This window comes from Chryseobacterium sp. AG844 (genome assembly GCF_003182335.1).
Classification (GTDB): domain Bacteria; phylum Bacteroidota; class Bacteroidia; order Flavobacteriales; family Weeksellaceae; genus Chryseobacterium; species Chryseobacterium cupriresistens.
Genome location: NZ_QGTV01000002.1, coordinates 230,685 through 288,355, shown reverse-complemented (window position 1 = coordinate 288,355; position 57,671 = coordinate 230,685). Strand labels below are relative to the sequence as shown.

51 protein-coding genes, 4 tRNA genes and 1 riboswitch (2 of these 56 cut by a window edge) are annotated in these 57,671 nt (G+C 36.8%); of the genes, 20 read left to right on the top strand and 35 right to left on the bottom strand.

Annotation, left to right across the window (positions count from 1 at the left end):
- From DEU40_RS03355 to DEU40_RS03340, 4 genes are all read right to left on the bottom strand, one after another.
- Positions 1–10: the 5' portion of an efflux RND transporter periplasmic adaptor subunit gene (locus DEU40_RS03355; protein WP_110008531.1), read on the bottom strand. The gene continues 1,106 nt to the left of window position 1, outside the view; 10 of the gene's 1,116 nt are visible here — the first part of the coding sequence; the start codon lies at positions 8–10; its stop codon lies off the left edge, out of view.
- 3 nt (positions 11–13) lie between these two features.
- Positions 14–1,288 carry a TolC family protein gene (locus DEU40_RS03350; protein WP_137905011.1) on the bottom strand — a complete coding sequence of 425 codons (1,275 nt, stop codon included), beginning with the start codon at positions 1,286–1,288 and terminating at the stop codon, positions 14–16.
- 146 nt (positions 1,289–1,434) lie between these two features.
- Positions 1,435–2,799: a sensor histidine kinase gene (locus DEU40_RS03345; RefSeq protein WP_110008529.1), complete on the bottom strand. Its 1,365-nt coding sequence runs from the start codon at positions 2,797–2,799 to the stop codon at positions 1,435–1,437.
- Between the two features lies 1 nt (position 2,800).
- Positions 2,801–3,475 (bottom strand): response regulator transcription factor, encoded by a 675-nt coding sequence (locus DEU40_RS03340; RefSeq protein WP_110008528.1) that lies wholly within the window; start codon positions 3,473–3,475, stop codon positions 2,801–2,803.
- A gap of 199 nt (positions 3,476–3,674) precedes the next feature.
- On the opposite strand from DEU40_RS03340, the gene rmuC reads away from it, so the two are divergent.
- The 4 genes from rmuC (at position 3,675) to DEU40_RS03320 (ending at position 7,700) form a co-directional block, all read left to right on the top strand.
- Entirely contained in the window at positions 3,675–5,180 is a 1,506-nt protein-coding gene (gene rmuC / locus DEU40_RS03335; protein WP_110008527.1) for a DNA recombination protein RmuC, read from the top strand.
- A 10-nt stretch (positions 5,181–5,190) separates the two neighbouring features.
- Entirely contained in the window at positions 5,191–6,030 is an 840-nt protein-coding gene (locus DEU40_RS03330) for a LytTR family DNA-binding domain-containing protein (protein WP_146207825.1), read from the top strand.
- A 90-nt stretch (positions 6,031–6,120) separates the two neighbouring features.
- Entirely contained in the window at positions 6,121–6,912 is a 792-nt protein-coding gene (locus tag DEU40_RS03325; RefSeq protein ID WP_110008525.1) for a CPBP family intramembrane glutamic endopeptidase, read from the top strand.
- A gap of 20 nt (positions 6,913–6,932) precedes the next feature.
- Positions 6,933–7,700 carry a TrmH family RNA methyltransferase gene (locus tag DEU40_RS03320; RefSeq protein ID WP_110008524.1) on the top strand — a complete coding sequence of 256 codons (768 nt, stop codon included), beginning with the start codon at positions 6,933–6,935 and terminating at the stop codon, positions 7,698–7,700.
- Positions 7,701–7,819: 119 nt separating this feature from the next.
- Here DEU40_RS03320 and DEU40_RS03315 read toward each other — a convergent pair whose 3' ends face one another.
- Complete coding sequence (locus DEU40_RS03315) at positions 7,820–8,149, bottom strand: hypothetical protein (protein WP_034694620.1); 330 nt, start codon at positions 8,147–8,149, stop codon at positions 7,820–7,822.
- A gap of 183 nt (positions 8,150–8,332) precedes the next feature.
- On the opposite strand from DEU40_RS03315, the gene DEU40_RS03310 reads away from it, so the two are divergent.
- Both DEU40_RS03310 and DEU40_RS03305 read left to right on the top strand, forming a co-directional pair.
- Positions 8,333–9,514, top strand: coding sequence for a hypothetical protein (locus DEU40_RS03310; protein ID WP_110008523.1), 1,182 nt, complete (start codon positions 8,333–8,335; stop codon positions 9,512–9,514).
- Complete coding sequence (locus DEU40_RS03305) at positions 9,498–10,079, top strand: hypothetical protein (RefSeq protein ID WP_110008522.1); 582 nt, start codon at positions 9,498–9,500, stop codon at positions 10,077–10,079. Before DEU40_RS03310 ends, DEU40_RS03305 begins: the two co-directional genes overlap by 17 nt.
- Here DEU40_RS03305 and DEU40_RS03300 read toward each other — a convergent pair.
- The 4 genes from DEU40_RS03300 to DEU40_RS03285 are packed head-to-tail and all read right to left on the bottom strand — an operon-like array spanning position 10,043 to position 13,503.
- The gene (locus DEU40_RS03300) at positions 10,043–10,603 is read right to left on the bottom strand and encodes a 5-formyltetrahydrofolate cyclo-ligase (RefSeq protein WP_110008521.1); all 561 of its coding nucleotides are present in this window, start codon (positions 10,601–10,603) and stop codon (positions 10,043–10,045) included. The genes DEU40_RS03305 and DEU40_RS03300 overlap by 37 nt on opposite strands.
- 5 nt (positions 10,604–10,608) lie before the next feature.
- Entirely contained in the window at positions 10,609–10,839 is a 231-nt protein-coding gene (locus tag DEU40_RS03295; RefSeq protein ID WP_062673534.1) for a ferredoxin, read from the bottom strand.
- The gene (locus tag DEU40_RS03290) at positions 10,839–12,083 is read right to left on the bottom strand and encodes a peptidase U32 family protein (RefSeq protein WP_110008520.1); all 1,245 of its coding nucleotides are present in this window, start codon (positions 12,081–12,083) and stop codon (positions 10,839–10,841) included. The genes DEU40_RS03295 and DEU40_RS03290 overlap by 1 nt, the downstream gene beginning before the upstream one ends.
- Before the next feature lie 58 nt (positions 12,084–12,141).
- Positions 12,142–13,503: a rhodanese-related sulfurtransferase gene (locus DEU40_RS03285; protein WP_110008519.1), complete on the bottom strand. Its 1,362-nt coding sequence runs from the start codon at positions 13,501–13,503 to the stop codon at positions 12,142–12,144.
- A gap of 340 nt (positions 13,504–13,843) precedes the next feature.
- On the opposite strand from DEU40_RS03285, the gene DEU40_RS03280 reads away from it, so the two are divergent.
- Together DEU40_RS03280 and DEU40_RS03275 are read left to right on the top strand one after the other, a co-directional pair.
- Positions 13,844–15,370, top strand: coding sequence for a trypsin-like peptidase domain-containing protein (locus tag DEU40_RS03280; protein WP_110008518.1), 1,527 nt, complete (start codon positions 13,844–13,846; stop codon positions 15,368–15,370).
- A gap of 162 nt (positions 15,371–15,532) precedes the next feature.
- Positions 15,533–16,102 carry a GNAT family N-acetyltransferase gene (locus tag DEU40_RS03275; protein ID WP_110008517.1) on the top strand — a complete coding sequence of 190 codons (570 nt, stop codon included), beginning with the start codon at positions 15,533–15,535 and terminating at the stop codon, positions 16,100–16,102.
- Positions 16,103–16,167: 65 nt separating this feature from the next.
- Here the strand turns inward: DEU40_RS03275 and DEU40_RS03270 are convergent, their stop codons facing one another.
- The 3 genes from DEU40_RS03270 to DEU40_RS03260 all read right to left on the bottom strand — a co-directional run bounded on the left by DEU40_RS03270 (position 16,168) and on the right by DEU40_RS03260 (position 19,735).
- Positions 16,168–16,623, bottom strand: coding sequence for a hypothetical protein (locus DEU40_RS03270; RefSeq protein ID WP_110008516.1), 456 nt, complete (start codon positions 16,621–16,623; stop codon positions 16,168–16,170).
- Positions 16,623–17,003 (bottom strand): RidA family protein, encoded by a 381-nt coding sequence (locus DEU40_RS03265; RefSeq protein ID WP_034694591.1) that lies wholly within the window; start codon positions 17,001–17,003, stop codon positions 16,623–16,625. Before DEU40_RS03265 ends, DEU40_RS03270 begins: the two co-directional genes overlap by 1 nt.
- A 146-nt stretch (positions 17,004–17,149) precedes the next feature.
- Positions 17,150–19,735: a putative LPS assembly protein LptD gene (locus DEU40_RS03260; RefSeq protein WP_110008515.1), complete on the bottom strand. Its 2,586-nt coding sequence runs from the start codon at positions 19,733–19,735 to the stop codon at positions 17,150–17,152.
- Positions 19,736–19,788: 53 nt separating this feature from the next.
- On the opposite strand from DEU40_RS03260, the gene DEU40_RS03255 reads away from it, so the two are divergent.
- Positions 19,789–21,075 (top strand): N-acetylmuramoyl-L-alanine amidase, encoded by a 1,287-nt coding sequence (locus DEU40_RS03255; protein ID WP_171006287.1) that lies wholly within the window; start codon positions 19,789–19,791, stop codon positions 21,073–21,075.
- Between the two features lie 60 nt (positions 21,076–21,135).
- Positions 21,136–21,207: transfer RNA gene (locus tag DEU40_RS03250), tRNA-Glu, on the top strand.
- Positions 21,208–21,504: 297 nt separating this feature from the next.
- Here DEU40_RS03250 and DEU40_RS03245 read toward each other — a convergent pair.
- Genes DEU40_RS03245 through DEU40_RS22605 form a run of 4 tightly spaced genes read right to left on the bottom strand, consistent with a single transcriptional unit; the run spans position 21,505 to position 24,671 of the window.
- On the bottom strand, positions 21,505–21,858 hold the full coding sequence (locus tag DEU40_RS03245) for a hypothetical protein (RefSeq protein WP_110008514.1): 354 nt from the start codon (positions 21,856–21,858) through the stop codon (positions 21,505–21,507).
- Positions 21,859–21,870: 12 nt separating this feature from the next.
- A complete protein-coding gene (locus DEU40_RS03240; RefSeq protein WP_228406436.1) occupies positions 21,871–22,098 on the bottom strand; it encodes an EndoU domain-containing protein in 228 nt (75 codons plus the stop codon).
- 34 nt (positions 22,099–22,132) lie between these two features.
- Complete coding sequence (locus DEU40_RS03235; RefSeq protein WP_110008512.1) at positions 22,133–22,477, bottom strand: hypothetical protein; 345 nt, start codon at positions 22,475–22,477, stop codon at positions 22,133–22,135.
- 19 nt (positions 22,478–22,496) lie between these two features.
- A complete protein-coding gene (locus DEU40_RS22605; protein ID WP_228406435.1) occupies positions 22,497–24,671 on the bottom strand; it encodes an EndoU domain-containing protein in 2,175 nt (724 codons plus the stop codon).
- Positions 24,672–24,953: 282 nt separating this feature from the next.
- On the opposite strand from DEU40_RS22605, the gene DEU40_RS03225 reads away from it, so the two are divergent.
- From DEU40_RS03225 to DEU40_RS03195, 7 genes are all read left to right on the top strand, one after another.
- The gene (locus tag DEU40_RS03225; protein WP_105683297.1) at positions 24,954–25,274 is read left to right on the top strand and encodes a hypothetical protein; all 321 of its coding nucleotides are present in this window, start codon (positions 24,954–24,956) and stop codon (positions 25,272–25,274) included.
- 66 nt (positions 25,275–25,340) lie between these two features.
- A complete protein-coding gene (gene rpsT / locus DEU40_RS03220) occupies positions 25,341–25,595 on the top strand; it encodes a 30S ribosomal protein S20 (RefSeq protein ID WP_002983073.1) in 255 nt (84 codons plus the stop codon).
- A gap of 10 nt (positions 25,596–25,605) precedes the next feature.
- Positions 25,606–25,677, top strand: a tRNA-Glu gene (locus DEU40_RS03215).
- 82 nt (positions 25,678–25,759) lie between these two features.
- Positions 25,760–25,831: transfer RNA gene (locus tag DEU40_RS03210), tRNA-Glu, on the top strand.
- Positions 25,832–25,894: 63 nt separating this feature from the next.
- Positions 25,895–25,966, top strand: a tRNA-Glu gene (locus DEU40_RS03205).
- Between the two features lie 295 nt (positions 25,967–26,261).
- Positions 26,262–27,035 (top strand): T9SS type A sorting domain-containing protein, encoded by a 774-nt coding sequence (locus DEU40_RS03200; RefSeq protein ID WP_110008511.1) that lies wholly within the window; start codon positions 26,262–26,264, stop codon positions 27,033–27,035.
- 225 nt (positions 27,036–27,260) lie between these two features.
- Entirely contained in the window at positions 27,261–28,049 is a 789-nt protein-coding gene (locus DEU40_RS03195) for a T9SS type A sorting domain-containing protein (protein WP_110008510.1), read from the top strand.
- A gap of 142 nt (positions 28,050–28,191) precedes the next feature.
- Here the strand turns inward: DEU40_RS03195 and DEU40_RS03190 are convergent, their stop codons facing one another.
- The 19 genes from DEU40_RS03190 to DEU40_RS03100 all read right to left on the bottom strand — a co-directional run bounded on the left by DEU40_RS03190 (position 28,192) and on the right by DEU40_RS03100 (position 52,174).
- The gene (locus DEU40_RS03190) at positions 28,192–30,450 is read right to left on the bottom strand and encodes a DUF5074 domain-containing protein (RefSeq protein WP_110008509.1); all 2,259 of its coding nucleotides are present in this window, start codon (positions 30,448–30,450) and stop codon (positions 28,192–28,194) included.
- A gap of 36 nt (positions 30,451–30,486) precedes the next feature.
- Positions 30,487–31,680, bottom strand: a complete 1,194-nt coding sequence (locus tag DEU40_RS03185) for a cell surface protein (protein WP_110008508.1) — start codon at positions 31,678–31,680, stop codon at positions 30,487–30,489.
- A gap of 13 nt (positions 31,681–31,693) precedes the next feature.
- A complete protein-coding gene (locus tag DEU40_RS03180) occupies positions 31,694–32,827 on the bottom strand; it encodes a YncE family protein (protein WP_110008507.1) in 1,134 nt (377 codons plus the stop codon).
- The gene (locus tag DEU40_RS03175) at positions 32,824–34,857 is read right to left on the bottom strand and encodes a TonB-dependent receptor plug domain-containing protein (protein ID WP_110008506.1); all 2,034 of its coding nucleotides are present in this window, start codon (positions 34,855–34,857) and stop codon (positions 32,824–32,826) included. Before DEU40_RS03175 ends, DEU40_RS03180 begins: the two co-directional genes overlap by 4 nt.
- 108 nt (positions 34,858–34,965) lie before the next feature.
- Positions 34,966–35,152: riboswitch (cobalamin riboswitch) on the bottom strand.
- 92 nt (positions 35,153–35,244) lie between these two features.
- Positions 35,245–36,192, bottom strand: coding sequence for a transporter (locus tag DEU40_RS03170; RefSeq protein ID WP_110008505.1), 948 nt, complete (start codon positions 36,190–36,192; stop codon positions 35,245–35,247).
- Between the two features lie 12 nt (positions 36,193–36,204).
- A complete protein-coding gene (locus DEU40_RS03165) occupies positions 36,205–37,254 on the bottom strand; it encodes a cytochrome-c peroxidase (protein ID WP_110008504.1) in 1,050 nt (349 codons plus the stop codon).
- Positions 37,247–38,077: an MbnP family protein gene (locus DEU40_RS03160; RefSeq protein ID WP_110008503.1), complete on the bottom strand. Its 831-nt coding sequence runs from the start codon at positions 38,075–38,077 to the stop codon at positions 37,247–37,249. The genes DEU40_RS03165 and DEU40_RS03160 overlap by 8 nt, the downstream gene beginning before the upstream one ends.
- Before the next feature lie 199 nt (positions 38,078–38,276).
- Complete coding sequence (locus DEU40_RS03155; protein WP_228406434.1) at positions 38,277–38,645, bottom strand: hypothetical protein; 369 nt, start codon at positions 38,643–38,645, stop codon at positions 38,277–38,279.
- 4 nt (positions 38,646–38,649) lie between these two features.
- On the bottom strand, positions 38,650–39,324 hold the full coding sequence (locus tag DEU40_RS03150; protein ID WP_110008501.1) for a superoxide dismutase: 675 nt from the start codon (positions 39,322–39,324) through the stop codon (positions 38,650–38,652).
- Positions 39,325–39,513: 189 nt separating this feature from the next.
- Complete coding sequence (locus DEU40_RS03145; protein WP_171006286.1) at positions 39,514–40,191, bottom strand: SCO family protein; 678 nt, start codon at positions 40,189–40,191, stop codon at positions 39,514–39,516.
- Complete coding sequence (locus tag DEU40_RS22305) at positions 40,178–40,453, bottom strand: YHS domain-containing protein (RefSeq protein WP_181397931.1); 276 nt, start codon at positions 40,451–40,453, stop codon at positions 40,178–40,180. The genes DEU40_RS03145 and DEU40_RS22305 overlap by 14 nt, the downstream gene beginning before the upstream one ends.
- A 203-nt stretch (positions 40,454–40,656) precedes the next feature.
- The gene (locus DEU40_RS03135) at positions 40,657–41,019 is read right to left on the bottom strand and encodes a hypothetical protein (RefSeq protein WP_110008500.1); all 363 of its coding nucleotides are present in this window, start codon (positions 41,017–41,019) and stop codon (positions 40,657–40,659) included.
- 642 nt (positions 41,020–41,661) lie between these two features.
- Positions 41,662–43,311, bottom strand: a complete 1,650-nt coding sequence (locus DEU40_RS03130; RefSeq protein ID WP_410493746.1) for a heavy metal translocating P-type ATPase — start codon at positions 43,309–43,311, stop codon at positions 41,662–41,664.
- A gap of 378 nt (positions 43,312–43,689) precedes the next feature.
- Positions 43,690–44,109 carry a Fur family transcriptional regulator gene (locus tag DEU40_RS03125; RefSeq protein ID WP_034691375.1) on the bottom strand — a complete coding sequence of 140 codons (420 nt, stop codon included), beginning with the start codon at positions 44,107–44,109 and terminating at the stop codon, positions 43,690–43,692.
- Between the two features lie 16 nt (positions 44,110–44,125).
- On the bottom strand, positions 44,126–45,022 hold the full coding sequence (locus DEU40_RS03120) for a cation diffusion facilitator family transporter (RefSeq protein ID WP_110008498.1): 897 nt from the start codon (positions 45,020–45,022) through the stop codon (positions 44,126–44,128).
- A 16-nt stretch (positions 45,023–45,038) separates the two neighbouring features.
- A complete protein-coding gene (locus DEU40_RS03115) occupies positions 45,039–45,920 on the bottom strand; it encodes a bestrophin family protein (protein ID WP_110008497.1) in 882 nt (293 codons plus the stop codon).
- Between the two features lie 133 nt (positions 45,921–46,053).
- Entirely contained in the window at positions 46,054–47,283 is a 1,230-nt protein-coding gene (locus tag DEU40_RS03110) for an efflux RND transporter periplasmic adaptor subunit (RefSeq protein WP_110008496.1), read from the bottom strand.
- Between the two features lies 1 nt (position 47,284).
- Positions 47,285–51,646: a CusA/CzcA family heavy metal efflux RND transporter gene (locus DEU40_RS03105; protein ID WP_110008495.1), complete on the bottom strand. Its 4,362-nt coding sequence runs from the start codon at positions 51,644–51,646 to the stop codon at positions 47,285–47,287.
- Between the two features lie 147 nt (positions 51,647–51,793).
- On the bottom strand, positions 51,794–52,174 hold the full coding sequence (locus DEU40_RS03100) for a DUF6660 family protein (protein ID WP_228406433.1): 381 nt from the start codon (positions 52,172–52,174) through the stop codon (positions 51,794–51,796).
- 321 nt (positions 52,175–52,495) lie between these two features.
- Between DEU40_RS03100 and DEU40_RS22600 the strand changes: the two genes are divergently transcribed.
- The 3 genes in view from DEU40_RS22600 to DEU40_RS03085 are tightly spaced (at most 6 nt apart) and all read left to right on the top strand, a layout consistent with a single transcriptional unit that may run on beyond the window.
- Entirely contained in the window at positions 52,496–53,455 is a 960-nt protein-coding gene (locus DEU40_RS22600; RefSeq protein WP_228406432.1) for a hypothetical protein, read from the top strand.
- 6 nt (positions 53,456–53,461) lie between these two features.
- Entirely contained in the window at positions 53,462–53,929 is a 468-nt protein-coding gene (locus tag DEU40_RS03090; RefSeq protein ID WP_181397930.1) for a hypothetical protein, read from the top strand.
- Positions 53,930–53,935: 6 nt separating this feature from the next.
- Positions 53,936–57,671, top strand: the 5' portion of a protein-coding gene (locus DEU40_RS03085; RefSeq protein WP_110008493.1) for an RHS repeat-associated core domain-containing protein. It continues 2,882 nt past the right edge of the window; the window shows 3,736 of its 6,618 coding nt (coding positions 1–3,736); its start codon is at positions 53,936–53,938; its stop codon lies off the right edge, out of view.

Sequence of the window (57,671 nt, the reverse complement as noted above, 5' to 3'; positions counted from 1 at the left end):
TCTTGTTCATATCTTATAAATCTTGTCCTACAACATACTGCAGGTTTTCGTAGTATTGATTCAATTCTTTTTTAGTGTCCAGGATGATCATTTTATTTCCGATGTAGGTATCCAGAAAATCCATGTACTCCAGCATGCTGATATTTCTTAGTCTGAAATTCTTCTCATGGCTTACCAGCAAACCGTCCAGTGTAGATTCATAATTTTCATCAATTTCTTGTGAGACCTGTTGTGTTCTGATATAGTTTCTGAAAACAGATACAATTTCGTTATCAGATTTCATCATGTTTTTGCGGGTTTCCAGTTTACTTTTTTCAATCTCAAGCTTAGCTTCCTGAATATTCCCTTTGTTACGGTCAAAAATGGGGAGATCCATAGAAACCCCCAGTCCTATAAAATCTTTCATGATATTTCCTCCGCGGTCATATCCTATAGAAACTGCAACATCAGGTGTTTTCATGGCATTTTGAATTTCCAGATTTTTGGCAGCGTGTTTCTCTTTATTTTTGGAGATCATGATATCGGGACGGTTTTCTTTTGCTTTTTCCATCCATTGAGTCACTTCCAGTTCTGATAGTTGTTTTTCGGGCATGACCAATGAATCTGAAATCTCCAGATACGTTTGAGAAGGCAGCATTAATAAAGCTTTCAGTTCTACCTGCTGCTCTTCGATTTCCTGCTTCAATGAAACCAGTTTCTTTTTGAATTCAATTTCCTGTGCTTTTAAGCGGACATATTCAGCTTTACTGATATTACCTAGGTTTAATTGATTATTATAGGATTTTGTTAATTTCTCAATGGAAGCAATCTGTCCCTGATAGATTTTTTGCTGTTCCTGATTATAAAGAATTTCAGTAATCGTATTTCTGAGTGTCTTTTTAAGTTCACGCAAAACTTCCTGCAGTTCATACTTCTCTCCTTCCACTTCTATTTTCTGGAGTTCAATATTTTTTCTTCTTTTCCCCGCAGTCTGAATCACCTGTTCGATCTCGGCAGAAATCTGAGTACTTTTTCCCCAATTTCTGATAAGCGCAGGCTGTTCTTCGATGTCATAGGTTCTCCATAGATTCACCTCACTGATACTCAATGTAGGATTAGGCCAGTATTTAGCCTGGACAGCTCTTGCCTCGGCTTGTGAAATTTCAAGTTTCTGTGCAATAAGGTCAAGGTTTTTAGCCAGAAAAATAGTTTCAGCCTCCTTTCTGCTGATTTTCATAGTGTCTGAAATCTGTGCAGAAAAGAAACTGAAACAGGGAATATAAAATAGTGTAAAAAATAGCTTCTTCAAGGGTCTCTTATTTAAGACCACAAAGCTATTTGTCTAATATTAGAGGGAATTGTAAAGAAAATTAAAATTCGGTTAGTTCAACATTAGAGTTTGATTAGAACTTTTTTAAAACACGAAAAACACAAATCTTTTCACAAATAACACGATTATGAATGGGCAGGAAATTCCAGGAGAACATTGGTTCCCACATTGACCGTAGAATCAATTTTCATGACAATATGATGATGATCAAAAATACTTTTTGAAAGTGATAAACCAATTCCGCTGCCTTTTACAGTATCTACATTTTTTCCTCTGTAGAAAGTCTCTGATATTTTCACAAGATCATCAGCCGGAATACCTCTTCCTTCATCCCTGACCTCAATGTATAACTGACTGTTCTTTTCAGATAATGTGATCACTATAGGTTTGTCATAGGAATATTTGATGGCATTTTCTACAATATTATATATCGCCAGGTAGAGAAGTGTTTCGTTTCCCGGGAATTCCAGTAAAGCAGGTTTTGTTACCTGAAGCTGTATTTTGATAGATGAATGGTTTTCTTTTGCTTTGGGTTCCAGTTTTGCATAAATCTTCCAGATCAGCTCATCCACTCTCATGAGTTTGTGAGATGATTCCAGTTTGGTCATTCCGGACATCAGCAAAAGATTGTTGAGAATATTTTCAATCTCATATACGTTTTCCAATGACTCTTTGGCCACTTCCCTATATTCTTCCGGTGTACGGTCTTTTTGGGCAAATACTTCAAGATTCCCTGAAATGGCTGCTAAGGGAGTTTTAAATTCATGAGAAACATAATTGATAAAGTTCTGCTGTAAAAGCACATTTTCGGAAATTCTTCCCAGCAGTTTATTATAAGATTTAATGAGATCTTCAATTTCATCATTGGTATTGGTGGAAGTAATAATTGCCGTAGAAATGTTATCATATTCCACTTTATTGATCCGTTCCACCACATTGGAAATAGGTTTATAAACTACCTTGGAAAGATATCTGCTCAGGAAATAAATCGCAAGCAGGCCGATGACCAATACCGAAAGCATGATAATAGCCAATCTCAGGATCTGCGACTGGAAAGAATCGTTGGAAGACTTTACAAAAACCACAAAATCACCCTGGTTATCAGGATAAAAAATCCCGTAGTAGAATTGATTATCAGACATAAACTGTATTCCTTTGTTTTTTCGGACAGCCTGCAAATGGGAAAGCTTTATATTCTTATCGTTAAGGTTATGTCCAAAGGTAACTTCATTATTCTGATTATAAACCGCTACCCTGTTATTCTGAATCAGATGGTTGTATTCTTTTTTAATCTGGGCATGTCGGTCTTTCGGGAGTTCATCTTTTTCCAGATAATAAATAGCAGAGATCAGAGCCGTATTTCTTAGCTTTTCAAAATAAAAAATTTTGGTACTGTCATAATAGGCAAAAAATATCACCGCAGATGTGATGATAGAAACAATGCCGAATGAAAGGCTTGAAATAAGCGTAAATCTATTTCTGAGGGTCATTTCAGTCTTTGATCAAATATCCGGTTCCTTTTACTGTATGAATAATTTTCTGTTCTGTCTCATCGATCTTATTACGGACATAGGAAATATAAACATCCACTACATTCGTTGTATTATCAAAATCAATTCCCCATACCTTATGCAAAATCTGGGTTCTGCTCAACACTTTATTTTTATTCTCCATCAGGAAAGTAAAAAGTTTATATTCTGTCGGTGAAAACTCTATTTCCCTACCGTTCTGGGTTACTTTATGAAGATCCGTATCAATGGTGATAGTGCCACAAGATAACAATTGGTCTTCTTTCTGATAGCTTAATTTATTTCTTCTGGTTAACGCCTTAATCCTTGAAATCAGTTCTTCAAAATGGAACGGTTTTGATAAATAATCATCAGCTCCCATATCCAGCATTTTGATTTTATCATCAGGACTGTTCAAAGCACTTAAAACCAAAATCGGAGTATAATTCCCTTTAAATCTGATAATTTGTGTCAACTGCATGCCATCCAGTCCGGGAAGCATAATATCCATTAAAATAATATCAAAATCATAGGTATGAAGAAGCTCACGTGCTTTTTCCCCGGAATCAGCCAGGGTTGTATTATAGCCAGCCTCGGAAAGGCCTTTTATCAGGAAATTACTGATTCTTTGATCATCTTCTACCAACAAAATATTCATAAGTCTCTGAAATTTCCCATAAATATAGGTATTCTAATTCAGAAAGAAAGTTCGAGGCTGGAAGAGAGAAGTAATAGAATTTTATAAAGCAATTGTTTCATTTTATTTACCTTCAAAAAAACAGTCAGTTCTTATCGGTCCAAAAGGAACTTCCAACATCCCGCTTCCAGCTTCCGACCTTTTTTCATAATTTTGGAAGATGGAGATGATATATTTAATTATTGGATTGGTTGCCGGTGGCATACTGGGAGCGGTTATTTTATATTTTGCGCTGAAATCGTCAATGGTTTCAAGAAGTTCTTATGATGCACTGAACACCTTATCTATTAAAAATCAATCTGATCTTGAAAATTCCAACCAGAAAATTCAGGAGCTTAATCAAATCATCAGTAAAGAGAAAGAAGCCAATATGCTGCAGCAGGACCTGCTGGATGATCTGAAAAACGAATTTTCTAAAATCTCCGCAGAATATTCTTCTTTGAATATCCAGTTTCAGGAGTTAAAACAAATCAATCAGAGGCAGACTTCTCAGATAGAAACCCACATTCTTGAAAAGCAGACCCTTTTTGCTAAAAACTCTGAGCTTTCTGCCAAAAATGAAGGTCTTCAACAATCTCTTGACACCCAGAAAGAAGAAATTGTCAAGATTCAGGAAGATTCTAAACTTCAGTTTGAAAATCTTGCCAATAAAATTTTAGAAGAAAAAACTGAAAAGTTTACTACCTTAAATCAAAATAACTTAAAAAATATCCTTGAACCTTTTCAGGAGAAAATCGCGGATTTAAAAAATAGAGTTAACGAAGCTTACGAAAAGGAAAATAAAGAACGTTTCTCCCTTGCGGAAAAGGTGAAAGAACTGGCAGAACTGAACCAGCAGATTTCCGAAGATGCCAAAAAACTAACCCGTGCTCTGAAAGGAGAAAGCAAAACCCAGGGGAATTGGGGCGAAATGATTCTGGAAAGTATTCTTGAAAAATCCGGACTGGTAAAAGGAAGAGAATATTTCCTGGAGCATGAATTGCGTGATGAAGATAACAAAGCGTTATTCTCCGAATTTTCAGGAAAGAAAATGCGTCCTGATGCTGTTGTGAAATATCCGGATGAAAGAAATGTTATTATAGATTCTAAAGTGTCTCTGACCGCTTTCACAGAATTGGTAGACGAGACTGATGCAGATGTTTATGCCATAAAACTGAGCCAGCATCTTGGATCTATCAAAAACCATATTAATCAACTCAGTCAAAAAGCGTACGATGACTATGGAAAATCACTGGATTTCGTGATGATGTTTATTCCGAGTGAACCGGCTTATATTGCGGCAATGCAGGCAGACCAGAATCTTTGGAACTATGCCTATGAAAGAAGAATCCTGTTGTTGAATCCAAGTAATCTGATCACTTCTCTTAAGCTGATTGCCGATCTTTGGAAACGCGAATATCAAAACCGGAATTCTATTGAAATTGCTGATCGGGGAGCCAGACTTTATGACAAATTCGTAGGTTTTGTAGAAAACCTGGAAAAAGTAGGCAGAAATCTGGATCAGGCGAAAAATGTATTCAATGATGCTTACAAACAGCTTCATACCGGAAATGACAACCTGGTGATCCAGACTCAGAAATTGAAATCATTAGGCATTAAAAATAAAAAAGAGCTGCCACAAAGTCTTATTGACAACGGCAATTTTATTGAAACATCAGAAAGCTAAATCTGGATTTATGTTTTCATTTACAGCACATCCATACCCCAAATCCGAATCTTTCAAAGAAATTTTCGTTTCTTCACTGGGAGCAGGAGCTGCTGTTTATTTATTTCTGATCATTTTTCAGCCTTTTGGTACGGAAAACTTTCAGCATCCCTATAAATTTGTATTACTTTTTCCCTATTGCATAATCTTTGGAACTGCATTTTTAATGGCCAATCTTATAACTTCCCGTTTCAGCAACTGGAATATTGGTTTGGAACTCTTAAAAATAACTTTCATTCTATGTATGGGTTCTGTTCTATCTTACTTTTACAATTCATTATTCTTGAGCCATGTAAAGCTGGATATAGTCAATTACTTTTATATGTTCCTGTATACTTTGGCTGTCGGAATTCCTATCTCTATCATCTATATTTTATCACGGTATATCTATTTAAAGAATATTCATGAAAAGAAAGCCCGCGACATTTCTCAACACCTTCCCGTTTCGCCTCCTGCAGAACGACAAAATCTGTTAAAAATAACGGCACAGAATACAGAACTTATCATCAATGAGAACGATTTTCTATTCGTGCAGTCCATGGAAAACTATTGTACATTTTACTTTTTAGAGAACAACAGCTTACAAAAAGCATTGATCAGAATAAGTTTAACCAATGTCTTACAACAAATCGAAACAGGCTCTGTCAAAAAATGCCACCGTTCTTATATTGTCAACCTTGGAAGGGTAAAGAAACTCAAAGGAAATGCTCAGGGTTATAAATTAATTCTTCCGGAAATTGATTTTGAAATTCCTGTTTCAAGAAGTTTTATTCCTTCAATTATTCCTCAGCTACAGAAGCAAAATCTATAAATTTTGTCATTCGTCACTATTCTTTGTCATTCATCACATTAACTTGAAAGCATTGATTTAAAACTACATTTTTGCTCAAAATTAACATACATGAGTAAAAACATCCGCTTCTTTTTCATCTTTATTCTAGGATTTACAGCCTATTATTTCTTTGATTTTCTCTTTTTTAAAACCATACAGACTCTCTCAAAAGATTTGTTTCACAGTAAAGCAATAGCCCATATAATTGCTTATTCGGTAACATTAATTCCATTGATAGTCACATTAAAAATTCTGTTACCTCAAAGAAATATCCTTGATCTGTTCTCATTAAACAAACCCATTACCATAGGATTTGTGTTAGCACTTATAGGAACTACTCCTATGCTCATTGGATACCTGATTCATTTTAAAACAATCTCTAAAATAAATTTTGAATCCCTGTTTATCAATACTCTTTCATCAGCATTTTTTGAAGAGATTATTTTCAGAGCATTTCTTATTGGAATACTATACAGATTTACACGACTTGGATTTTTATCCTCTGCATTATCAGGGTCATTGCTGTTTGCACAAGTACATTTGTATCAAAGTCAGAACTTAATAGAACTTACCGAAATATTTACCATTACATTTTTAGGATCAATATTTTTCGCCTGGGCATATTTTGAATCGGAATACAACCTATGGACCTCCATTCTCCTCCATCTTTTTATGAATCTGTACTGGGAAATCTTTAATGTATCAGAAAATGTTTCCGGGAATTTCTATGGAAACCTCTATAAATTCCTATCCATTGTCTCCCTGATCTTAGTAGTTATCTATTTTAAAAGGAAAAATAAAATTCCAATGGAGATTACGTGGAAAAGTCTTTTTATTAAAACCAGAGAAGTTCAATCATAAATTTTGCATAATTTTGCAGCATGTTGATAGAAAGTTTTCAAAACGATAAAATAAAAAATGTCACTAAGCTCCTTACTGACAACAGGTTTCGTAAAAAATCAAAAGTTTTTGTGGTAGAGGGCCAGCAGGAAAATGAAAGGGCCATGCAGTATGATTTTGAACCGCTGGAGTTCTTTATATGTGAAAATATCTTTAAAGGAACTCTTCCTAATGGGAAAATCCATTATGTAAGTGAGAAGGTATATGAAAAAATCGCTTACAGAGGAAGTTCAGAAGGAATTATCGGCATTTACCATACCAAAGAAAATTCACTTTCATCATTTGTGCCTAAAGAAGATGCTACGATAATCATTGTAGAAGGCGTGGAAAAACCAGGAAATCTTGGCGCTATTTTAAGAAGCTGTGAGGCATTTGGTATTGATGCCCTGATTGTTGCTGACGGGAAAACCGATTTCTACAACCCTAATGTGATCAGATCCAGTGTAGGATGCCTGTTCGGAATGGAAGTCTATCAGGCTGAAAATACAGAAACATTGGAATTCCTGCAGAAAAACAGTTTCAATATCTACACTACGCTGATGGACGAAAGTGCTGAAAACCTTTATCAAAGAGATTTCAGACAGCGTTCTGCCGTATTATTCGGGACGGAACATTCCGGGTTAAGTGACTTCTGGATCGGAAAAGGAAAAAACACTTTAATTCCGATGGCAGGAAGTATTGATTCTTTAAACCTGAGTAATGCGGTAGCAATTACGTGCTATGAATCTCTGAAACAAAAGAAGGGATAAACTATTGGTCTTATTCTGATAGTAAATAGATTGCTTCGCCTAAGTCTTGCAATGACTAAGCATAAAAAAACCGTTTCACTGGGTGAAACGGTTCTTTTATTGTTAAGCGTATGCTAGAATTATTTCTTAGCAGCATCTTTAGCAGCATCAGCAGCTCCTTTAGCAGCGTCAGCAGCACCTTTAGCAGCGTCAGCAGCACCTTTAGCAGCATCTTTAGCAACTTCAGCACCAGCAGCAGTAGTAGCAGCAGCAGCATCTTTAGTAGCTTCTACAGCAGTAGTTGCAGCTGAATCAACAACTTTAGCAGCTGAATCAGAAACTACAGCAGCAGAATCAGCTACAGTAGCAGCAGCAGAATCAGTTGTACCTTCAGTAGCAGTAGCTTCAGTTTTTTTACAAGCAACTAGAGAGATTGCAGCGATAGCAGCTACGAATAATGACTTTTTCATAATAAATTAAATTTAATTTTGTTAATATTGTTTTATAAAATTTTCTTCTGTTCTGTTATTTGAACAAGACAAAGGTAGAGCAGTTAGAAAATTTGTCTATGAAAAATAATTGTAATACCTTTGTAAAATAGTTTTACAAAAAAACATAGCTGATAATCAACAATTTAATTATTTTTTGAAAAATTGACAGATTTGGATCTATTACACTTTGAACAGCTAAAAAAGGATGTTCAGGGTCAATACTTAAAAGAATATACCCCTTCGCAGGATGACATATCCAAGTGGAAGGGTATAGATATTATATATTTTCAGGAAGACCTTCGAAAAAAAGCGAAAGGTAACATCAGTGAAAAGTCATTTTACACTTATTTTAAAACTTCACCGGTTACTAAATTACCAAGAATAGATATGCTCAATTTATTGAGTATTTATGCGGGTTACGACTCCTGGTACGAGTTCAAAAAACAGCATCTTTTTGCGGGTGAACTGCTGCAGGAAAATGAAAATTTTGATGAAGAAGATATTGATGAAATTGAAAAAACGGTTTCTTCAGCTCCCGAACTTCCAAAAACTGAATTTCAGCCTAAAAAAGTTGAAACTACCCCTCCACAAAACACTGATTTACAAAAATCAAATACTGAAAATCAATCAGTTAATCAAAATAAGACAATTACCCACGAAACTGAAATTTCATCTGTTCCGGCAAAGAAAAATTTCTTCAAAAAGAATGCCTGGGCACTTGTTACTTCAGTTTTGATTACCATTACCGGTCTTTTAGGTTTTAAAGATGTTCTTTTTTCAAAAACTTATAAATATTGTTTCATTGATAAGGACAGAGGAGTTTCTGTGATCAATACTTTAGAAATAATGGTAGTGAAGGAAAATGAATCTCCGTTGATGTATAAAATAAAGCCGGGCGAATGTTTTTATTATTCTACCAAGGATAAAAATCTAAAAATGCGAATCAGCGCTCCTTTCTATGAGCCACTGGAAGTGAACAGAAACCTTGAAAATGCTCCTGAAGAAGAAAAGATCGAATTAAAGCCGGATGATTATAAGATGGCGGTTTATTATTTCTCTATCAAAGACATCAAAGGAGGAAATCCGGATGAGCAGGTTGCTCTTATCAAGCAAAAAAGAAATCAGCTTGAAAACCTGATCAGTAACAATGCAGTAATTTATCAGGTATATGACAATGATACGTATGGTATAGAGAGCCTGAATAAGCAGAAATATATCACGCTGGTAACTACTCCAACGACCTCTCTGAAAAACCTGAATGTAATAGAAATGAAAAAGGATACCAAAGGTAAAATTGTATCCATCAAATTTAAAATTGCTACCACAGATGAAAAGAATAAGTAATTTTTTAATTCTCACCGTGCTTCTGACGTTATTTATTGCCTGTAATAATAAAACCTCAGAGGTAAGCGACCTCGATAAACTACGAAACAGCACCAACGAAAAAAGCTATCCTGCCGTACAGATGGATAGCATGCAGGCGATTAATTCCATCACCAAACAGAAAGTTCAGGAACTTCTTGATCTGTCTACTCTATATCTCAGCGGAAACAGAAATACGGAAATAGATACTGTCATTTATTCCCAGATGGAAAGCTATTTTCACAAACCGGATTCACTGACATTTAAAAGATTGCTGAAAGAACTGGACAGCATGAAAGTAAAAACAGCGAAAGTAAGCAACCTGAATGTATATAAAGATTTTTATAAAAAAGATACACTAGACTATGCCAGGTTTAATGTGGAATATTTTGACAGTAAAAACAAGTCTCTGGGAAGCTTTGAAAAGAATGTACAATACATCTTATTGTCTACATCAAAGCTTAAAAAAGAGTTTAAATTCTACTTTTTAGATTTTTATTCCAAACCGCTTCAAAAAGACAGCACTTCGGTAGGAGTAACCAAATAGTCAAGAGGAATATCATTTTCCCAGACATCATCCACATATTCATCGGGGGCAAAATAATTGACTCCGATTTTTTTTGTCTCCTCAGAAATACTTTGAAACAATCTGTCATAAAATCCTTTACCATAGCCTACTCTATTCCCTTTTTTGTCACAATACAACAAAGGCGTAATCACATAATGAAAGTATTTTTCGCCAGAATCTTCATTGGAAACAGGTTCTGAAATCCCCCAACTGTTGGTTTCAAAAGCAGTATCTTCAAAAATTTCAATATTAATCAGTTTATCCGCTACAATTTTAGGCACATACACCCGGATATTCTGTGCTAAAAAATATTGAATGAAAATTTGGGTATCAATTTCTTTCCTTGCCGGAATCGGGATAAAAATGTGTGCTTTTTCTGATTCTTTTGGCTTAAAATATTGAATGAAATTTTCAAAAATCTTCTCAGATAACAGAAAAGCCTCATCGGCAGACAATGCTTTCCTTTTTTGATTGTATTTTTTTCTAAGCTCAGCTTTCAGCATAATGATTAAGTGATTCTTACAGAAATAATTTTCACAGGACAGGCGTTGGCGGCTCTCTCCAAATATTCAAACGCTTCGTGGTCTGGTGTTTTTAACGTATAGAAGCCTTTTTTATCAATCGTCTTAAGCAATACCGATTTACCATCTTTTTTAGACATTCTAAAATATTCCGGAGCAAATTCGACACAGTAATTACAACCAATACATTTATCTCTCTGAAGTGTAGCAATGACCATTACGTTTTAACAATTTTATATAATTTGTCACTTGGCCGTACACGGAACTTCGTTGGGAAAGTAATCACATCAGATTTTGTTGCCTTGTCCGCTCCTTCCTTCTTATCAACAATCATGCTTTCGATGACCATTTCCTGTGATCCTGTAGTAGGTCCCTGTATAAGGACACTGTCTCCTACAGAAATATCATAGGCTTCAACCACAAATTCTGCAATATTGGATTTCGGATAGAAATGCCGTCCTTTTCCAATATAAACTTTCTTTTGTGTTGCACTCGAACCGGAGTTTGAAGACCAGTCACCCAGCTCCTGACCAAGATAATATCCACTCCAGAAGCCTCTGTTGTATACAGTCTCCAGAAGTTTCATCCATTCATCCACTTTTTCCTGAGAAAACGTTCCTTCCGCAATACTGTCAATTGCTTCTCTATAACATTTTGTAACTGTTGCTACATATTCAGGAGCCCTTCCTCTTCCTTCTATCTTTAAGACTTTCACGCCGGCATCCACAATCTGATTCAGGAAACCAATCGTACAAAGGTCTTTGGGAGACATCATATATTCGTTATCAAGTTCAATTTCAAAACCTGACTCCTGATCAATCACAGTATATTTTTTCCGGCAGTTCTGCTTGCAGGCACCCCTGTTTGCTGAAGAATTATGGGAATGCAGACTTAGATAGCATTTCCCGGATACTGCCATACATAAGGCACCATGTCCGAAAATCTCCACTTCAACAAGATTACCGGAAGGTCCTTTTACCTGATCTTTTTCAATCTGAGAACAGATTTTTTTGATCTGGCTGATACTTAATTCACGGCTCATCACCATGGTATCAGCAAAAAGAGCATAGAATTTTACAGTTTCAATATTGGTAATATTAATCTGGGTGGAAATATGCACCTCCATACCAATTTGCCTTGCATAAGAAATCACAGCCTGGTCCATTGCAATCACTGCTGTAAGACCGGCTTCCTTCGCTTTATCTAAAAGTGTTCTGACGATAGAAAGATCATGATCATAGATGATGGTGTTAAGGGTCAGATACGTTCTTACTCCTTTTTCAGAACATCTTCTGGCGATTTCCGGCAGGTCATCAATGGTGAAGTTCATTGTTGCTCTTGCACGCATGTTGAGTTGCTCAACACCAAAATAGACAGAGTCTGCACCGTTATCTATAGCCGCCTGAAGTGATATGAAATCTCCTGCAGGAGACATCAGTTCTATTTTTCCGCTTTTTGTCATTTCAAGTCTGGAATTATTAAGTTGTTAAAACAGAAATAATTGTATTGACAGCTATGAATTATGCATTTTGCACAATTCTGTACAATTTATCAGACAAACGAACTCTGAATGGCAGTGCAAATGTAATCTGATCTCCAATGTTTGCCGTTTCACAAGGCCCTCCGTTAGCATAGATTTCAGTAATGGTAACTTCCTGCTCTCCTGTTGTAGGACCTGAGATCAATACTTTATCTCCCACTGATAAATCTTTATGCTCAATTAAAAACTGTGCAATCTTTGATTTTGAATAGTAATGCTCTGCTTTACCAATCAATTCTTTTTTAACAGCAATTTTTTGACGGATATTTTTTGTCTCAGCTTTTGCCAAAGGTTTATCAGTTAAATCTCCTGAGTTTTTAAATTTCAGGGCATCTGATTTTCCTTTTCTGAATACTTTATTTCCAACCTGTAATCCCTTTCTCAGTTTAACCTGTTCATCCCACGGCAAATGAATGGTATCCAGACATTCTGTAGAGCAGCAGTTTTCCATCGCAGCTTTACAGTCGTCACATTGGATAAACAACAAATGACAGGCATCATTGGCACAATTGGTATGATTATCACAAGGTTTTCCACACTGGTGGCATTGTGCAATAATATCATCTGTAATTCTCTCCCCCAAGCGGTGGTCAAATACAAAGTTTTTACCAATGAATTTACTTTTTATTCCTTCTTCTTTGATCTGGCGTGTATATTCAATGATACCGCCTTCCAGCTGATATACATTTTTGAATCCCTGATGTTTGAAGTAAGCACTTGCTTTTTCACAACGGATTCCACCGGTACAATACATCAGCAGGTTTTTATCTTCTTTAAAATCCTGCAGCTGTTCATTGATGATGGGTAAACTTTCTCTGAAATTTTCCACATCCGGAGTAATGGCTCCTTCAAAATGCCCTACTTCACTTTCGTAGTGATTTCTGAAATCTACAACAATGGTATTGGGATCTTCCAGCATATTATTGAATTCCTGAGCTTTTAAGTGAATTCCTTTGTTGGTCACATCAAAAGTTTCGTCATTCAAACCGTCAGCAACAATTTTGTTTCTGACTTTTATGGTTAATTTTAAAAATGAGTAATTGTCCTGGTCTACCGCTACATTCAAACGGATTCCTTTCATGAAGTCATAAACTTCCAGCGTATCACGAAAAGCCTCAAACTGATCTGCAGGAACACTCATCTGAGCATTAATTCCTTCTGTAGCAACATAAATACGGCCAAGAGCATCAAGGGCATTCCAGGCTATAAATAATTCGTCGCGAAATTTTTTGGGGTGTTCGATTTTGGCATACGCATAGAAAGACAAGGTAAGGCGGTCTTTACCGGCTTCATCAATAAGTTGAGCTCTTTCTTCTGCGCTTAAGGTGTTATACAGTTGCATGCTATAAACGTTTTAAGTGAGAATAAAAATTTTTGCAAAGATAATAATTTTAGAATTAAGTATATTTATGACACCAATTACGAACAATAAGCAATAACCTGCCAGCAATGAAAATCAGATCACTATGTATGATAAGTCTGCCATATTTTCTTTAATTTTTTTTTAAGTTTTGTTAACTGTGGCATTAACAATTATGACATAAGGCACAAAATCATATAATAGCCGTTAAATTTTAGTTAAAATTGAAACATAGCATACTAGTTGCTTACTTATTTAACATTAAATTTGTTTACTCAAAAACATAAAAAGAAAATTAATTAATAAACAAGAAAGATATACAATGAAGAGTACTTTAAAAAAACTATTACCATTTGCAGTAGTTGGAGTCATTTCCGGAGCTACTACCGTTGGAGCTTTACAATATTTCGGACACGGCTCCAACAATGGAGATCAATCTTATTTCACAACAGCAGCACCCAATACTTCATTCGCAGGAATGAATACGGGAGCCGTAGGTGATGATTTTGTAAAGGCGGCTAAAACAACCGTTCCCGCTGTAGTAACTATTAAAAATTATCAAAGCAGAACATCAAGCAGAGCTTCAGAGCAGGATTTGTTTGACTTTTTCTTCGGAGATCCTTTCGGGGGAAGAGGCCAGCAGAGACAAAAGCAGCAGGTTCCTGATAATATGCCATCGGGAATGGGTTCAGGGGTAATCATCTCTCCGGACGGTTATATCATTTCCAACAACCACGTGGTAGCAGGTGCCAATAAGCTGGAAGTCGTACTAAGCAACAAGAAATCATATATCGCAACATTGGTTGGAACAGACCCTAATACAGATATCTCTTTATTAAAGATTGAAGAAAAAGGGCTTCCTTATCTGAATTTTGCGAATTCTGACAATATTGATGTAGGACAATGGGTTCTTGCAGTAGGAAATCCATTAGGATTAAACTCTACGGTAACAGCAGGTATTGTTTCTGCTAAAGGAAGAGGTATCGGAATCCTGGGAAGCCAGGGAAAAGCTGCTAATCCTATTGAAAGCTTCATCCAGACGGATGCTGCTATTAACCCGGGTAACTCAGGAGGTGCTTTGGTAAATACCAATGGAGAACTGATCGGGATCAATTCTGCGATTCAGTCTACCACAGGATATTACCAGGGATACGGATTTGCCGTTCCTTCTAACCTGGCGAGAAAAATTGTTGAGGATATCAAGAAATTCGGAATTGTACAGAGAGGATTCCTTGGAGTTCAGTCTTTAGATCTTTCAAATGATCAGTTAGTAGCATCTTACAACAAGCAGTTTAAAACAAATCTAAAAGTAGGATCAGGAATCTATATTACAGGATTTGGTGAAAACAGTGGTGCTGAAGATGCAGGATTGAAAAAAGGAGACGTTATCACCAAAGTAGACAACTACGATATTACAGACTTTGCTGATCTTTCCATGTCTATCGGAAGCAAGCGTCCTGGTGACAAAGTTCAGGTAACCTACTCAAGAAATGGTAAAGAAGGAACTACTTCGGTAACACTTAGAGACCAGAAAGGAGGAACTTCAACCAGAACGAAAGCCGATCTTAGCGTAACAGAAAAAATCGGATCTGAATTTGACCCTCTTACGGAACGTTTCAAAACAGAATATGGACTGAACAGTGGTGTAGTAGCTAAAAACGTTTCTGAGGGCAGTGAAATGGCTAAAATCGGAATTGTAGATAACTATATCATCATCGAGGTAAACGGCAAACCTGTCAATTCACAAAAAGATGTAGAAAAAATCCTTGAGAAATATCAGGGGAATGTACAGGTAAAATTCGTAGATGATTACGGAAGAATTTATACGAAAGGATTCAAAATGCCTTAATTGAATTTTTTTGATTTCACATTAAAAAGTTAACCATTCTTGCTTAAGAATGGTTTTTTTTGAAAAAAAGTTAACTAAGCTCAATGCAGAAACTAACACAAGCCATATAAAACACTGATTAACACACTTCTATTTTTTATATATTTGAAAAAACAAAAATGCATGAAAAAAGCTACCTATGAGGATAGAGAAAAAGTCGTTACTATTTTATGCCAGTCTTTCATAAATGTTCTTATTCCTAATTCTATCAATTTTGTCATAAAGAATTCTGGCAACAGATATAAGAGATTGAGAGCATTAATGGAATTTCAATTTGATTTATCACTGCTAAATGGAAGCATATTTCTCAGCGACGATCACAAAGCATGCATTTTATACTTAGAAAAATCCCAAATCAGTTTAAAAAAAATCTGGCTTGAAATAAAATTGCTGTTCAATTGTATTGGAATTGAAAATATCTTTAAAGTTTTACAACGAGAAAAACTCTTAGTAAAATTTCATCCGGAAGAAAAATTTGTTCATTTATGGTTAATGGCTGTAGTTCCTGGTGAACAGGGCAAAGGAATTGGAACAAGACTTTTAAAAGAATCTATGAGTAAATATGAGAACGAACTCATATATGTTGAAACAACAACATTAGAAAACAGAACCTTCTACCAACAAAATGGATTTACCATTTTCCATGAAACCTTTGAGCTTGATTATCCTCTTTATTTTTTGAAATATGTTTAATACGGAAATCTACTAACTCTTTTCAACAAAAAACGCTGCAGAATCTGCAGCGTTTTTTTTATTATTTATTTAGACTTATTCATTTTGTCAGCGATACTTTTCTTTTTATTTCTTTCATAGATCACTTCTACAATCTTCCCTCCAATCCAGGAAAACGGAAAGAACGTAAGGAAAATGGAGATCTTATAAAACGTAGGATGATAGGGAAAAATAATAACATCCAACATGGCAATAAAAAGCATAATAAAGCCAATCAGAATAGCATAGGCTACTTTAGCATATTTAACAATGATAGCGGTTGCCACTCCCCCAATAGTAGTTCCTAATCCGGAAATAAATAAAAGGAAGCCGAAAAACGCCTTATCATCTTTCATACTGAAAAGAAACCTTTGCCAGTGCTCAAACGGAGCAAAAGCCTCAAAAGTTACCCATTGCGGAAAAGCCCTTATACCAAGAGTAATAATAAGCCCTGCAATACCAAGACCTATCAGAACCGCAACTGTATTTCTTATAAAATTCATTAATCCTGATGTGCAATCATAGAAATTTCGATATCCACATTTTTAGGCAAACATGAAACCTGTACTGTTTCACGAGCTGGATAGCTTTCTGAATCTAAGTAAGATGCATAGATATCATTCATTACAGCAAAATCATCCATACTTTTAAGGAAGATGGTAGCTTTTACAACATTTTTGAAAGTCATGCCGGCTTCAGTAAGAATCGCTTCAAGGTTTTTCATTACCTGGTGCGTTTCCTTTTCAATACCTTCTACCAATTTACCAGTTGCAGGATCTACAGGAATCTGTCCGGAGATATACAAAACTCCGTTGGCCATATTAGCTTGTGAATAAGGCCCGATCGCTGCAGGTGCATTAACTGTGTTGATTATTTGTTTCATATGCGGATATTTAATTTTTTTCTAAGGGTCATAAGCAATCACTATCTGCCATATTCGTTGGTCTTTGAATTCTGCCAACAGTGATTTCATTAGAATTTATTCTGCCTGCAAATATAAAATTTATATTTTCAAATGCCAATCTGATATTAGAAAGGTGCATTAGGCTGGGTAAAGCTTCTGTCTTTGTACTTCAAGGCATCACTTAAGATATTGGCTTTGATACCGATAAAGAAGTCATACACTTTATATTGTCCGAAAGGAACCCAGTTGAAATTGATCGTAAAGCTTCGCTGATCTCTTGAAAAACCAATTCTTGTATATGCCAATTCTTTGGTCACCATATCATAATGGGTACTTCCGTTGATATTCCAGTATGGAGTCAGTTTGATGCTACCATCCAATCCAATGGATGCAATTTTATTACCAAATCTGCTTAATCCTTTGGAATAAGCGTAATTGGCGCTGACATTTAAAGTCCAGGCCTGATCAAAGTGAGCATAATGATCATCATCAAAATAATAATTTTCATTTCGGATTTCTCCCTTCGAGGAATATTTTTTGGCATAATCTGTTTTTTCTCCAAAGATCTCGCTGCTTAAAGGATATGATAACTGAACATTGAATCCCTGTACACTGAAGTGTCCGAACTGCTCTGTTCTTATTCCGGTATCCTGTCCCGGTAAAAACTCAATTTTATAAGGTTCCAGTGCAAGACTGGTATTTACCGTTAACTTATTATTGAAAAATGAAGACTGCCCGTTGATGGAGAACACAGACCAAGGGTGATCTTTAGCTGCAAAGTTGTAGCTTCCTGCAAGGTTTAAAGATTCAAAAATTTTGATTTTCTTTACCCCCGTAGAATCACTCTTAGACTTTACTTTCATCTCAATATTGTTACCGATATTGAAACCTAAAGCTCCCTGCATACCGCTTGACGGGCTTCCGATAATTCCTTTTTCAAAAATAGAGTACGGCGTCAACGCTCCGTTTGCATTATAATAGTTTCTGTAATATCCGAAATTAGGACTTGAAAAATCCGGGGAATAAGTAAAGCTTACACTCGGGGTCATCATATGTCTTACGGCTTCCACAGCAGATCCTTTTTTGAATTTCATCATTCCGAAAAGTGTCGTCTGGAGACTGGCGGAAGTGGAGAAAGTAGAATATCCTGTAAAGTTTTTATTGATTTCATCAACAGTTACATTCTTTACCGGATCATAATATCTGTTCAGTGTTTTTGTTGTCAGGGCATTGTCAATATTCGCACTTAAACTGAAAGTAAAATATTTCGCCAAAGTTGTATTGGTAGCCAATGCGATATTATTTTTAAGCCCTGTCTGCATTTTATCCCACATTTCTTTCTTAAACAACTCATTTTCCTGAGTATTCACAAAATTGGTAAGGTTGAAACCAGTATTCACTGTAATATTTTCAAGCAATCCCTGTCTGATCCCTGTTCTTGATTTAAATAAATAAAACTGGTTGATGGCCACGTTCATCTGCGGAAGACGAAGGTCTGCCAATCCTGTCGCAAAGTTCTGGGAATATGAAGCAGTTCCCGTAATAGTCATCGGCAGTTTCAGGAATCTTTTGGTAAGGGTTACCGTAGAGTTTTGCTGAGTATTCAATACATTCTGGTTGAAAATGTAATTGTTGTTAAGCGGGTTGTTATAGAACTTGGTACTTACAATATCAACAGAAGCACTGAATGTAAGGAAAGGATTGGCTTTGGAATCCTGCGAGTGTGTCCAGTTGATTCTGTAGGTACTGTTTTTAGTATAATCGTCCAGACCTTTGATTCCTCTCACCATTGTACCGATATCTGCCGTAAAGTTTCCGGAGTAACGGTATTTCTTCTGGTAATTCACCTGCGGACGTAAATTCCAGCTTCCTTTTGTATAAATATCTGCTAAAACCTTAAGGTCAAAATGTTCCCCAATGGGTTGGTAATATCCTATTCCGTTCAGGAAGAAACCTACATCTTCTCTTTCCCCGAAACTTGGAATCAGAATACCTGCAGCTCTTTTATCTGAGAATGGTAAAATAGCGAATGGAAGATAAAGCGGTGTAGGAACCTGTTCGATAAACATCTGAATAGGACCTGTTACGATCTGGGATTTTGTTTTGGTTTTAATCAGCTTAATATTATAAGCTCTCATAAAATAATCCGCTGCCGTATCTTTTTTCTTGATAAAATAATCATCCGTTGTATAATCTGCTTTTCTCATTGCAAATACGGAATCATTATATTTTTTGGTTTTCTGCGCTATAATTACCCCTTCACTTTCTTCTGTTCTTGCATTGAAGGCAATGGCCTGTTTTGTTTTTGTATTATAGCTGAATTCGTTGGTTTCGTATTTTTTTCCGGCCTGCGTAGTGATTACAGGCTCCACAATCTTGCCCAAAGAGTCTTGTTTTCCTCTTGCATAGATCAGATTTTTATTATCATCAATAGAGATATAATCTGCATCAATCTGCATATCCTGATACTTTACCTGAGCATTTTTGTTCAGGAATGTCATTTTTTTCGGAACGTCTCTTCTCTGATCATCCGCTTTTGTACGGAGAACATCATTGAGGGTTTCTTTTTTTACAACTATGGTATCCTTTTTGGAAATAGTATCATTAACCGCATTTTTAGGCAATTTTTCAGGAGTTTTCTGTGCTAAAAAATTGTTAAAAATTAGGATAATTAAAATTTGTAATATATTTTTGAAGACGGTTTTGGCCAATTTTATACTATATAATTAAGGCCCAAAATTAATATAATTTTTATAACTGTAAGATGCACAAACAAAATTTTAAAATAATTTTATCATTTCTCCTTATCCTTATCAGCAACTTTATTTTCTCCCAGAAGAAGTTTACTATCGTTCTGGATGCTGGACACGGAGGAAGTGATCATGGAGCCAACAGGACTTATTCCGACATCGGAAGAATCGCAGAAAAAGACATTACACTTGCCATTACATTAAAAGTAGGTGCGATGTTAGAAAAAAACAGAGATTTTAAGGTAATCTATACCCGTAAAATAGATGAGTATCCGTCTCTGTCTGACAGAACCAATCTGGCCAACAGAAGCAAAGCAGACCTTTTTATATCCATTCACTGTAACTCATCCCAGAGACCTACAGCATATGGAACAGAAACATATGTACAGGGACCTAACCAGAATAATGAAAACCTGGAAGTAGCCAAAAGAGAAAATGACGTAATTTTCCTGGATGAAAAAGATAAGCAGATCTTTGGTTCTTATAATCCGGACTCACCGGAATCATTAATTGCCCTGAAACTTCAGCAAAGTAAATATCTCGAATCAAGTCTTCTTTTGGGAGGATTGGTAGAAGATAATTTTGTGAATAAAGATAAAAGATCATCAAGAGGTGTATTTCAGAAAAACCTTCATGTTCTCCGTATGAATGCCATGCCATCTGTACTGATAGAAACCGGGTTCATCAATCACCCTGAAGAAAGTCACTACATTGCTTCAGATAAGGGGCAGACTGAAATTGCAGAAAGTATCTACAATGCTATTATTGATTATAAAAAGGCGATTGACAGAAAATCCGGTGGTTCTATTGCAACAAGAAAGCCAGAGCCGGAAAAACCTGCAGAGGTTCCTTTGAAAAATGATTTCAGAATTCTATTAATGAGTTCTCCTATGAAATACAATGAAAATGATCCTGCCCTGAAAGGCCTGAACTATATTCTTACGCTTAAAGAAAACGGGCAGTACAAGTATTACTATGCTGTCACCAATATGGCTTCGGTAAAAGATATTAATCTTAAAACAGCGAAGGATGCCGGTTTCAGAAATGCGTTTGCCGTAGGATTTATGCCTAACCAGAGAATCAATATGGGATATTATACGATTGAAGTGTATGCAGGTGATAAACTGAACGGCAATTCTTATATCCTCCAGAATTTAAAAGATGTGGAACGAAATAAGGACAACGGTGTATTCTACTACACGTATGGAAAAGTATACACATTGGAAGATGCTGTAAAACTTCAGAAGGAACTTGAAGCTAAAGGTATCAAAAATACGGTGATACAAAAGGTCTACAAATAAATCAAAAAAAATAATTTTGAAGTTTAAAAGTTAATTCCTACTTTTGCAACCTCAAAATTTGGCCTATTCGTCTAGTGGTCAGGACTCAAGATTTTCATTCTTGCAACAGGGGTTCGATTCCCCTATAGGCTACAAAACTACATCAATCAATCCCTGACCAATATAAGGTTCAGGGATTTTTTTATTCCAAAATTCAACGAAATCTCCACGAATTTTAAAAGAACGCTCATACACGCTTTGTACAAGGCGAATTTCGAAAATCTTTTTTGTTCGCTAAAATTTTCCTTTACTTTCTTTAACTTTTGTTATTTACAACTTGAAAACTTCAAGATTTATAAATTTTGGAAACCAAAAAGAGACTGCCTTTGATTAAGACAATCTCTTTATGTTAAGAGTAAACTAAAAATTTCTTGTTATTACTCAAATTTATCAACTATTTTCCTCTACAAATTTTTTAAAGTCTTGTAAAAACTTAATAAAAACATCATGTTCTAAATCTAAATCCTGTTTTTTAGATTTTTCACCTGCCCTTTGTTTCATGAGGTCTACGAAGAAAACCCCATATTTATTGCTTCGGAAGAAAACATCCTCGTTTTGCCAGTCAAAGGATTCGTCAGGTTCTTTATTTTTGCTGTGTTCCACACCTTCAATTAATTTTTGAATTTTTTGTGGAGTCCAACCCGAATCTCCGAACCTAAACAAAACATTATATTTTTCTTCTTCAGGCATTATTCCAAAAGTAACTATATCTTCTATTACTTCAATGTAAAATTTATATTTCATTTTCTTTTATTTTTAAATAATTGGATAAGCATTCATGATTTTACCCGTATTGTCAACTTCTATTCTAATTTTAAATCCTACTGAAGTTGAACCCTCGTACTTATCAAATAAGTCAGTAGGTGCTTTTATTTTTTTATTAAGCCCTTTAGCTACCGTATTTTCATATACATACGCTATTTCCTCTTGTATTCTTTTAAGATCCCAATTTTTAGGGAACATAGAAGATTCTGCATTTTTCACAAAATAACCGCCTAATCTCTTAGGCGGCTACAATCTATTTGTTTTCTTCAACAAATTTTTTAAAGTCTTGCAGAAACTTGATAAACTCATCGTGTTCTAAATCCAAATCCTGCTTTTTAGATTTTTCACCTGCCCTTTGTTTCATGAGGTCTACAAAGAAAACCCCATATTTATTGCTTCGGAAGAAAACATCCTCGTTTTGCCAGTCAAAGGATTCATCAGAATCTTTGTTTTTGCTTTGTTCCACACCGTCAATTAAACTTTGAATTTTTTGTGGTGTCCAATTCCAACTACCAAAGTGGTTTATAGTACTTTCTTCACTCTGAATAGAGTGTAAGATTGTGTCTCCCCACATATCTTTTTTAAATGTATATTTCATTTTATATAATATTTTTATTTTACAGCAGCGGATATGCATTCATAATATTTCCTGCATCATCAACCTCAATTAATATGTCAAATCTACCTGAAGAGTCTTTGAACTTATATTGTTTAAATTTTTTGCCCAATGAGGCTGGATTTACTCCTTGTCCTTTAACTACAGTATTTTCATATACATATGCTATTTCCTCTTGTATTCTTTTAAGATCCCAATTTTTAGGAAACATTGATGATTCAGCATTTTTCACCAAATAACCATCTTTGTATTTAATACTTATTTTAGCTTTAAAGGGAATATCATCTGCCAAATGAGCCATAGAATAAACTCCTTCAGGATCTAATATTTTCTCAACATCTATTGCTCCGTTGAAAATTCCCGACCCTCTGTGTCCTCCTTGGGAAACTAAAACTTCATCTGTGTATTTGAAACCAGAAGGCAGGTTTTTTATAAAAAGTTCCGTATTAAACTCTCCTTCAAGATGATTGAAGAAGCCTTTGTCAAATTTACTGAGCCATCTTCCAAAAGCCAATTTACGCAAACCTTCCACATCATCTGTTAATTCATAGAATTTTTTCTTCAAATAATGAGCTAAATTCCCACTTTTTATGGCTTCTACTAACTCTAAAAATTCCTTTTTTAACCATTTCCACAGATCTGCCAATGAATTACCAATTTTCTTACCTATGTTTTTAGAAAAATTTATCGCTTTTCCTAATTTTGCTGATTTTTGAGATACTCTACCAATTTTACCTGCTGCCTGTGCTATCTTCTCAGAGATTTTTCCAGCAAGAGATGCGCCTCCTGTAAAATAGGTGATGATAGCATCCAAAATAAGCTCAAAAGCAATAGCACCTACAAAGTATGCCCAAAAGTAGTCATTAAGTTCTGAAAATTTCTTTTTTAGCATGTCAGTGAATTGTGAAATTTCTTTCCAAATTTTACCATTGCTAAAAATATTTTTAATTCCACTAAGAAACTCTTTTGAGTTTTCAGCAAATAAATCTGCGAAATCTTCAATAAACTCTAACTTTTCTTGATGTTTTGTAAGCTCTACAGGGCTTAATTTCTCCATATTTAAAAATGGAAGATTGTCAGTAATCATAGCTAATAACATAATTACTGTTTGAGCCAATGAGATAAGACCGTTAAGTAATCCACATAAAAAAGCATTAATTTTTGCTACTTCCTGATTGATTTTTTCTCCTATAAACGCTCCAATCCCAGAAATGACATCTAAGACATCCTTAAAGAATGATTTGAGTTTATTATATATATTTTTAATGCTTTCAGGGATATTATCTTCTATGAAATTCTTTAAATAGAAGACTACAGCAAAGAAAATATCGTCCGCTATTGTTGGGGTTGCTTTAACAACAGTTGAAACTATTGCCAGGGAAATTTCATCAAAATAATCTACAAAGTCTTTGAGCTTGTTAAATCCGTCACTTGCTATTTCAGAAGCATTCTGCATAGTTTTGTATTCTCTGGCAGAAATAGGAACAGGAATGATGGGCTTATATTTTGCTTCTTGTTTTTGAAATCCGCTTGTACCTACTTTATTTTGATAAGTACTATACATCGGTAATACAAAATACTTCTCGTAATCATAATTTTCTTCCGTGAATTTCCAAGTTTCAACAGTTTCAATACCTCCTCTAAGCCAATCAGCCAATTGATTATTTAAAGAAAATACCTTTTTAAAGGCTTCGTTCAATTGGGTTTGTTCTGCAATTTCTAAATAGATTGCACCTTTCAAAAGAGTTTCGTTTATCTTTTTATCATCAGCAAGCTCTCTAACAAGATTGTCAAACCCACTTACAGTTATTGATTCTGTTGGAGTTACATATGTGGTATTTTGATTATTACTATAAATTCTGTTAAAGAAGTTTTTGGCATCTTTTCCCATTTTTACCCGACAGGCTGTGCCAAAAAAGTTACTTTTTTTAGGGTCATCTTCTTCATAGAAAACTTTAAATTGTTTCTCTTCTACACCCTCTTTTTCGTACCTATCAAACACTTCAACACCACTCTTACATAGTATGAAAGTATATTTTATGCGATCTGTTACTTTAGTTTCGGGGATTTTATCGAAATCTTCGGGAGGAACAACAAATGTTTCAAAAAACACACTGTTTTTTCCATAAGGGCTGTCAATGTCTCTGCTCAAGACGTAATTTAATCTTTGTATCATATCATTTGAATTTACTATGAGCCAAATGTAGATTCGGGTAACGACAGAACCTGACGTATTATATTTATTTTACTTGAGACTTCACCTCATAATATTGCTATTAGCAATATTTGTATTAAGAATTATTTGAAAAAAGCAATCCCTATATGTTATATGTCACAAAAGCATTATATTTGCAAAAAATTTATCCATAGTTGGTTCTACCAATAGGGTAACACTGATGAAAAATATTATTGATAAATCATTGTTTGTAGTTTTCTGCAGACCATCAAATTTTATATCATGCCGGATTTAAAAATACAAGAAGCGAAATTGCTTTTTAAGAAAATCCACTCTAACCCAAAAAGTTACGATTTACAAATCAATGAAGGCGGGATTACAGGCAGAGATGATAAAATCAGTTTCAGGCTTTACAGGACTGGAGAAAGGGTTGCTTTTGAAGTAACAATTGATGAACTTACTTTCACCAATACCACTGGAGAATGGAATAATGCACTGATCATGCTGGGAAATACGATCAAAAAATTAGAGAAAGAACAAGAAAATTTAAAAATAGAACAGGCAATAAATAAACTCAGAAAGTATCTATCAGAAGAAAATTAAAATTTTTAAAAATAAATTTGGTAGTTTAAAAAAAAGTTTATAGTTTTGCACTCACATTTAAACGATATGGCAAATCATAAATCAGCACTAAAGAGAATCAGACAAAACGAAACTAGAAGACTTCGTAACAGATATTACCACAAGACTGCTAGAACAGCTTTAAAAGCTTTAAGAAATGAAGAGAACAAAGCTGCTGCTACAGAACAATTGCCAAAAGTTATCGCTTTATTGGATAAATTAGCTAAGAAAAATATTATCCACAAGAACAAAGCAGCTAACTTGAAAAGCAAATTAACAAAGCACGTTAATAAATTAGCGTAACAATATAGCTGGCCCGTTCGTCTATCGGTTAGGACCTCAGATTTTCATTCTGGTAAGAGGGGTTCGATTCCCCTACGGGCTACTTACATCTTATAAGACCACTGTAACAACGGTGGTTTTATAAAGATTACTGTAGAAAAAGCTATATTAAAATAAATCTAACCGGCCCGTTCGTCTATCGGTTAGGACCTCAGATTTTCATTCTGGTAAGAGGGGTTCGATTCCCCTACGGGCTACAATAAGAGTTGACACTTATAAAAACAAAAGCTAACACATTACTTCGGTAATGAAAGATAGAGGGCCCGTTCGTCTATCGGTTAGGACCTCAGATTTTCATTCTGGTAAGAGGGGTTCGATTCCCCTACGGGCTACAAAAGGACTTTTTCGAAAGTCCTTTTTTTATTTCTATATACAGGATTCCGGCAATTTCTTTTCAACAAGATTAACAGATTTAAGCTTTCAACCGCACCTGGCTTTATCTAACTGAAACAATAATACATCAAACAAAAACATCTCACTGGTAAGATTTGTACATTATTTTCATTCCCAATGATGGAGTCATATTAAATTTCATCAAAAATATCACCATTTATGGAAATATTTTTTTTTACTTCTTCCATTAATCCTTACATTTGAATAAAACTATTCATTTTTAAAAAATATAACATGAAATTCAATTTATTTTCGGGAAGCCGATCCTCTTTAAAGGCCGGATTGATGGCTTTATTTTTATTTTCTACCAGCACAATGTCCTTGGCACAAAACAGAATTTATGCACACGCACAAAGCTCCGGAGTATTCGGAGTAGCCTGCCTGGGATGTCATATTGATAATCCCCTTAACGCTGTAGGAGATAATGAGGATGACTATTCAACAATGGTATTGGGAACAGTCCTGTTGGGAGGAATTCAGCAAACCCTAATTTTCCCTGACCTAAGATCTGACACAAGGCTGGTAGTAGGAATCGGAACAGACAACATACCATTATCTGTACAGTTGTTAAGCGGAGTAACGCTTGAAACAATGAATGGCGGTACATCCAATGATGACCGGAGAACAATTGATGTAAGCCTTCTTAAACTGGGCGCAACCCCAAACAGAGGTACAATAGAATTCAAACCTACAAAGCCTTATGATGGGATAAGAATCGGATTAACAGGCGGTGTTCTAAGCCTTGGCGGTGGTTTCAGAGTTTATTATGCTTACCAGGATCCCTTAATGAATATTATGGTTCACAGTCAGAACGGACAGGTTACTCTTGGTGGAAATGTGCCTGTAGAAGGTTCCGAAATTACTCTGTTCAATACTTCAGGAAAAGAAGTATTCCGTTCTACAATAAGATCAAATACATTTGAGCCGAAACAGCCGGAAGGTGTTTATATCATGAATGTACAAACGAAAGAAGGTAAAACCTATTCCAAAAAAATTCTAATCAAATAATTTAATGAATGATAGATTAAATGCGGTAGATTTTTTCAAGCCTGCCGTATTTTTCACATTCATTTTCAGTCAAGTACAAACAACAACTTCATTAAATAATAATAAATAACCAATTATAAATATCAATAAATTATTAACAAATCACATAATTATGAAATAAAATATGCAACATAATTATTTTATTTATAAATTTACAAAAAAACTAAAATCCAAAATTTTCTACATATGAAAACTTATTTATTATTGAGCCAACGCACGATGAAAGCTGCAGTTTTGGCATCATTCCTATTTTTAACCAGCACAATGTCTTTTGCTCAGATCGTAAAAACCTACGCAAGCAGCCAGACCAATCAGGTGCTAGGAGTATGCCTGGGTTGTGGTGTATTGAATCCTCAGAATGCTGTAGGGAGCAACGAGAATGACTATTCTACTCTACAGGTTTCTGTGGGGCTTCTTGCAAGAACAGAACAGACATTGATTTTCCCAACTACCAATATTGCGAACAATACCAATAAACTTGTTCTTGCGATAGGTTCAAACGGAACTCCTCTATCTGCACAGCTATTGGGCGGGGTATCTATTGAAACATTTAATGGAGATGTTTCCAATAACGATTACACAAGTCTTGCCACAAAACTGATCACTCTTGGAAGCGGAGATCCAAGCAAAGGGGAAATAGAGATGACGATGAACATCCCTTTTGACCGCATTAAAATAAATGTGAATTCCGGATTATTGAATATCGGTGGAGAGCTTAGAGTATACTATGCTTACCAGTACAAAGATCCTTTCATCAATTTCATGGCTCACAGCCAGGACGGGCAGTTCACTCTTGACAAAAATGTTTCTGCAGAAGGTTCCGAAGTTACTTTAACCAATACTTCAGGAAAAGAAGTATTCCGTTCCAAGCTGACATCAAATACTTTTGATACCAAACAGCCACAAGGGGTATATATTATGAAACTTCAGACAAAAGAAGGAAAAACATACTCTAAAAAAGTGATTATCAAATAAAGAAGATATACAACAGAATGAACCCGGCAAGCTTTTAAAGCTTGCCGGGTTTTTAATATCATCTCCTATTGATTGATCAATAAAAACCCCTGACCAAAATTGATCAGGGGTTAAAATAACAAGATTACTATCTGCAATAGTATTAGTTTTTGATTAATTTCTGCTGATATACCGCTTTATCGGTTATAGCTTTTACAATATAAATACCCTTTGGAAGTGCACTTACATTAATCTGACCATTGTTCAGCTGCACATTGATTATTCTGCCCGAAGCATCGTAAAGAGAAACATTCTGAATTTTCTCCTGAGTTTTAATCGTAAGAATATCAGTTACCGGATTCGGATAAATGCTGAATTCCAGTTTCTTCACCTCAGCAGTTGCTAAAGTGGAAGCCGTACTGTTTACTGTAAGTGTTTTTTCAACTAATTTACCGTTTGAGTTAAAGCTGATCACAATATCAGACGTGCCTGAAAAAAGTGGTGTCAGAACCAGCTCATCATTATTGTTAATCACTGCAGAAACCGTGGCAGGGTTGCTGTTTGATTTGATAGATTTCACAACAGATACCGTCATATTGTCTGCATCAGAAACTATTGATTTCAGATCAATTGCCGTTGTATTTCCTGCAGTAACCTGTGAAGGGAAAACATTACTTACAACAGGAACTGAGTTATTGGTAAATACCGTTAACGCAGGGAACCAATAGTAGTCGTTCAGAGTTTTTGTATTGATAAGGGCTCCGGTCATATCATAGGTATGAATCCAGTTTTTCTGGTAGTGTGCTCCATATCCGCTTTCTGTGGTATTCAGAACCAACTCTCCGGTAACAGGGTTTACACGAAGAGCCGCTCCGTACGGAATTTGTTTAAACTGACCTGTTTGTCCTGGAATTGCAGCAAAGTTTTCGTTAAATGTTTTCGTTGTAACATCAAATCTCACAATCTGTGTTCCTGAGCTCCAGCTGCTTATTGAATTGATCCAGTATAAAGCATTTTCTTTGTTACTTGCTGTGAATCTTCCGGCATTCCATGCTCCCCAGTCTCCGATATACTTTGTAGTTGGGATATTGTAGATCTGTGTTGCAAAAGTGGTAGGATTAATGCTGATCAGCTTCTGATCCTGAATTCCCCATACACTTCCGTCTTTAGCCTGAACCACCGAGTAGAACCCTCCTGCAATAGTACTCACTATCGTATCGGTATTAGGATTAATCACTAAAATTCCTACTCCCTGTTTTACGGCAAAAACATATTGAGAAGTACGGATCATATTTCCGATCTGCCCGTTTCCACCTGTTCCGGTAATTAAATTACCAACCTGTAAATTATCAATATTAAAAAGAACGATACCGGTGGAAGTACCGATATATCCTTTATGTTCGTTTACTCCCACAAATGACCTACCATCACCGCCTCCGATGTTATTAAAACCAGCAATTTTCTGCATGGTCTGCGCATTGGCTACAACCAGTCTTCCTCCGGGAGTATATTGAGTATCTCCTCCATCAGCAGCTTGTTTTGAAACAAAATAGAATTTATCTCCGTAGATGGCTCCGTATTGTGTAGTTGCCCCAAAAGCCTGGTTATTGTTTGCATTACTGTAGACACGGTAATTAATCTGGCCGTTATTATCAATGAAGTTTACAGAACCGTTGGTATGACCAAACCATTCTTCGTTCACCATAAAATATCCGTTGGTATAGTTTGTAGAAGCTACATAGGGAGAAACCGGAGTCATGGTAGAAGAAACAGGTGTTTCATTAAATCCTACATTGAAATTCCATAGATCCCAGGAACCATTTTGCAATGTCCGTGAGGAAGCTCCAACACTGGAATATCCGAAATCTGCATCCGCCGGATTCTTTACCCAGTACGCCCAATATCCGTTCACGGTCCAACCTGACTGCCAATGATCGTTCGCAGCATCTACAATGGTGTAGCTGTCGAAATCATAAGCTGTCGTATTGACAAAACCATTGACCGGATATAACGGATAAGTGGAATTTCCGCTTTTGATCAAGGCATTGGTCCCCTGGCCGTTCAGATCAAATCCAATCCCTCCGACTGCTGATCCAAATTGTGTTCCCTGATAAAGCAACGTATATAATCTGTGGTCTGCTTTAGCAATAGCTTTCAGCATGTCTTCTCCGGTAGCACTTCCGTTCCATTTGAATCCCCAAACCATCGCATCAGGATTTTTACCGTCGTTCCACTGTACTACAAAAGCAGCCTGATTGGTTCCCGACCCTACCCAATACTGAATATCAGAAAAACTGATGGCAGTGGTATTAAGATTACTGATCCCTGAAATATCATTTCTGGGCACACCCTGTACTTTTATCTGTGCATTGGATACGCATGCAAACAGAAAAAGCATCATAAAAAGATAAAACTTTTTCATTTTTTATTAATTTAAATAGATTGTATTATTGACTTATTATTTGAAGTGCAGATCGTAAGCTCCTGCTACTTCTGTAGAAACTTCACCAAGCCAGCCGGCTTCCTGATTGACTCCTGTATATATTTTCATAAAGTCTACGCCCGGAAGTTTTACATATTTTCCACTTCTGTCTACCGCCCATGAAATATCAATATTGGAAGCTTCATCATTATTCGGAGCATTATCTGCATATCCGAACTCATATGATTTTCCTACCCAATACGATCCGTCACCGTTCTGATCATAAAAATTATTGGCGAGTCTTGTTCCCGAAAATCCGTAAGAACTCTCAGTATACCATAAGGGATAATAGCTTTGTACGTGAAATGTATTTTTTGTTTTAAAGCCCTGATTCCCCAGATTGTCACTCCATTTTATATATTCCACATCGGTCTGCCAGAATTCAGTTCCGGCTACAGGTGTTTTATTTTCGTCAGGCTTAAAATAAGTTATGCTGTAATCTTTTACGGTAGCATTTTTAAAATATTCACTACCTGCAATTTCGTACCATTCATCATTATCCGGCTTTCCGTTTTTATTTCTGTCGTAGGCCACCATAATAATTCCCGGTTCACAGGATCCTGAACGTTGATCCGCGGCATCATTTCCAAAGAATGCATTTCCGAGTATTTTAAAATCACGTCCATTCAGATTGGGAATCGTATGATCAAAACCAAACACTACATATCCCCCATATCCTCCCAGACTGATCATGGTTGAATTACCTCCCACCAAAGATTCATTGGCTTTCTGAAGCATATTCGCGGCAGTATTCCCCGGTAAATATTCCGGAATTTCATTCATAAACTGTCCTACGGCAGGGCGGAACTCCAGTACTTTGGAAATGTATCTGCTATAAGGTGTTTTTTCTTTGGTTACAATTATTTTAGAATGAAAAACCTGCTCGTTTCCTTTATTCCTGATCTTTAAAGTCAGAGGATAAGCATCTGCATTTACACTGATAAATTCAAGTTCTGAGTTTTGGGAAATAATAGAATCGTTGATACTCCAAGTAACCGATCCTGATGCATTGGTAGGAATACTCAAAACCTTTAAACGCTCAATGGTATAGGAATCATCAAGGCCGTTAAAGGTAAATTCGTCTTCATCATCATGTTTACAGGCAATCGCTCCTAAAAGGAAAAAGGAAAAAAGCCCGGTTTTTAAATAAGTAAAGGTATTTCTGTTCATGTCTTAAGATTGGTTATTTGTATAAAAAAGCGAAGTGGGCAGGGATATTTCCGCCTTCCGTTTTCCATTTAAAGTGTCCGTTTTTATCGAAGCAATACACAAATCCCATGGATACATAATTTCTGGCATCTGTCATGTAGATATCTTCTGTGATGGGATTTACGGCAATGCCGTAAGGGGTTTTAATGGCATCTTCATATTCTTTGTCAAAAATTCTGTTGGCGATGATCTGTTCTGTTTTTACATCAATGATTCCAAATGTCTTTTTATAGCTGTGGGTATTGTAGTTGAATTCATTTCCATAGAAATAGAGTTTATCATTCACGATTGTCATTTCACTCACGGAGAGATGGAAATCTTTCTTGACCGTTCCTGTAGCTGCATCTATGAGATAAAGACTGGAAGGAACATTATAATAATCTCCTCTTGAGGTTACATAGAGATCACCGTAATTATCTTTTTTAATGTGATGAAGATTGATGGCAACATTTATTTTTTTGAGTTCTGTAAAAGTGTTCAGATCGATGACGGAAACTGTATTGTCGTAATCGGGAGCCTTATATCCTCCGGAATTAACAACAAATAAGGTATTTCCCACAATTTCCATTTCTTCGGGCTGATATCCTACCACTACCTCACGCTGGATGGAAAAAGAAGTCGTATCAATTTCTACTACTTTCCCTTTTGGTGCTTTCGGATTAATCGCTACAGGTCCGGCGTAGCTGCTGGCATAAGCTTTTCCGTTTTTGAAAGCAAGGTACCGGCAGTTTTGTAATGGAATAGAAGTAATACGTTTGGCCGTTTTGGCATCAAGAACTTCAATTTTATTGGAAACATTGACTACGATATAAAGTTTGCTTCCGTACACTTTGATATCATTTCCTACATCTCCCAACTCTTTTACCACATTGGGATTGATTTCTGCATAAATATTTCTAAAATAAGTTCCCTTGGTGTAATCAAAAAAATCAAGGGTACATTTATTACTCCCCATATTCCCTTCATTGAGCATGTAGAAGCCTTTTATTGCTGTATTTTCTGAAGGAAGCCCTTCTACCACTTCCTGGCGGACAATAATTTCATCTGTACGGCATGAAGTAATAAAAGCTAATACAAGAAATAAAAAATAAAAGTTTAATTTTCTCATAGGGTGAAGTTTAGAATAAGTTTAAAGTTTCTTCCAGGCATCGGATAATTGAGGACAACATCATAGTATTGATTGAAAATATTATTCATCTCAAGGCTTATTTTAAACTGATGATTCGCCCAGTTGAATTTTTTCTGAACAGAGAGATCATGAGTATACCAGGGCTGCACATAATTGTACTGGATATTGTCCTGATTCACATCGTATCTTTCTCCTACATACATCGCACTGTAATTAAAACTCCAGTCTTTATAATCCGCCATCAGACTGAAAGATCCACTATGCCATGGGGTATAAGGAATCTGATTGCGGTAGAAAGTATCTTCGGGATCACTGATATCTTTTGCACTTTGGTATGTATAAGAAAGCAAAGGTCGGAGGGTTACTTTTCCAAGCTGCATTTCAGTCTGCACATTCACATCTGCACCAATGATTTCAACCAATCCAAGGTTCATCATCAGCCAGCGGAACATGCTTCCGTTCGGAGCTGCCACAATTTTATCCTGTACTTTGTTGTAGTAACCATCTACTTTAGCGTAAAAGGTCTTAAAGAGACGGTTGGTATAATTCTTCTGATAGGTAAATCCTACATCATATTGATTGGTGAATTCAGGTTTCAGGTAAGTATTTCCGATATTCGTATAATACAGATCATTAAAGGTTGGAAGTCTGAAAATTCTTTTATAGAAAGCCCTTAGAGTAAGCTCCGGAATTTTTTCAGGCTGATAGCTCATAAAAACAGCAGGCGTCCACTCTCTGGCATCTCCCGGTCTTTTGTTTTTTCTTACTTCTTCAAAAGTAAAAGTTCCTAAAAGGCTTCCCAAAATTTTGAACCTGTTCCACTGATAGGTCGTTGCCAATGCTACCAAGGTAGTGTAACGGGTAGGATAAGAAAAGTTATCCAGATTCGCGTCCAGATTATTGTACTGAAAATCTCCACTCAGGCTGACATCCCAATTGGGAGTGATTGAGTAAATATTGGAAGAGGAAAGATAAAGTTCCCTTTGGATATAGGTGTTATCGGTATAAATAATAGACTGCGAACGAACTGTGTCCATGAAATGGGTATAATCGTAGGCAAATTTTGCCTTAAGCTGTGTTTCAAATTTCGGGAACAGTTTTTTTCTCAGATTAGCCTGTACAAAATAGTTCTCATCGGAAAGTCTCGCTCCTCTTCCGCCAAAGCGACCATTCACAATGGGAGTCGGCATTCCGCGGTTTGAAATATAACCATACCCTCTGATATTCCAGCTTCCGTTATTTAAAGTTCCGTTGAGAGAAGTTTCAAACCGTTTTGCTTTAATATCTGAGTCCTGTCTTTTAGCGATGGTATCGTACGCCTGCTGCCCATCAGGATATTTCTTCGCGTACCGGAACCTGTAAATTCCGTCACTCTGCATAAATTCTCCGCTGAAGCTGGCAGAAACCTTGTCTGAAATTTTCTGTTCCAACCGGAATGAAGGATTAAAGAGATCAATAGATGCACTTTTTGCTCTTATCACCAAATTGGTTTTTCTTGGTCCTTTAAATATGGGTGTTTTAGGCTGTAAATAGATAGACCCCGAAGAGCCAAAGTCCTTTGCTGGCTGAAAAATTTCACTTTTCTGTCCGTTATACAACGATATTTCTTCCAGATCATCCAAAGAGTACCTTCCCAGATCTACCAGTCCGTTTTGGGCATTCCCCAGTTGAATTCCATCATAAAAAACCCCTACATGCTGGCTTCCCATACTTCGGATATTAATGGTTTTCAAACCACCCAATCCGCCGTAGTCTTTAATCTGGACTCCCGAAAAATACCGCAGCGCATCTGCTACAGAATGACTGTTTAGTCTTTCCAGCTGTTCTCCCTGCAGGGTTTGTGCAGGAATAATTTCTTTAAAATTCTTTTTGTAAAGGTTGATTCCTTTAATCGTCTCTTCCTGAAGGGTGTCCTTCTTCTTGGTTTGAGAAGACAAAAGTTGAGATGTTAACACTAATATTGTGAAAACAGCTTTATGAATTGCAGAAGTAGTTAGTTTTGCCGCCATTAGCTCATTTAGGGTAATGAAGACGCTAATGGGTATAAGAATACAACGACAAAGCACAGCTGTCACTGCACAGAATCATTGATGTCCTAAGCTTTATTCCACGAAAGCGTCAAACGATTATTGTCTGGCAGGTCTTCTGACTTACTCCATTTTTGAAATCCTTCCCATTAAAAAAACAGTGGATATATTCTTCAAAAACTTTGGTGCGGAGCTTACAGCAGCGGGTCTGTTCCGGATTTTCACCGGATTCCCTTTTAAGAGCTTTTTACGGCTCACCAAATTCCGGCAAAGATAAATAATTATTCCTAATCCCCAACTAAAATCATGATTTATAAACAATTAAAGCTCCCGAAGGAGCTTTAACATGATTTCAACAAGCGTTTCTTTTTAAATTCCAATATTCAGAAAAATACTGAATCTTGATTTGGCTTCAATATCTCCTCCCGCCAGGCGCGTGTACATGGGAAGCATGACTTCACTTCCCAGGCTCAGCTTTTTATAAGAGGCTTCAAAACCTAATTTTCCATACAAAGCACTTCCTGCAGTGTTCGGCAATGCTTCATCAAACTGTTTATTCTGAGCATAAACTTCTCCCTGAACTCCAGTTTTTACAGAGAATATAGATTTTTCATTTCCTGCAACCTGATAAAAACCTGTTGCTGCATAGTTCCATTGGTTTCCAAAATGGTAATTTTTCCTGTTCTCTGTTTTAATGGTATAATCTGTATTCACCAGTACGGCTACTTTATTTTTCTGAAACTTATAATTCAAAGCGGCCTGATAATCCCAGCTGCCAGTTCCCAGCTGAAAGCTTGGGTTGACACCGGATGCTCCTTTTTCATCAAACTTGCCAAGTGGAATTTTCACGCCCAACCCTCCGCTCAGATGATGGAAATTATCTTTAGAGCTCATCAGCTGGTAAATTCCCATCAGATTTAAATCTCCTATTCCATTGATTCTGATATCTCCCTGCATGGTTTTCTTTTCATGAAAATGGAATGGCAGACTCGCATAAACACTCAGTTTTTTAGTCAGAGGAATTTTCCCCCAAAGTTGCAGCGTATTGAAATACTGATCCTGGGTAAGATCTTTTACAAATAAGTTCTCTTTCGCTTTATAATGCTGAGCAAAGTATTTGATTCCGATAAACTGCGGATTCAGTAAAGATTCAAAGCCGGAAGATCCGTTTCCTGCTGCACAGCCGCAAGCATCACAGTCATCATCAAAATCGAATCTGTTAAGCGTTTCGGGAGCAATATAAGCACTGTCTCTGATGGTTTTTGCCTGATACTGACTAAACACGATCAAACTTACTATCAATATAATCTTCTTCATGTTTTTTATAAATTATTCTGCAAATTTTGGATTGGATATAAAACTTTTATCCGATAATGTTTTCAGGAACGCAATGATCGATTGTTTTTCCTGGCTGTTCATAGCAATTCCTATGTGACCATTCTGTTTAAGCTGAGGATCAAGATTGGCATTATCTTCCACCTGATCCGAATAGAAATTAAGTACCGCTTCTAAGGTGTAAAATCTTCCGTCATGCATATAAGGTGCGGTATATTCCACATTTCTTAAACTGGGAACACGGAATTTCATCCAGTCGACCTGGTTAAGAGTAACTCTGTATCGTCCCGCATCTTTGAACTCCGTATTGTAATAGAGTCCTGTATTTCTGAAACTCTCATCGGTAAACAGTTCTCCGCTATGACAGGAAGCACATTTCTGCCCGAATAAGGCCATCCCTTGAGCTTCTGTTGAAGTCAACTGTTCTTTTCCCAGTCTGAATCTGTCATATTTTGAATCTGCAGAAATTAAAGAAGCCATAAACTGCGACAATGCTTTCAGAATTCTCTCTCCTGTAATGGTTTCGTCTCCATAAGCTTCTCTGAACAGTTTTTTATATTTCTGATCATCTTTTATTTTCGAAATAGCTTCCGGTATGGAACTGTCCATTTCATTTACGTCAGTAATCGGGCTGATGGGCTGCTCATTCAGATTGTGAATCACTCCGTCCCACATATATCTTTTCAAAAAAGCCATATTCTGGATGGGCGGTGCATTCCTGATTCCGATTCTGTCGTCTACCCCATGGCTCACCGTATGACCATGATGGGTAAAAGCATTTTCCTGGATATGACAGAAACCACATGAAATGGTATTATTTCTTGAAAGTCTGCCCTCATAGAATAATTTCCGTCCCAGCTCCACTCCGTTTTTGGTCACCGGATTGATGGATGTATCAAAAGTCATTTTCGGAAAATAAGAAGGAAACTGGAGATTATAGGCTTCATCCTTTTCCAGTGGCTGAATCACCTCATCAGAACATGAAATGAAGCTTAAGACCAATACAAGAAGAACGAGTATCGTTTTAATAAAAAAATTAATCATTGTGAACATGGTCTACTTTAAACATTTTTGTAAGATTGTTGGTAACGTCTACCAAGTGCTGGTTGGACCCCATCAGCATATCATTGGATGTGGTAAGAGTCAGTGCCTTATCTCCGCTCAGAAATTGGTTCAGGTCTGCAAGAATGTGAACAGAAGGACGGATTTGTCCTGTTACTCTGGCCGTTGTTGGAAGATTCAATGTAATTTCACGATAAAGATCAGGTGTATTGTTGGCTGCAGTATTTCCCATATTTCCGGTGTGATTCATAAATTCTTTTGAAGGTGTATCATTTCCATATTTTCCTTCCAGTTTTACAAATACATAACCAGCAGCCCATGACCAGGACATTCCCTTCTGCTTGGCTTTTGTCCAGAATTCAGCTTGTCCGTCCTGTCCCAGCAAATAGGCTTTCTGGCTGACACCCAATCCGAATCTTATTTTTTTGTAATTGTTTTTCGGAACGCCATCCAGATTAAGATAAACAATTCCGGCTACAGCATCTGCCTGATCTACGATAAAAGCTCCTTTGTCAGGATTATTTTCGTTGTATTTAAATTCGTTTCCGTTTTCATCTATCAATGTGATATTACTGATGACGTATTTCAAAGCAGAAAAGTTATGTTTCTGTCCGTTAGCAGAAGTCTGAAACGTCTGATTTAGAACGATATCTCCCACATTGTTAAATCCGTTTTCAAATTTGATCTGAAGTTTTCCAGGCGTAGTATCCTGTGGGTTATCATCATCCCTGCTGCTTTCGCAGGCTGTAAAAGAGAATACAGTAAAGGCAATAAAGAATAGTGATAAAAATTGAGAAATTTTCATTGTTGATTTTTTAAGTTAAATTAATTTGAATGGCTGTAACAGCATTGTTTTTTTACCACAAAAGGCACAAAAGCTCTTACACTTAAGTTTATTAAGTGATACATATTATGTTCAGAGGAGCACTTAAGCTTTTTAAAATCTTTGATTTTTAATTGAGTAAGCTTTTGTGACTTTTTTGGTTGAATAGTGATCGTTTAACTTAAAAAACAGGTGGTTTGAAAATATGGGTAAGAAACAGGAAAGAATAGGCTGTTTCGTAGGTAAAATTGAAATTGAAAAACGAAATTTTTCCAGTAGTGTTGATCTCTGTAGTCTCCGGCAGAATATAGGTATCCAGAACTTTCTGCCCAGAGTTTTTGAGTTTCTGAAAAGGTGAAGATTCTGAATCATTGGCTTTGGCGAGCTCTTTACTCAGGTAACATTTTCCGTTACAGTGAACCTCCGGCCTGGTTTTATTGATACAGAGAACTTTAACAATATAATCATAATTTACAGCATACTCTACCATAGGTACTAAAGGTCTTAGCACCATATAGAAGGTAAAAAGTATGCTGTACAATATTTTCATCAGATTATTTCTTGCTTATCGCTTCGTCATATCTTCTGCTGATTTCTTTCCAGTTGGTAACATTCCAGATGGCGGTAAGATAATCTGCTCTTTTATTCTGATATTTTAAATAATAAGCGTGCTCCCAAACATCAATGCCGAATATTGGAGTTCCCTTTTCTTCTACAACATCCATCAAAGGATTGTCCTGATTAGGAGTAGAGGAAACAAACAGTTTTCCATCTTTCCCTACAGAAAGCCAGGCCCATCCTGAACCAAAACGGTCTGCACCTGCCTTAGACATTTTTTCCTTAAAAGCATCCATACTTCCGAAAGTTTCAGTGATAGCTTTTGCTAATTTTGCTGAAGGCTGTGTATTTTTCTGAGGTGTAAGGACCGTCCAGAACAATTCGTGGTTGTAGTGTCCTCCTGCATTATTTCTTACTGCAGCAGGTAATTTTGAAACATTGGAAAGAATCTGAAACAAAGTTTCTTTTTCCTGTAGAGTTCCGGCAATCGCTTTATTCAAGTTAGCAGCATATGCTGCACCGTGTTTTGAATAATGAATTTCCATCGTTTGGGCATCAATATTTCCTTCCAAAGCATTATAAGCATACGGCAGAGGCGTCTGCTTAAACTGGGCCAGTGCAAACTGAGCTGCGAAAACTGCACTTAAAGCAGCTATTTTCATAATCTTCATAACTTTTTTGTTTATGGTTGAACAATGTTTTCTTGTTAAGCGGGAGGATGGGTGATGGAAGCTGGAAGTAATTAATGTTATAGCCTAACTTTTTCAACTTCTATCTCCTTTTACAGCCATCTCAAAAAACTGCTAGAGCTTCATCGTCTGGAATAACTTCCAGCTTCAGACATCCGGCCCCCATCTTCCCTATTTCAATAATTTCTTAATATCCTCAATAAGAATTTCTCTGTCCGGGTGATACTTTCCTGTCAGCATTGGTGTTTTACCTTCCGGATCTGCGTAATTCAATCCTGAGTAATACAGAATAGGCATATTTTCCTTGTTATATCTGCATCGGATATTTCCTTCCTGATCTACCAGCGCAATCATTCCGCTGTGGTTCAGGCTTTCTCCTTCATCTTCTTTGTCACCCACATAAATATTAAACTGATCAGCGAGATTTCCAATATAGGCACGATCTCCGGTCAGGAAATGCCAGTTGGGAGATTTTGCACCAATTCTTTGGGCATGTTCTTTCAAAGCTTCAGGCGTGTCATTTTCCGGATCAATACTGATGGAGATAATGCCGAAGTTGGGATCATTAATCTGGTTTTGGATTGCCTTCATATTGGTATTCATCACCGGGCATATCGTAGGACATTTGCTGAAGAAAAATTCTACGAGATATACCTTTCCCAGCATATCTTTATTGGTAACTTTTTTACTGTTCTGATCTGTAAGTTCAAAATCCGGAACTTTCATGACAGTATAAAGATTCTTTTTAAAATATCCCATTCCTACCCCGATTCCCAGAAAAAGCAATGCAAATACCGCAATGGGTATGATCACTTTACTTTTATTTGCGGTCTTTTTATTTTTGGGCATATTTCTCAGGATTTTTTTTGAATTCATCTTTGCAGTACACACTGCAAAAACCGTACGTTTTATTTTTATATACCGCAGTATCTTGAGTAGATCCGGCAGTTTTCATGTGGCAGATAGGGTCTTCTTCATTCACTACCTGTATATTTTCTATTTTCTTTCCGGAGGTATCCATGTGGCTTGCATGCTTTACCTTAGGCGTTTCTTTCGCACACGACAGCAATGATATCGACAGCATAGCAGCCGAAATAATGAGAGATTTCATTGTAATGTTAAATTGAATTAATACTATTAAATAAGTTATGGTACAATCTAAGTCGGAAAAGCACAACATTTCTTAAGAATAACTGATGCATCCTTTATACTTACAACAGTTAATTTTAACTGCAGAATGTTTCTTTAACGGCCTATTAATGAAGATTTTAAAAACCTCCATTTATTAAACTAAAAATATAGTTTAAAATAAAACTAAACTAACGGAGGATGGAATATCCTTGAAAAGTATTCTGAAGAATGAGAATTAAAGTAGCTTGAGTCCGGAGCTTTAGTAAATAATTCTGAGTTCAGCTGTGACGAAAATGAAAGAATATCATGAGAAATAAAAACATCTAATCCCGCAATCTTTATAGTTTGGGAACTATTGGACTGCTTTTCTGTTTTTGCCAGTTCTTTTTCCACATAGCATTTTCCCTTACAGGTGGATTGTGGTACATTCCTTTTCTCACAAAGGTTTTTTACAATATAATCATAGTTCACTGCATAGTTTGCCAATGGCAAAACAGGGCGTAATGCAATGGTAAAAATGACGAATATGGAAATAAATAACCTCAACGATTTTTTCTCTGTTACAAATATACTACTTCAAAACTGTTTTATATTCCATTTATGATGAATGTCATTGGAAAGTTGAGCTGTTACCGTTAAAATTTACAAAACTGTGGCTGTTGCTAACATCATATTATCCCGAAATTTGAATACAATTTAGTTCTTTATATACAATTTAATCTTGTTAATAAAAACTCTGCCGATGTATTTGGCAGAGTTTTTTATTTTTTTAATGTCTTGTTTTTGTTGGAAACGCAAAGACGCAAGTTTTTTCAATGTTTACTGTTTTTAAGGCGCCAGGATTTTATCTCCGATAAAATTTAATACGGCTAATAATAAGATTGAATAAAGCTGATCATTCAGAAGTAACTTTGCTGAAAATCTTTGATTTTCTTGCGTCCTAAAAAAACACTACAATTTTTATCTTCTTTGCACCTTTGCGTTTCTCCAACAAAAACCTATTCCCTCTTCTAAATTAAGTTTTGGCGTGATGCAATGTTGGAAGCGCAAAGACGCAAGTTTTTTTAAATGCTTACTATTTTAAGGCGCAAAGATTTTATGTCGGATAAAGTTTAAAAACAAAAGCCCTGCTGAAAAATTCAGCAGAGCTTTATTCAATATAATTGAGTTGTGTTTATTATTTGCTTGTTAAAATTTCATTCTTTGGATTCTCACCGCATTTAAAATAGCCAGCAATGCTACTCCTACATCGGCAAACACAGCTTCCCACATGGTTGCCAATCCACCGGCTCCCAGGATGAGAACAACAGCTTTTACAGCAAAGGCAAGGACAATATTCTGCCAAACGATCTTTTTAGTTTGTTTTCCGATATTGATGGCCATCGGGATTTTACTTGGTTTATCATCCTGAATCACTACATCTGCAGTTTCAATGGTGGCATCACTTCCCAAGCCTCCCATCGCAATTCCTACATCGCTTAAAGCCACTACAGGCGCATCATTCACTCCGTCTCCTACGAAAGCTACAGTCTGGTTTTTAGCTTTGATTTCTTTCACCTTGTTTACTTTGTCTTCAGGCAACAGATCTCCGAATGCATTGTCGATACCCAATTGATCTGCTACATATTTCACAACGGTACTTTTATCACCACTCAGCATCGTAGCCTTTACATTCATTTTATGCAGGTTGTCTACGGTTTCTTTAGCATCTTCTTTGATGCTGTCTGCAATCGTGATATAGCCTGCAAACTTTTTATCATAGGCCACCGCAATCACCGTGTAGACAATATTGGAGTGGTTAAGATCATAACGGATGTTGAACTTATCCATCAGCTTAAAGTTCCCAACCAGAAGTTCTTTTCCGTTAACCGTAGCTTTCAATCCGTGACCTGCAATTTCTTCTACATTTTCTAAGGGATTATTATGATTTATTTCTCCTACATAATTGTGGATTGCTGTTGCCACCGGATGAGTACTTTTACTTTCGAGAACATTGACCAGCTGAAGGATTTCTTCTTTGTTAAATTCAGGGCTTATGCTTACTTCCTGAACTTTGAATACGCCTTCTGTCATGGTCCCGGTTTTATCCATCACCACATTCTGAATCTCTGCAATACTGTCTAAGAAATTACTTCCTTTGAACAGAATTCCGTTTCTACTTGCTGCCCCAATTCCTCCGAAATACCCTAACGGAATTGAGATAACAAGGGCACAAGGGCAGGAAATCACAAGGAATATCAATGCTCTGTACAGCCAGTCTCTGAACTGGTAATCGCTCACAAAGAAATAAGGCAGTAAACAGATTCCAATGGCAAGAAATACCACGATGGGCGTGTATACTTTCGCAAATTTTCTGATGAACAATTCTGTAGGGGCTTTTTGGGCCGTAGCATTCTGAACAAGTTCCAGAATTTTGCTCAGTTTACTGTCTTCATATGCGGTATTTACTTTTACCAGAGCAATACTGTTCATATTGATCATTCCGGCAAGGACTATTTCTCCTTTATTTTTGGTATCGGGTTTACTTTCTCCCGTTAAAGCTGCGGTATTGAATGAAGCGGAATCTGAAAGCAATTCCCCATCCAGCGCCAGTTTTTCACCGGGTTTCAGCTGTATGATGTCTCCAATTTTAGCTTCTTTGGCCTTCATAGTCTTGGGCTGATTATTTTCCATAACCGTTACCTCATCAGGACGCTGATCCAATAATGCTTTTATATTTCCTTTGGCTCTGGTAACCGCCATAGACTGGAATACTTCTCCTACGGCATAAAACAGCATTACCGCTACTCCTTCAGGATATTCTCCTATGGCAAAAGCACCAATGGTTGCAATGCCCATCAGAAAGAATTCTGAGAACACATCTCCTTTGATGATGCTTTTATACGCATCTTTCAATACCGGAAATCCTACAGGAATATATGCAGCCAGGAACCATACCAACCGTACCCAGCCTGTAAACCATGCAGGTTTTATATAGTTATCAAAGGCAATTCCCAATAATAAGATGATAAAGGATATAATGGCAGGAAGAAACATCTGGAAAACCGTCTGATCTCCTGAGTCGTGAGAGTGATCATGCCCGTCATGGTCATGTCCGTCTCCTTCTGCGTGATGATGTTGGTGTCCTTTTGTATCTGGTTTTTCCGGGGTTGTACTACAGCATTTTTCCATAACTGAATATTTTTATACAAATGTAAACATGAGACTGATGCAATGCTATTGCAAACTTTCAAGACAGTTTTCGCAGATTCCTTTGGCAAAGAGTCTTATTTCGTCAATCCTGAAATTGGTCTGAATATTTTCAGGGAAAGAAATATCTTCTTTGCAGGTAGTCTGCTTGCATATTTTACAATAGAAATGCAGATGCCAGTCTTTATGTGTTTTTTCATCACAATCATCTTCGCACAGTTTGTATTTTGTGGTTGTATTTTCCTGAATGCTGTGAACAATTCCTTTTTCTTCAAAGGTTTTCAAGGTTCTGTAGATGGTGATTCTGTCAGCATTTTCAAAATGATTTTCTATTTCAGAAAGGGATAGAGCCGCTTCCTGAGAACTTAAGAAATCATATACCAAAATCCTCATACTGGTGGGTTTGGTATTTTTATCAATAAGTTTGTGTTCTATATCTTTTTTCATTGTACGCATTTAATGGTTACAGATGGGCTTCAGTTTCTTCATAGTCTTCTTCTTCGATCTGAAAAGTGGTATGACTGATTTTAAAATTAGCCATCGTTGTATCTGTCAATGTTTTTAATAATTGATTCTGGGAATATCCATTCTCTTTTACAACATGCGCGCTCATCGCATTGACACTGGATGTTAGCGACCAGACATGCAGATCATGAACATTTTCCACACCCGGAATTTGTTCTAATGATTGGCGAAGTTCCCGGATATCCACATCTTTTGGGGTTCCTTCCAGCAGAACATTAATGGCTTCTTTCAAAAGTCTCCATGTTCTTGGAAAGATTAATAATCCGATTGCTGCTGATATCAACGGGTCGGCATAGTACCAGCCTGTGGTCAGCATAATTACTCCGGCTATCATTACTCCTACTGAAGTAAGCATATCTGAAAGAACTTCAAAGTACGCACCTTTCATATTGAGACTGCCTTCTGAATCTTTTCTTAAAATCATCATTCCGATAATATTAACGATCAATCCGATTCCGGCTACAATCAGCATGGATTTACTTTGAACTTCCGGCGGGTTCTGAAAACGCTGATAGGCTTCAAACAAAACATAGATTGAAATTCCTAGTAAAACCACAGCATTCACTACTGCTGCCAGTATTTCTGTTCTATAATAACCGTATGTTCTGGATGGATCTGCTTTTCTTTCTCCTATTTTAATGGCAATAAATGCCAGCAATAATCCTACCACGTCGGTCAGCATATGGGCTGCATCCGCTAATAGTGCAAGACTATTGGTAATGATTCCTCCTATTACCTCAGCGATAAGATAGGTTCCGCTAAGGCAGAGAACAATCAGGAGGTTCTTTTTATGTCTGCTTCCTGCAGAAACGGTTTGTGTTGGTGTACTTTCCATATTGTGTATGGTTTAATTACATTTCATAATAAGATGTATTTTCTTTTTTTGGGGGAACATTCTGCTCACCAATCATCTGTCTGATATTGATTTCTATAGTCTGTGCCAGAGAGGTCATTGGAGTATCAACAGGACCATTTTCAAACGGATCCTGCATAATGATGGATGTTTTTTCAATAGCAATGAATGTCACCGGAACCAGGAAAGTGATTGCAATTTCTACCAACAGCTGTGAATCATCAAGCCCAAACGGAAGAATGGCTGCAAAAACATAGATCAGAATATGAACCAAAACACTGTAAGACCGTGGGAAAACGGTATTCTTCACTCTTTCGCATTTTCCCATACTGTCGCAGAGTCTTGTGTTGATATCATTCAGCTGCATTTGCTGGAAATCCGTCAATCCTTTGGATGCTGCCATTTCTTTCAGCTGTCTTGAATGTTCATCCAGAATAGCATTGGGAATATTGACAGCGTTGATCTGATGTTTATCCAGATACTGCTGAACTTTTTCAGAAAACGGAAGCTTTCTCAGAGATTCTCCAAGGGCATAGGTCCAGATGATCTGTCTTTCGGCAAAACCTTTTATTGCTTTATCATCTCCTGCAGGCATAAACTGAATGATCAGTCTCACAAAAGTCCGGGAATCATTTACGATAGCACCCCATACTGTTCTGCCCTCCCACCATCTTTCATAAGATTGGGAGGTACGGAATGCCAGCAGCAGAGATACGGCTGTTCCCAGCAATGCAGGGATATTTAAGGGCAGTGATATTTTGCGAAACCACGGCAATTCGTCCAGAAGACCAATAGCTATGGCAAATATTCCGATGAACAGAATTTGGGTTTTTATTTCACGGATGAAATACCAGACTGATATTTTTTTGTTTAGTAACATAATCAGGTCATTTATTAAAAATTCGGTGAGATACTCTTTACTTTTTTTCTGCCGTTTCTATTCAATAAAAATTCCGTAAACAGCTCTAATTTAAGGATTAAAATCGACATTTTACTGGTTCCGGCTGCTTTCATTAATGTTCGTGTTCTCCGGAATTCACCAGTTTTGCATTCACGAAAAAGGCTCCTTTCACTACTATTTTTGCATTGTCAGGAATATTTCCTACCGGAGTTATCGCAGTATATCCCATATCGGAAGTTCCTTTTACCACTTCTATTTTCTCAAAGTTTAAGGTTTTCGGATGTGGTTTTCCTTTTTCTTCATGTTCTTCTTCCGCTTTTTTATCGGTCTGAATAAACACATAGTATTTTCCATCTGCTTCTACAATGGCTTCTGTAGGCACTGCAGGAGTTGTACTTTTATCAAGACTTACAATTCCGGTGATATTCATTCCGTCAATCAGTCCGGATTTGTTTCCAATTACTTCGCAATGCATAGAGATGGTTTTACTTTCGTTTTCAAAAGAAGATCCTATGCTGTAAATTCTTGCATCATATTCGGTTTCCGGATTGTTCGTCAGTTTAAAATGAACAATCTGCCCTACCCTCATTTTAGGAAGATCTTTTTCAAATACCTGAAGATCGAGATGAATAGAACCGTTATCGATCACTGTAGCAACGGGAGAAGAAATATCTACATAACTTCCGATCTGTGCTGTAATACTGCTGATTGTTCCGCTGATGGGCGCTGTGATCACCAAACCGGATTTCATGTTTCCATTGCTTACTTTTCCCGGGCTTATTCCCATCATCTGAAGCTGTTTCAAAAGAGACGCTCTTTTTGTTCTTAAGGTTTTAAGCTCAGCATCAGCACTCTGAAGATTTTTCTTTGCGCCTGCATCATTATCAAAAAGCTCTCTCTGTCTTCTGTATTCCTGTTCTGCATAGGTAATTCGGCTATTGGTAGTCAGATAATCTTCCTGAAGCTGGATATATTCCGGATTGGCAATGGTGGCAATGACCTGCCCCTTTTTCACAATACTTCCTACCTGAATATTGATGGTTTTGATGATTCCTCCATACAGGGAAGTGATGGTTGCTTTATTACTATTGGGAACGCTCAGTAAACCGTTAGCTTTTATCGTTGATGTCAACTCTTTCATTTCTACAGTTCCCAAAGCAACGCCTACAGATTTCATCTGATCCTCCGTAAGAGAAGCTATGGTTTGAGGTTCCTCGTCATGTCCTTTTTCCGATTGTTCGGTTTTAACATCTGTCTTTTCCGTTGCCTTTTCCTGTTTTCCGCAGCTTATGATGGAAAGAGCCGTGACTGTAAGATATATGATATTGTGTTTTAGTTTCATGTTATTTATTGATGATTGAATTAATAGTAACGACAGATTGGTTCACCTGCTGGATGGATTCCAGATATTTCAACTGGATATTTGTGGCAGTCTGTAGGGCAAAAAGATATTCCACATAGGAAATTTCTCCTGTTTTATATCCTAGCTGAGCTGCTTTTACAATTTTCTCTGCGTTAGGCAATGCCTGGCTTGTATAGTAATCATACTGCTGTAAATCCTGCTGATACTGGCTGAAGGCATTTTCCAACTGAGCAGAAAGCTGTTTCTGCTGCATTTTAGCATTGGTTTCAGCGACCTGTTTTTCATATTCGAGCGCCTGAATTCTTGCTTTCGTCGCTCCAAATGTTAACGGTATTGCTACTCCTACTGTTGCTGACTGAAAACGTTTTCCTGAATTATAAAAATTCTCCTGTCCGTTAATGGTATGCAGACCTATCAAAGACTGGTTGGTATATCCTAAACTGAAATCTGGCAGCCCAAGTGATTTTTCAACTTTTTTATTTTTTTCGGCGATTTCCATTTCCTGATAAAAAGCTTTTACCGTAGGATTGTTGGCAACTACCGCACTATCGAGTACATTTTCTGCTTTCAAAGGAATATAGTCTTTATTAAACGGAACTTCAATATCTTCCGAAGTGTTCATAAGAGTTTTTAAATTCTTATAGGCATTATTCAGATAGACTTCATTTTGTCTGAGCAAAAGATCAATTTCCCCTTTCTGGGTTTCTGCAGTACTGATCTCAATTTTCTTGATATCACCTGCTTTAAATCTTACGGTTGCAATTCTGATGAATTCCTCATAATATTGATCCAGGCTGGTCAGCTGGGCCTTGTTATACTGAAGGTATTCAATCTGGTAATAGTAGGTACGCACCTGTTTTATCAACTCATTGACTGTAATCTCCTTATCAATCTGCTTGCTTTTAATATTTTCATTAATTAAATCTTTTCTTGCTTTAAAAAGTGTCGGAAAAGGAATACTCTGTGAGATCGCAAACGATTGGTCAAACTTTGGGCTGTTGTACTGACCAAGCTGTGCTTCAAAGCTCAATTTCGGAAGTTCTTTTGCAGTTGCCCTTAGTGCTTCGGCAGATTTAATACTTAGGTCTTTTGACTGCAGGGTTAAATTATTGTTCACTGCCTGCTCTACCGCCTGTTCTACGGAAATTGGTCTGGACTGTGCGTTAAAAGTCTGTCCCACCATCATAAATCCTACCACCAAAACGGCAGTAATAATTCCCGTATTATTATTCTTTCTTTTCAAAATCTTTGTGTTAAAAATAATGTACAGCATCGGCAAAACGAATAATGTTAGGAATGTTGCAGTTACCAAACCACCAATCACTACTGTCGCTAAAGGTTTCTGTACCTCAGCTCCGGCTCCGGTGGAAATAGCCATTGGTAAAAATCCTAGTGAAGCTACAGTAGCCGTCATCAATACAGGCCTTAATCTGGTTTTTGTTCCTTCAAATACTCTTTTCAGAATATCCGTTTCGCCTTCTTTTTCTAACTGATTGAATGTTCCGATCAAAACAATTCCGTTAAGAACTGCTACTCCAAAAAGGGCAATAAATCCAATTCCGGCACTGATACTGAAAGGCATATCTCTTACCAGAAGGGCAAATACACCACCAATCGCACTCATAGGAATAGCTGTAAAGATCAATGCAGCCTGCTTGAATGAGCGGAAAGTAAAATACAGAAGCATAAAAATCAGAAGTAATGATACCGGAACAGCGATCATCAGACGTTGGCTTGCTTCCTGCAGGTTTTCAAACTGACCTCCGTAGGTAAAGTAGTATCCTGAAGGCAGTTTCACTTTCTCCAGTTTTGCCTGAATATCTTTCACTACACTTTCCACGTCACGGTCTTTCACGTTGAAGCCAATAACGATTCTACGTTTTCCCTGTTCACGGCTGATCTGTGCCGGCCCTAATTTGTAGCTTATATTCGCCACCTGCGAGAGTGGAATCTGGGCTCCGGTAGCAGAAGTGATCATCAGATTATTCACATCTGAAATATCTGTTCTGTGAAGACTGTCCAGGCGGACAACCAGATCAAAACGTCTTTCATTTTCAAATACCTGTCCGGCAGCTTTTCCTGCAAAGGCTGTACTTACTGCATTGTTGACATCTTCGATATTCAATCCGTAATTGGCTATTCTTGTTCTGTCATACTGAACATTGATTTGTGGAAGACCACTTACTCTTTCAATCTGAGGCGTCGTAGCTCCATCTACCGTCTGAATGATTTTTCCTACTTTATCAGCATACACTGCCAAAGAATCCAGATTTTCTCCAAAAATCTTTACCGCCACATCCTGTCTGATCCCGGTCATCAACTCATTGAAACGCATCTGAATAGGCTGGTTTTTCTCAAAAAATACTCCTGGAATGGTTTCCAGTTTTTCACTGATCTCATCCGCGAGTTCGTTGTAGGATTTCTTGGTTTTCCATTCACTTTGCGGTTTTAATACTACGATCATATCGGTTGCTTCAGGAGGCATAGGATCTGTAGGAACCTCAGCAGAACCGGTTTTCCCAACGACCATTTTCACCTCATCAAACTGTTTGATAATTCTTGATGCCTGCATGGAGGTTTCTATACTCTGACTCAGTGAGCTCCCCTGCGGTAAAATACAATGGAATGCAAAGTCTCCTTCCTGCAGCTGCGGGATAAACTCCCCACCCATATTTTTAAAGATAAAAGCAGAGATAAGGAACACTACAGCTGTTGCAGAAACAATGATATACTTTACTTTGATTGCTTTTTGTAATAATGGCTGATAGATCTTTTGAAGACGGTTCATCATTTTATCAGAGAAGGTTTCTTTGTGGGATATTTTCTTAGATAAAAACAAAGCGCTCATCATAGGAATGTAGGTCAGTGACAGAATCAATGCTCCCAGAATGGCAAATCCTACTGTTTTGGCCATTGGAGTAAACATTTTTCCTTCTACACCTGCCAGGGTAAGGATCGGAATGTATACAATAAGGATGATGATTTCTCCGAAAGCCGCACTGCTTCTGATCTTTGAGGCAGAAAGGAATACTTCTTCATCCATTTCAGACTGTGTTAAAGCACAGGTCGATTTCCTTACGCTTAAATGATGCAGGGTTGCTTCTACAATAATCACGGCACCATCTACAATCAACCCGAAGTCTATGGCTCCAAGACTCATCAGATTGGCGCTTACCCCGAAAACATTCATCATTCCTAAAGCAAATAACAAGGAAAGCGGAATGGCCGAAGCCACGATAAGCCCGGCTCTCAGGTTTCCAAGAAAAATGACAAGAACGAAAATAACGATCAGTGCTCCTTCGATGAGGTTTTTCTGTACGGTATTGATGGCTCTGTCTACAAGGTCTGTTCTGTCGAGGAATGGTTCTATTACCACATCATCCGGAAGGGATTTCTGTATTGTCGGAATTTTTGCTTTGATATTGCTGACTACTTCATTACTATTGGCCCCTTTCAACATCATCACTACTCCTCCTACAGCGTCTACCTTTCCATCATAAGTTAAGGCTCCGTAGCGAACGGCACTTCCTAAACGAACATCAGCAACATCTTTTATAAAAATCGGAACGCTTCCTGTTTCATTTTTAACCGCAATGTTTTTAATGTCTTCCAAAGAGGTAACCAAACCAATTCCACGGATGAAATAGGCGTTGGGTTTTTTATCAATATAAGCTCCTCCTGTATTCTGATTGTTTTTTTCAAGCGCTGTAAAAATTTCAGTGATACTTGTTCCCATTGCCTTTAAGCGATTGGGATCAATAGCCACTTCATATTGTTTTAATTCTCCTCCGAAACTGTTGATTTCCGCTACTCCCGGTGTTCCGTTCAGTTGTCTGCGAACGATCCAGTCTTGCATGGTACGGAGCTCTTTGGCATTGTATTTCTTTTCGCTTCCTTTTTTAGGGTGAAGAATATACTGATAGACTTCTCCAAGACCCGTACTTACGGGAGCCAGCTCGGGAGTTCCTACACCTTTGGGAATTTCTTCTACTGCATTTTTAAGCTGTTCATTGATAAGCTGTCTCGCAAAGTAAACATTTACATTTTCTTTGAACACTACTGTAATCACAGAAAGCCCAAATCTTGAAATACTTCTTGTTTCCTGAATATCGGGAACATTGGCAATACTCTGTTCAATAGGAAAGGTCACCAGCTGTTCCACTTCCTGTCCTGCCAATGTAGGACATACGGTAATAATCTGTACCTGGTTATTGGTGATATCCGGTACAGCATCTATCGGTAATCTGGTGGCACTCCATGTTCCCCAGATGATCAGCACCAACGTCATCAATCCAATGATCACCTTGTTTTTGATACTGAATTTTATAATTTTATCTAACACGATTTGTATTTAATTTTTATTGAAAAGTGAATGCACACAGTATAAAATACTGCAGCAAAAATATCCTGAAAAACTCTGCAATGGTATTGCAAAGTTTCAAGCACGAATAAGTATTAGAAAGCATAACTTTCTGAAAATCAATAAAAATTAAATTTTAGGAGGCTGCCAGATAGGATCGTAAACCTGATAAGCAAAGTCGTTTTTGTGGAACAGGATCTTCTTTGAAAAGTATGCAGGAATCTGCTCGGGAATCTCCAGTAAAGGATTCATCTTAAATGCTGAAACTGTTATCTGACAACAGCTGCATGCACACAGCGGAGAACATATATCTCCTTTTTCTTTTGAATGGTTTTCCTGAACACTCAGGGAAACTATTTTATTCCCGGAATTCTGCGGATGAGACACATCAGCACATGGCATCAATGATAGCGCCATGAAATAAATTGCCAGTATCCATCTTAAGAGGTTCATGGTACAAAGGTAGAGATTTTTTGTAAAGTTGAAGCTTTCATTACATAATTGATTCATAAAAAGTATAATTTCTAGCTCCGGTTTATTTAATAGAAAAGATTTTGCCAAAAAAAAATTCATTATATGAACAATTATGACAACAAAAACGTCAACAAAACAGATTATTCATTAAATAAAAAATAAAATTAAATGATTTATATTAAAATATACTAATACATGAAATAAAAACCAAAATATTCTATCTATTTTTGTAAATTTGCAAAAACAATAACTCATCAATAGGTATTTACCAATTGTTGATAAAATTATTATTAAACACGACACCAATTGTGGCCTTGCAGTTATAGCTTTACAAAAAAATAAATTTTAATTATAATTATGAAAACACAATTATTTTCGATGGCCTTATTGGTTTCATCCCTGGCATTTTCACAACAGGCCCAAACATTTTCTGAAGTTACTGTACAGGCATATTCTCCAACTATATATTTAAAAAGAAGTGTAAACGATGGTGGCTTTATCAGAGGAATTCAGACTCAGTATCTTAATGGAGATAACGGATGGTTTTTTGGTGATCTTCATGGTTCTCAATGGGTCGTTTCCAAAGGAGATTATAATGACCGAAAGCTAGTAGTCAATGATAATGGAAATGTGGGAATCGGAACCGTAAGTCCTAACAGCAAACTACATATCGCTCAGGACAATATAAACAACCAAAATTTGTCTCTGGGCAAGTTTACATCTGTAGGACAAACCGGGGGTAGTGCTATAGTCAGTTTAGCATATAATAGTACTACGGCTAATCTGGAAGTAAATTCTACCTACTCAGGTAGTGGCTTCAGATATGGAACTTATGGTGACTTTAATATTGAAAATGAGATTACAACCCCGGATTTTGGAGCGATTAATTTTATTACAAACAAGAAAGTACAACTTGCCATTAAACCCAATGGAAATGCTTTATTACAGGGAAAATTTGAAGCCAAAGAAGTAAAAGTTACTCTAACTCCTACTGCCGATTTTGTATTTGATGAAAAATATGATCTTCCAAAATTAGAAGAAGTTGAAAAACATATCAAAGAAAAAAAGCACCTTCCTGAAATTGCTTCTGCTAAAGTAATGGAAAAAGAAGGTGTAAATGTAGGTGAATTCCAAATAAAATTATTGCAGAAAATTGAAGAGCTTACTCTTTATTCAATCGAGCAGAATAAACAAATAAAGCAACAGTCAGATCAACTGAAACATCTTAAGGATGAAAATGAAGCTTTGAAAGCCCAATCTGCGAAAATTGAAAAACTGGAACAGCAGGTTCAGCAACTCTTATCAACACAAAAATAACCACAAATGAAAAGAAAATTACTCTCACTATCATCCCTGATGATAGGATTCTTCGGCTTTTCCCAAACCGAAGTGTATTTCAAATATGATGAGGCCGGAAACCAGCGATACAGGGGAATCGACGCTACTGGTAAAAAGGCTGAAGAGATTGTTTCAAAAGAGTCAAAGGTAGCAGCTGTTACCAGACAAGCTCCTGTTATTGATGAAAAAACATTCCTGAAACAAATACGTCTGTACCCGGTTCCTGTTAATGACTATCTTACCATAGACTGGACAGAAGAAGTGGATGGGCTTATAGAATCCGTTTCATTGTATCAGCACAGTACAATTCACTGGAAATTCCAGCAACAGAATATCCCGGACTTAAACCGTCAGGTTAAAATCAATATGACAGGTTATGACTGGGGAGTGTATGTTTTGCGCTTTACGCTAAAAGATGGCAGAATTTTCAGTAAAAACATCACCAAACGATAAATAACCATGAAACTTTACGATAAGAAAATACAAGTATTTTCATCATTCATACTGTCATTATGGGCAGTAATGGGCTTTTCACAAACCATACTGTATCAGGCAGAGAGTACTTCGAGAACGGTTCAGGATCCACAAACAGTGGTGCTGGCACCAGGATTTCGAGCGTCTTCCAGCTCATCAAATCCATTCGTAGCTAAAATTGGTCCAGCAACGGAAAATCCGGGCGGTGGTCCTACCGATTCAAATGCGGGAGCAACTAATCCATCGGGCACGAAAGAGGATAGTATCAAATTTCACGATACAAAAGGAAGTATCGAAGTAAATGGTAGCGGTCAGCTACAGTTTACTTTACCGATTGCTTTACCTCCGGGAGTGAAAAGTGTGGCACCACAGATTAATCTATTGTATACAAGCGGTTCTCCCAATGGAATAGCTGGATATGGCTGGAACATTTCAGGTGTTACCTCTATCTCCAGAGTTGGAAAAAATATTGATAAGGATGGAGAAATAAAAGGAATACAATTGGATTATTCTGATTATTATAGCTTTAATGGTCAAAGATTAATTTTAAAATCAGGAGAATATGGTAAGGATGGCGCTGAATATGTGACGGAAAAATACTCTAACGTAAAAATTAAATCTGTTGGAAATAGTTTAAACATTTCAGGACCCAACTATTGGGAAGTGACTTTTGAAAATGGATCTCAAGCTAAATATGAAAAAACATTTTCATCAGGATTTATGGGAGATACGACCCCAGCATTGGAGTATAACATCACAAAATGGAAAGATCCTCAAGGGAACTTCATCACATACAGCTATGAATATGCACCACTTGGCTCCGCGGGCATAAATGGTGGAGTGTCCAGAATATCCACCATAACATGGGGAGGAAATGAAACATTAAACAAACCTCATTATAACAGCATTGAATTTACTTATATAGACAGAGATTTGATCGAACAGTCATATGTACAGGGATTAAGATATACTCAAAATAAACTTTTGTCCGAAATTAAGGTAAGTTACAATGGCAGTCAATTTAAAAAATATGGAATTGATTACATTAAAAATGGAACAAATTATCAATCAGTTGATAAGATAACTGAGTATAATACGGATAACAAAGCTGCTAATCCGGTCGCTTTTACTTATCCAGCTCCTACTCAGCCTGTTTTAGAGTTTTCAGATAATAATGTAGATAGCTTTGAAAACGTAAAGCTGACAGGTGATTTTAACGGTGATGGATATTTGGATTTCTCATTGAGCAATGGAGTAGTGAAGCTTGGAGGACTCAACAATACCTTTACTGATATTTCTACAGGTAAAACCTTTAATACAGAAGCAAAAGTTGTTAATACATTGCTTGATGAAGAAGGACAAATTTATAATGGCAATGGGATCGTCCAATATGAAGGCGGCAAAGTAGAAGGTTATATATTCAGAAGCAATACTTTTGTTAAAGTATTTGAAAAAGTAATATCTCCAACAGTATGTACAGTATGTGATGCCGCCTTGAATGAAGGTGATATTGACGGAGATGGGGTGTCTGATGTTTTCCTTAATTTAGCAAGCTCCGGTGCAGCCAATGGGTTTACTGATAAATTTATTATAGACTTGAAAAACCCAAACAATACTGTTTCTAATTATTCCCTGGAAAGAGGGCAATCTGAAAGTTTTTACACAAATCAGAAATATCTCGATATAAATGGGGACAGGAAAGTAGATATTATTGATGTTTCCAATACCGCTTATACTGTATTTGAGTTTATAAAAACAGCTCCTAATCAGTATCTGAAGAAAATTAAATTCACAGGTAATTTAGCAGAAACAAAAGCACCTGAATTTCCTGTTTTGTTTGGAGACTTTAACGGTGATGGAAACCTTGACTTTACGATCCCTACAACAGATAACCAAGAAAAAGATAACTGGAGGTTTTATATGGGTACGGGAAAAGGATTTTCCAATGTCTTAAAAACAGATTTTTTGAAATACAGAAAGCCAGATGACTTTCAAAATAGTAATTATCCTACGTTTAATATTTACAGGAATTTTTACACTACTTCAGATATTAATAGGGACGGAAAATCAGATATTGTACACATCAACTCTTTTAATAAAGCGGGTGTAGTAAATTCGAGCGGATTAATACTTAAAAGATATTATGGCTATACTATTGCTGCTTATACTGCTAATGGAGCTATGGCAAATGAAAGTCCTGATTTTTATACCAGTTATAATTATGGAGGATATAATTATGTTACCAGTTCCAGTGAATTTGCTTTATTCTCTCCCATCACCTCACAGGTAAAAGTCAACAACAACTATTATGATGTACTATTATTCTGGAAAGAAAGGATGCATAAACTTAAATCTCCTTCGCCTGTTGGAAGATTAGCCCAAATACAATCTATTACGCAAGGAGACATCGTTACATCAGCAGACTATCAGGAGGTGATTCCAAATGATCCAGCTCTTCCTAATTTTTATCAAAAAGTAAAAAAAGAATATTACCCTTATTTTTCATTAAGCAGAGCAGATCAGTCCTATGCAGTATCACAACTTAGGCAAGAAGGCAGAAAGCAGGATTTCCGATACAGAGGAATGACAGGACATCTACAGGGCAAAGGGATGATGGGATATCATCAGTCTGCCCGCAGCTCATGGTACGCTGATGGATTTGAAAACACTAAAATCTGGTCAGGAGTAGAGATTGATCCTGTTTTTGATGGTGCCCCTGTAAAAGAATGGAGCATCAGAACTATCAATGAAAACAACATTTTCCCAACAGATATTTCTGAGAACAACGCTCAGCTATTGAGCTTTAAATCCACCCTATATGATACTTATAAATTATTAGACGGACAGGTGGTAAGTACACCCGTTTCTGATACTGATAAACCAAAGGTTGTTACAGTTACTGTCCCAAAAAGTACTAAAACAAAAGATTTCCTTACTGGAACAATTATAAACAGTTCTATTATTTATGGAGATTACTATCTTCCGAAACAGACAGTGAGCAATGTAAACAATGGTTATGCTGTGACCACTTCTGATTTTGACTATATACATAACATATCAGGAATAGGTTCTGATTATTTTGTAGGACGTCCAAAAAACAAAACAGAAAAGTCACAGGCATATGGTGATACAAAATCTTCCAAAGAAGAATACACGTATGAAAACAATTTGTTAAAAACCTTAAAATCCTGGAATCGCGACAACACAGGATATTTACTTGAAACATATAATTATGATGGTTTTGGAAATATTATCGAGAAAATAATAAGCAATAGTGTAGACTCCCAAACCCAGACAAACGGAAACCTGTATGATCCTAAAGGAAGATTTGTTGTAAAGAAAACAGATCATTTAGGATTAGAAACAGGTATTGAGTATAACGATTGGGGACAGATAAAAAAACAAACTGATGCTTTAGGAAATACGCTTGTTAACACCTATGATGCCTGGGGAAAATTATTGACCTCAAAAACCAATCTTGGAGGTACAACAACCTATCAATATAACAGAGATAACAATTCTAATATCACTGTTACACAGTATCATCCAGATGGAGATATTTCAAAAAAATACACCAATAAGCTAGGACAGGAATATAAAGTTTCTACCAAAGCATTTGGACAGGGACAATTTGTCTCTAAGGAGACCGGATATGATGTACTGGGAAGAAAGACCAGAGACTCCGAGCTTTACTTTGACGGGCAAACTGCCAGCTTGTGGA

Bases quoted from the DNA above. Each gene is read 5' to 3' on its own strand.
- DEU40_RS03345 (WP_110008529.1), bottom strand. From the start codon at position 2,799: ATGACCCTCAGAAATAGATTTACGCTTATTTCAAGCCTTTCATTCGGC.
- DEU40_RS03340 (WP_110008528.1), bottom strand. From the start codon at position 3,475: ATGAATATTTTGTTGGTAGAAGATGATCAAAGAATCAGTAATTTCCTG.
- rmuC (WP_110008527.1), top strand. From the start codon at position 3,675: ATGGAGATGATATATTTAATTATTGGATTGGTTGCCGGTGGCATACTG.
- DEU40_RS03330 (WP_146207825.1), top strand. From the start codon at position 5,191: ATGTTTTCATTTACAGCACATCCATACCCCAAATCCGAATCTTTCAAA.
- DEU40_RS03325 (WP_110008525.1), top strand. From the start codon at position 6,121: ATGAGTAAAAACATCCGCTTCTTTTTCATCTTTATTCTAGGATTTACA.
- DEU40_RS03320 (WP_110008524.1), top strand. From the start codon at position 6,933: ATGTTGATAGAAAGTTTTCAAAACGATAAAATAAAAAATGTCACTAAG.
- DEU40_RS03315 (WP_034694620.1), bottom strand. From the start codon at position 8,149: ATGAAAAAGTCATTATTCGTAGCTGCTATCGCTGCAATCTCTCTAGTT.
- DEU40_RS03305 (WP_110008522.1), top strand. From the start codon at position 9,498: ATGAAAAGAATAAGTAATTTTTTAATTCTCACCGTGCTTCTGACGTTA.
- DEU40_RS03300 (WP_110008521.1), bottom strand. From the start codon at position 10,603: ATGCTGAAAGCTGAGCTTAGAAAAAAATACAATCAAAAAAGGAAAGCA.
- DEU40_RS03295 (WP_062673534.1), bottom strand. From the start codon at position 10,839: ATGGTCATTGCTACACTTCAGAGAGATAAATGTATTGGTTGTAATTAC.
- DEU40_RS03290 (WP_110008520.1), bottom strand. From the start codon at position 12,083: ATGACAAAAAGCGGAAAAATAGAACTGATGTCTCCTGCAGGAGATTTC.
- DEU40_RS03285 (WP_110008519.1), bottom strand. From the start codon at position 13,503: ATGCAACTGTATAACACCTTAAGCGCAGAAGAAAGAGCTCAACTTATT.
- DEU40_RS03280 (WP_110008518.1), top strand. From the start codon at position 13,844: ATGAAGAGTACTTTAAAAAAACTATTACCATTTGCAGTAGTTGGAGTC.
- DEU40_RS03275 (WP_110008517.1), top strand. From the start codon at position 15,533: ATGAAAAAAGCTACCTATGAGGATAGAGAAAAAGTCGTTACTATTTTA.
- DEU40_RS03270 (WP_110008516.1), bottom strand. From the start codon at position 16,623: ATGAATTTTATAAGAAATACAGTTGCGGTTCTGATAGGTCTTGGTATT.
- DEU40_RS03265 (WP_034694591.1), bottom strand. From the start codon at position 17,003: ATGAAACAAATAATCAACACAGTTAATGCACCTGCAGCGATCGGGCCT.
- DEU40_RS03255 (WP_171006287.1), top strand. From the start codon at position 19,789: ATGCACAAACAAAATTTTAAAATAATTTTATCATTTCTCCTTATCCTT.
- DEU40_RS03245 (WP_110008514.1), bottom strand. From the start codon at position 21,858: ATGAAATATAAATTTTACATTGAAGTAATAGAAGATATAGTTACTTTT.
- DEU40_RS03235 (WP_110008512.1), bottom strand. From the start codon at position 22,477: ATGAAATATACATTTAAAAAAGATATGTGGGGAGACACAATCTTACAC.
- DEU40_RS22605 (WP_228406435.1), bottom strand. From the start codon at position 24,671: ATGATACAAAGATTAAATTACGTCTTGAGCAGAGACATTGACAGCCCT.
- DEU40_RS03225 (WP_105683297.1), top strand. From the start codon at position 24,954: ATGCCGGATTTAAAAATACAAGAAGCGAAATTGCTTTTTAAGAAAATC.
- rpsT (WP_002983073.1), top strand. From the start codon at position 25,341: ATGGCAAATCATAAATCAGCACTAAAGAGAATCAGACAAAACGAAACT.
- DEU40_RS03200 (WP_110008511.1), top strand. From the start codon at position 26,262: ATGAAATTCAATTTATTTTCGGGAAGCCGATCCTCTTTAAAGGCCGGA.
- DEU40_RS03195 (WP_110008510.1), top strand. From the start codon at position 27,261: ATGAAAACTTATTTATTATTGAGCCAACGCACGATGAAAGCTGCAGTT.
- DEU40_RS03190 (WP_110008509.1), bottom strand. From the start codon at position 30,450: ATGAAAAAGTTTTATCTTTTTATGATGCTTTTTCTGTTTGCATGCGTA.
- DEU40_RS03185 (WP_110008508.1), bottom strand. From the start codon at position 31,680: ATGAACAGAAATACCTTTACTTATTTAAAAACCGGGCTTTTTTCCTTT.
- DEU40_RS03180 (WP_110008507.1), bottom strand. From the start codon at position 32,827: ATGAGAAAATTAAACTTTTATTTTTTATTTCTTGTATTAGCTTTTATT.
- DEU40_RS03175 (WP_110008506.1), bottom strand. From the start codon at position 34,857: ATGGCGGCAAAACTAACTACTTCTGCAATTCATAAAGCTGTTTTCACA.
- DEU40_RS03170 (WP_110008505.1), bottom strand. From the start codon at position 36,192: ATGAAGAAGATTATATTGATAGTAAGTTTGATCGTGTTTAGTCAGTAT.
- DEU40_RS03165 (WP_110008504.1), bottom strand. From the start codon at position 37,254: ATGATTAATTTTTTTATTAAAACGATACTCGTTCTTCTTGTATTGGTC.
- DEU40_RS03160 (WP_110008503.1), bottom strand. From the start codon at position 38,077: ATGAAAATTTCTCAATTTTTATCACTATTCTTTATTGCCTTTACTGTA.
- DEU40_RS03155 (WP_228406434.1), bottom strand. From the start codon at position 38,645: ATGAAAATATTGTACAGCATACTTTTTACCTTCTATATGGTGCTAAGA.
- DEU40_RS03150 (WP_110008501.1), bottom strand. From the start codon at position 39,324: ATGAAGATTATGAAAATAGCTGCTTTAAGTGCAGTTTTCGCAGCTCAG.
- DEU40_RS03145 (WP_171006286.1), bottom strand. From the start codon at position 40,191: ATGCCCAAAAATAAAAAGACCGCAAATAAAAGTAAAGTGATCATACCC.
- DEU40_RS22305 (WP_181397931.1), bottom strand. From the start codon at position 40,453: ATGAAATCTCTCATTATTTCGGCTGCTATGCTGTCGATATCATTGCTG.
- DEU40_RS03130 (WP_410493746.1), bottom strand. From the start codon at position 43,311: ATGGGCATTGCAACCATTGGTGCTTTTGCCATAGGAGAATATCCTGAA.
- DEU40_RS03125 (WP_034691375.1), bottom strand. From the start codon at position 44,109: ATGAAAAAAGATATAGAACACAAACTTATTGATAAAAATACCAAACCC.
- DEU40_RS03120 (WP_110008498.1), bottom strand. From the start codon at position 45,022: ATGGAAAGTACACCAACACAAACCGTTTCTGCAGGAAGCAGACATAAA.
- DEU40_RS03115 (WP_110008497.1), bottom strand. From the start codon at position 45,920: ATGTTACTAAACAAAAAAATATCAGTCTGGTATTTCATCCGTGAAATA.
- DEU40_RS03110 (WP_110008496.1), bottom strand. From the start codon at position 47,283: ATGAAACTAAAACACAATATCATATATCTTACAGTCACGGCTCTTTCC.
- DEU40_RS03100 (WP_228406433.1), bottom strand. From the start codon at position 52,174: ATGAATCAATTATGTAATGAAAGCTTCAACTTTACAAAAAATCTCTAC.
- DEU40_RS22600 (WP_228406432.1), top strand. From the start codon at position 52,496: ATGAAAACACAATTATTTTCGATGGCCTTATTGGTTTCATCCCTGGCA.
- DEU40_RS03090 (WP_181397930.1), top strand. From the start codon at position 53,462: ATGAAAAGAAAATTACTCTCACTATCATCCCTGATGATAGGATTCTTC.